The sequence below is a fragment of the Bacteroidota bacterium genome, assembly GCA_038746285.1.
Classification (GTDB): domain Bacteria; phylum Bacteroidota; class Rhodothermia; order Rhodothermales; family JANQRZ01; genus JANQRZ01.
Genome location: JBCDKT010000021.1, coordinates 1 through 57,289, shown reverse-complemented (window position 1 = coordinate 57,289; position 57,289 = coordinate 1). Strand labels below are relative to the sequence as shown.

51 protein-coding genes (1 of these 51 cut by a window edge) are annotated in these 57,289 nt (G+C 69.3%); 23 read left to right on the top strand and 28 right to left on the bottom strand.

Annotated elements, in window-relative coordinates:
* Positions 1-1,172 carry the 3' portion of a DUF3857 domain-containing protein gene (locus AAGI91_08835; GenBank protein ID MEM1042720.1) on the top strand. 670 nt of this gene lie to the left of the window's left edge, so 1,172 of the gene's 1,842 nt are visible here — the last part of the coding sequence; the start codon falls outside the window, past its left edge; it ends in the stop codon at positions 1,170-1,172.
* Between the two features lie 11 nt (positions 1,173-1,183).
* Here the strand turns inward: AAGI91_08835 and AAGI91_08830 are convergent, their stop codons facing one another.
* The 6 genes from AAGI91_08830 to murA form a co-directional block, all read right to left on the bottom strand.
* The gene (locus tag AAGI91_08830; protein ID MEM1042719.1) at positions 1,184-1,543 is read right to left on the bottom strand and encodes a cupin domain-containing protein; all 360 of its coding nucleotides are present in this window, start codon (positions 1,541-1,543) and stop codon (positions 1,184-1,186) included.
* Between the two features lie 172 nt (positions 1,544-1,715).
* Positions 1,716-1,862 (bottom strand): DUF2256 domain-containing protein, encoded by a 147-nt coding sequence (locus AAGI91_08825; GenBank protein MEM1042718.1) that lies wholly within the window; start codon positions 1,860-1,862, stop codon positions 1,716-1,718.
* A gap of 5 nt (positions 1,863-1,867) precedes the next feature.
* Positions 1,868-2,674, bottom strand: coding sequence for a CPBP family intramembrane glutamic endopeptidase (locus tag AAGI91_08820; GenBank protein ID MEM1042717.1), 807 nt, complete (start codon positions 2,672-2,674; stop codon positions 1,868-1,870).
* Between the two features lie 62 nt (positions 2,675-2,736).
* Positions 2,737-3,216, bottom strand: coding sequence for a peptidylprolyl isomerase (locus AAGI91_08815; protein MEM1042716.1), 480 nt, complete (start codon positions 3,214-3,216; stop codon positions 2,737-2,739).
* Between the two features lie 233 nt (positions 3,217-3,449).
* Positions 3,450-5,177 (bottom strand): ABC transporter transmembrane domain-containing protein, encoded by a 1,728-nt coding sequence (locus AAGI91_08810; protein MEM1042715.1) that lies wholly within the window; start codon positions 5,175-5,177, stop codon positions 3,450-3,452.
* 102 nt (positions 5,178-5,279) lie between these two features.
* On the bottom strand, positions 5,280-6,629 hold the full coding sequence (gene murA / locus AAGI91_08805; GenBank protein MEM1042714.1) for a UDP-N-acetylglucosamine 1-carboxyvinyltransferase: 1,350 nt from the start codon (positions 6,627-6,629) through the stop codon (positions 5,280-5,282).
* Positions 6,630-6,830: 201 nt separating this feature from the next.
* Here murA and AAGI91_08800 point away from each other — a divergent pair, with 201 nt between their 5' ends.
* Complete coding sequence (locus AAGI91_08800) at positions 6,831-8,003, top strand: cysteine desulfurase family protein (protein MEM1042713.1); 1,173 nt, start codon at positions 6,831-6,833, stop codon at positions 8,001-8,003.
* A 1-nt stretch (position 8,004) separates the two neighbouring features.
* Here AAGI91_08800 and AAGI91_08795 read toward each other — a convergent pair whose 3' ends face one another.
* From AAGI91_08795 to AAGI91_08770, 6 genes are all read right to left on the bottom strand, one after another.
* Positions 8,005-8,265 (bottom strand): hypothetical protein, encoded by a 261-nt coding sequence (locus AAGI91_08795; GenBank protein MEM1042712.1) that lies wholly within the window; start codon positions 8,263-8,265, stop codon positions 8,005-8,007.
* A complete protein-coding gene (locus AAGI91_08790) occupies positions 8,262-8,474 on the bottom strand; it encodes a hypothetical protein (protein ID MEM1042711.1) in 213 nt (70 codons plus the stop codon). The genes AAGI91_08795 and AAGI91_08790 overlap by 4 nt, the downstream gene beginning before the upstream one ends.
* An 82-nt stretch (positions 8,475-8,556) precedes the next feature.
* A complete protein-coding gene (locus tag AAGI91_08785) occupies positions 8,557-9,135 on the bottom strand; it encodes a mechanosensitive ion channel domain-containing protein (protein MEM1042710.1) in 579 nt (192 codons plus the stop codon).
* A 100-nt stretch (positions 9,136-9,235) separates the two neighbouring features.
* Positions 9,236-9,784 carry a YqgE/AlgH family protein gene (locus AAGI91_08780; protein MEM1042709.1) on the bottom strand — a complete coding sequence of 183 codons (549 nt, stop codon included), beginning with the start codon at positions 9,782-9,784 and terminating at the stop codon, positions 9,236-9,238.
* A 197-nt stretch (positions 9,785-9,981) separates the two neighbouring features.
* Positions 9,982-10,848: a hypothetical protein gene (locus AAGI91_08775; protein ID MEM1042708.1), complete on the bottom strand. Its 867-nt coding sequence runs from the start codon at positions 10,846-10,848 to the stop codon at positions 9,982-9,984.
* A 129-nt stretch (positions 10,849-10,977) separates the two neighbouring features.
* Complete coding sequence (locus AAGI91_08770; GenBank protein ID MEM1042707.1) at positions 10,978-11,604, bottom strand: diacylglycerol/polyprenol kinase family protein; 627 nt, start codon at positions 11,602-11,604, stop codon at positions 10,978-10,980.
* Between the two features lie 105 nt (positions 11,605-11,709).
* Here AAGI91_08770 and AAGI91_08765 point away from each other — a divergent pair, with 105 nt between their 5' ends.
* The 10 genes from AAGI91_08765 (at position 11,710) to AAGI91_08720 (ending at position 22,706) form a co-directional block, all read left to right on the top strand.
* Positions 11,710-12,570, top strand: a complete 861-nt coding sequence (locus tag AAGI91_08765; GenBank protein ID MEM1042706.1) for a dienelactone hydrolase family protein — start codon at positions 11,710-11,712, stop codon at positions 12,568-12,570.
* A 122-nt stretch (positions 12,571-12,692) separates the two neighbouring features.
* Entirely contained in the window at positions 12,693-14,936 is a 2,244-nt protein-coding gene (locus AAGI91_08760) for a T9SS type A sorting domain-containing protein (GenBank protein ID MEM1042705.1), read from the top strand.
* Between the two features lie 98 nt (positions 14,937-15,034).
* A complete protein-coding gene (locus tag AAGI91_08755; protein ID MEM1042704.1) occupies positions 15,035-15,856 on the top strand; it encodes a ribonucleotide-diphosphate reductase subunit beta in 822 nt (273 codons plus the stop codon).
* A gap of 40 nt (positions 15,857-15,896) precedes the next feature.
* Positions 15,897-16,736, top strand: a complete 840-nt coding sequence (locus tag AAGI91_08750) for a hypothetical protein (GenBank protein ID MEM1042703.1) — start codon at positions 15,897-15,899, stop codon at positions 16,734-16,736.
* Between the two features lie 13 nt (positions 16,737-16,749).
* Complete coding sequence (locus tag AAGI91_08745) at positions 16,750-17,646, top strand: hypothetical protein (protein MEM1042702.1); 897 nt, start codon at positions 16,750-16,752, stop codon at positions 17,644-17,646.
* Positions 17,643-18,635, top strand: coding sequence for a D-alanine--D-alanine ligase (locus AAGI91_08740; protein MEM1042701.1), 993 nt, complete (start codon positions 17,643-17,645; stop codon positions 18,633-18,635). The genes AAGI91_08745 and AAGI91_08740 overlap by 4 nt, the downstream gene beginning before the upstream one ends.
* A gap of 33 nt (positions 18,636-18,668) precedes the next feature.
* Positions 18,669-18,911, top strand: coding sequence for a hypothetical protein (locus AAGI91_08735; protein MEM1042700.1), 243 nt, complete (start codon positions 18,669-18,671; stop codon positions 18,909-18,911).
* A 49-nt stretch (positions 18,912-18,960) separates the two neighbouring features.
* Positions 18,961-20,175: a KamA family radical SAM protein gene (locus AAGI91_08730; GenBank protein ID MEM1042699.1), complete on the top strand. Its 1,215-nt coding sequence runs from the start codon at positions 18,961-18,963 to the stop codon at positions 20,173-20,175.
* A 91-nt stretch (positions 20,176-20,266) separates the two neighbouring features.
* On the top strand, positions 20,267-21,541 hold the full coding sequence (locus AAGI91_08725) for a hypothetical protein (GenBank protein ID MEM1042698.1): 1,275 nt from the start codon (positions 20,267-20,269) through the stop codon (positions 21,539-21,541).
* 10 nt (positions 21,542-21,551) lie between these two features.
* Positions 21,552-22,706, top strand: a complete 1,155-nt coding sequence (locus AAGI91_08720) for a phosphopentomutase (GenBank protein ID MEM1042697.1) — start codon at positions 21,552-21,554, stop codon at positions 22,704-22,706.
* Here AAGI91_08720 and AAGI91_08715 read toward each other — a convergent pair.
* Positions 22,703-24,085: an aminotransferase class I/II-fold pyridoxal phosphate-dependent enzyme gene (locus AAGI91_08715; GenBank protein MEM1042696.1), complete on the bottom strand. Its 1,383-nt coding sequence runs from the start codon at positions 24,083-24,085 to the stop codon at positions 22,703-22,705. The two genes, AAGI91_08720 and AAGI91_08715, sit on opposite strands and share 4 nt — an antisense overlap.
* Before the next feature lie 384 nt (positions 24,086-24,469).
* Between AAGI91_08715 and AAGI91_08710 the strand changes: the two genes are divergently transcribed.
* The 5 genes from AAGI91_08710 (at position 24,470) to AAGI91_08690 (ending at position 28,092) form a co-directional block, all read left to right on the top strand.
* On the top strand, positions 24,470-24,688 hold the full coding sequence (locus tag AAGI91_08710; GenBank protein MEM1042695.1) for a hypothetical protein: 219 nt from the start codon (positions 24,470-24,472) through the stop codon (positions 24,686-24,688).
* 188 nt (positions 24,689-24,876) lie between these two features.
* A complete protein-coding gene (locus AAGI91_08705; protein ID MEM1042694.1) occupies positions 24,877-26,817 on the top strand; it encodes an ATP-binding protein in 1,941 nt (646 codons plus the stop codon).
* 206 nt (positions 26,818-27,023) lie between these two features.
* The gene (locus AAGI91_08700; GenBank protein ID MEM1042693.1) at positions 27,024-27,428 is read left to right on the top strand and encodes a hotdog fold thioesterase; all 405 of its coding nucleotides are present in this window, start codon (positions 27,024-27,026) and stop codon (positions 27,426-27,428) included.
* A gap of 44 nt (positions 27,429-27,472) precedes the next feature.
* Positions 27,473-27,766, top strand: coding sequence for a EutN/CcmL family microcompartment protein (locus tag AAGI91_08695; GenBank protein MEM1042692.1), 294 nt, complete (start codon positions 27,473-27,475; stop codon positions 27,764-27,766).
* A gap of 38 nt (positions 27,767-27,804) precedes the next feature.
* Positions 27,805-28,092: a EutN/CcmL family microcompartment protein gene (locus AAGI91_08690; GenBank protein MEM1042691.1), complete on the top strand. Its 288-nt coding sequence runs from the start codon at positions 27,805-27,807 to the stop codon at positions 28,090-28,092.
* Positions 28,093-28,137: 45 nt separating this feature from the next.
* On the opposite strand, the gene AAGI91_08685 is transcribed toward AAGI91_08690, so the two are convergent.
* Both AAGI91_08685 and AAGI91_08680 read right to left on the bottom strand, forming a co-directional pair.
* Positions 28,138-28,908, bottom strand: coding sequence for an IS5 family transposase (locus AAGI91_08685; GenBank protein ID MEM1042690.1), 771 nt, complete (start codon positions 28,906-28,908; stop codon positions 28,138-28,140).
* Between the two features lie 116 nt (positions 28,909-29,024).
* Positions 29,025-32,468: a DUF4175 family protein gene (locus tag AAGI91_08680; protein MEM1042689.1), complete on the bottom strand. Its 3,444-nt coding sequence runs from the start codon at positions 32,466-32,468 to the stop codon at positions 29,025-29,027.
* 460 nt (positions 32,469-32,928) lie between these two features.
* Here AAGI91_08680 and AAGI91_08675 point away from each other — a divergent pair, with 460 nt between their 5' ends.
* Positions 32,929-34,947, top strand: coding sequence for a TonB-dependent receptor (locus AAGI91_08675; GenBank protein MEM1042688.1), 2,019 nt, complete (start codon positions 32,929-32,931; stop codon positions 34,945-34,947).
* Here AAGI91_08675 and AAGI91_08670 read toward each other — a convergent pair.
* The 12 genes from AAGI91_08670 to cruF form a co-directional block, all read right to left on the bottom strand.
* A complete protein-coding gene (locus AAGI91_08670; GenBank protein ID MEM1042687.1) occupies positions 34,931-35,251 on the bottom strand; it encodes an antibiotic biosynthesis monooxygenase in 321 nt (106 codons plus the stop codon). The two genes, AAGI91_08675 and AAGI91_08670, sit on opposite strands and share 17 nt — an antisense overlap.
* A 52-nt stretch (positions 35,252-35,303) precedes the next feature.
* Positions 35,304-35,651, bottom strand: coding sequence for a four helix bundle protein (locus tag AAGI91_08665; GenBank protein ID MEM1042686.1), 348 nt, complete (start codon positions 35,649-35,651; stop codon positions 35,304-35,306).
* 39 nt (positions 35,652-35,690) lie between these two features.
* Positions 35,691-37,136, bottom strand: a complete 1,446-nt coding sequence (locus AAGI91_08660; protein MEM1042685.1) for a DUF2851 family protein — start codon at positions 37,134-37,136, stop codon at positions 35,691-35,693.
* 81 nt (positions 37,137-37,217) lie between these two features.
* On the bottom strand, positions 37,218-38,267 hold the full coding sequence (locus AAGI91_08655) for a T9SS type A sorting domain-containing protein (GenBank protein ID MEM1042684.1): 1,050 nt from the start codon (positions 38,265-38,267) through the stop codon (positions 37,218-37,220).
* A gap of 332 nt (positions 38,268-38,599) precedes the next feature.
* Positions 38,600-39,943 (bottom strand): T9SS type A sorting domain-containing protein, encoded by a 1,344-nt coding sequence (locus tag AAGI91_08650; protein ID MEM1042683.1) that lies wholly within the window; start codon positions 39,941-39,943, stop codon positions 38,600-38,602.
* Between the two features lie 177 nt (positions 39,944-40,120).
* Positions 40,121-43,534, bottom strand: a complete 3,414-nt coding sequence (locus tag AAGI91_08645) for a S8 family serine peptidase (protein MEM1042682.1) — start codon at positions 43,532-43,534, stop codon at positions 40,121-40,123.
* Positions 43,535-43,765: 231 nt separating this feature from the next.
* The gene (gene pyrF / locus AAGI91_08640) at positions 43,766-44,575 is read right to left on the bottom strand and encodes an orotidine-5'-phosphate decarboxylase (GenBank protein MEM1042681.1); all 810 of its coding nucleotides are present in this window, start codon (positions 44,573-44,575) and stop codon (positions 43,766-43,768) included.
* A 172-nt stretch (positions 44,576-44,747) separates the two neighbouring features.
* Entirely contained in the window at positions 44,748-45,818 is a 1,071-nt protein-coding gene (locus AAGI91_08635; protein MEM1042680.1) for a glycosyltransferase, read from the bottom strand.
* A gap of 152 nt (positions 45,819-45,970) precedes the next feature.
* On the bottom strand, positions 45,971-46,609 hold the full coding sequence (locus AAGI91_08630; protein MEM1042679.1) for a hypothetical protein: 639 nt from the start codon (positions 46,607-46,609) through the stop codon (positions 45,971-45,973).
* Positions 46,610-46,685: 76 nt separating this feature from the next.
* Positions 46,686-47,405, bottom strand: coding sequence for a 1-acyl-sn-glycerol-3-phosphate acyltransferase (locus AAGI91_08625; protein MEM1042678.1), 720 nt, complete (start codon positions 47,403-47,405; stop codon positions 46,686-46,688).
* The gene (locus AAGI91_08620; GenBank protein ID MEM1042677.1) at positions 47,402-48,409 is read right to left on the bottom strand and encodes a phytoene/squalene synthase family protein; all 1,008 of its coding nucleotides are present in this window, start codon (positions 48,407-48,409) and stop codon (positions 47,402-47,404) included. The genes AAGI91_08625 and AAGI91_08620 overlap by 4 nt, the downstream gene beginning before the upstream one ends.
* A complete protein-coding gene (gene cruF, locus AAGI91_08615) occupies positions 48,406-49,272 on the bottom strand; it encodes a bisanhydrobacterioruberin hydratase CruF (GenBank protein MEM1042676.1) in 867 nt (288 codons plus the stop codon). The genes AAGI91_08620 and cruF overlap by 4 nt, the downstream gene beginning before the upstream one ends.
* A gap of 383 nt (positions 49,273-49,655) precedes the next feature.
* On the opposite strand from cruF, the gene AAGI91_08610 reads away from it, so the two are divergent.
* From AAGI91_08610 to AAGI91_08600, 3 genes are all read left to right on the top strand, one after another.
* Positions 49,656-50,816, top strand: coding sequence for a thioredoxin domain-containing protein (locus AAGI91_08610; protein MEM1042675.1), 1,161 nt, complete (start codon positions 49,656-49,658; stop codon positions 50,814-50,816).
* Positions 50,817-51,021: 205 nt separating this feature from the next.
* Positions 51,022-52,461: a glycine--tRNA ligase gene (locus AAGI91_08605; protein MEM1042674.1), complete on the top strand. Its 1,440-nt coding sequence runs from the start codon at positions 51,022-51,024 to the stop codon at positions 52,459-52,461.
* 71 nt (positions 52,462-52,532) lie between these two features.
* Complete coding sequence (locus AAGI91_08600) at positions 52,533-53,234, top strand: hypothetical protein (GenBank protein MEM1042673.1); 702 nt, start codon at positions 52,533-52,535, stop codon at positions 53,232-53,234.
* On the opposite strand, the gene hemG is transcribed toward AAGI91_08600, so the two are convergent.
* Positions 53,217-54,581 carry a protoporphyrinogen oxidase gene (hemG, locus tag AAGI91_08595; protein MEM1042672.1) on the bottom strand — a complete coding sequence of 455 codons (1,365 nt, stop codon included), beginning with the start codon at positions 54,579-54,581 and terminating at the stop codon, positions 53,217-53,219. The genes AAGI91_08600 and hemG overlap by 18 nt on opposite strands.
* A 322-nt stretch (positions 54,582-54,903) precedes the next feature.
* Between hemG and AAGI91_08590 the strand changes: the two genes are divergently transcribed.
* Both AAGI91_08590 and AAGI91_08585 read left to right on the top strand, forming a co-directional pair.
* A complete protein-coding gene (locus tag AAGI91_08590) occupies positions 54,904-55,314 on the top strand; it encodes a DUF4130 domain-containing protein (protein MEM1042671.1) in 411 nt (136 codons plus the stop codon).
* A 149-nt stretch (positions 55,315-55,463) separates the two neighbouring features.
* On the top strand, positions 55,464-57,128 hold the full coding sequence (locus AAGI91_08585; GenBank protein MEM1042670.1) for a PA domain-containing protein: 1,665 nt from the start codon (positions 55,464-55,466) through the stop codon (positions 57,126-57,128).
* Positions 57,129-57,289 lie beyond the last annotated feature (161 nt).

Sequence of the window (57,289 nt, the reverse complement as noted above, 5' to 3'; positions counted from 1 at the left end):
TCACGATGGACGGGCACGCCGGGCGCCTGGACTCGTGGGCCGGCCTCGGGCACTGGTACGACACTCTGGCCGACGGGCGGGACGACCTCCCACCGGAAGCCGCCGCCGACGTGGCCCGCCTCGTCAGCGGCGTGGACGACCTGCGCGAGCGCGCCCGCCTCGTCTACGGGTATCTCCAGCAGACCACGCGCTACGTGAGCGTCCAGCTCGGGATCGGGGGGTGGCAGCCGTTCCCGGCCAGCTATGTCCACGAGCGCCGCTACGGCGATTGCAAGGCGCTCACCAACTACCTCGCGGCGCTCCTCGAGGCGGCGGGCGTGACCGCCTACCCGGCCCTCATCGGCCACGACCGCCCCGACCTCGCGCCGGACTTCCCACGCAACGCGTTCAACCACGTCGTGCTCTACGTGCCCCTGCCCGACGGCGACCTCTGGCTAGAGGCCACGAGCCAGACCGCGCCGTTCGGCACCCTCGGCGCAGGCAGCGAGGACCGGTGGACGCTCGTCACGGAGCCGGGCAGCGGGCGGCTCGTGCGCACGCCAGCCCGGTCAGCGCCGGAGAACGCGCAGACTCGTCAGGCGACGGTGCAGCTTTCCGCCGGCGGGCAGGCGACGGTGCGAAGCGCGATGCGCGTCTCGGGCCATCAGTTGAGTCGGCTGCGGAACGTGATTGCTTCCCGTTCCCCGCAGGAGCAAGAAGAGTGGTGGGTTCGCCGCCTCGGCCTTCCGACCGAAGGCCTACACGTCGCCTTCGACGAGGGCGAAGGCACGGTCGAGTCCTCCTTCGCCGTGCCGCGCTACGCGACGCGTGCCGGAAGCCGCCTCCTGTTCCATCCCAACCTCGCGGAGCGCTGGACTGCGGTCCCTCCGCCGTTCGAGGACCGTACCCAGCCCATCGACCTCGGGTATGCCTTTGCCGACACCGACTCGGTCCGCTTCGCGCTGCCGGCAGGCTACGAGGTCGAGGCGCTGCCCGAGCCGGTGCAGGTCGAGACGCCGTTTGCTCGCTACGCGATGACGGTCGAGGCAGACGGTGAGGGCCGGCTCGTGTACGTCCGCCACGTCGAGGTGCAGACGCCTCGATTGCCTCCGGAGGACTACGACGCCTACCGCTCCTTCGTCGCCGCCGTCACCCATGCCGATGACGCCCAGGTAATCCTGCGGAAACTATAGCCTCGAGAGGCTCAGAGCCGTTCGAGATGGCGGACGGTTCGCTCGTTCTCGACCGCGCCCGTGTTGAGCGTCGAGGCGGGCTCGAAAAGCAGGACGTGGCACTCGGTCTCGGCGACCGGGCAGTGCTCGACGCCGCGCGGGACGACGACGAACTCGCCCTCGTCTAGCTCGATGTCGCGGTCGCGCAGCCGGAGGGTGAGGCGGCCCTTCACGACGAGAAATAACTCGTCCTCGTCTTCGTGGCGGTGCCACACGAACGGGCCTTCCAGCTTGGCGAGCTTGACCTGCTGCCCGTTCAACTCGGCCGCGACGCGCGGCGACCAGTGCTCCTCGAACGAGGCGAAAGCAGCAGCGAGGTTGACTTTGTGCATGGCGTACGGGGTCTAGTCCTCTGGCACGTTGAGACGGACAGGTTGCTCCACCTTGTCATCCCGGACCCTGATCCGGGATCTGGGGCGTGGCCCGTAGATGGGCTGCGCCGCTGCTGCGCGGTCCGAACCGAGTTCAGGATGACATACCTGTCAACGGGAGCTTGTCGCAGCACTAGGGTTTCTGGCGCTTGCTGCGCCGGCAGCGCTCGCTGCAGTAGACCACCTGCTCCCAGTCGCGCGCCCACTTCTTGCGCCACGCGAACGGGCGCTTGCAGACCGGGCAGACCTTCGTCGGGAGGTGGGGCTTGCGGTGGGCCATCGGAGCTACGTCAGCAGGGTGACGACGAGCACGTCGTAGAGCGCGTGCGCCCACGCGGCGATGCCGAAGCCCCGGACCAGGAACACGGCGTTGAGCGCGAGGCCGAACAGGAACCGGAACGTGAACGACGAGAGCTCGAACGGATCGCCGAGCGCCCCGGTGTAGTGCACCGCGCTGAAAATCAGCGCGCCGACGACCGCCGCGACGAGGTACGCCCGCCCTCGCTTCCACGCTGCGAGGCGGTGCAGCGCCAGGAACAGGCCGCCCACCAGAATAACCCGAAAGACCAATTCCTCGTAGATGCCCGCCCCGAGCGATAGTGCGACGAGCGTAAACCGGTCCGGCCGCCCCACCTGCGCCGCCATCGCCTCGGGCGCGAAGGCGAACAGCAGGCCGACGAACCAGCCGATCGTGAAGGCGAGCACGACGGCGTAGACGGCGCTCTCGGCGACCATCATCCCCAGGTAGCGCCGCCGGACAGGGATCGCCTTCTTCCGCTCCCACCAGAGCACCCCGACCCCGACGAGCAGCACCGCCGCGCCGAGCGCGAGCATCCCCGTCGCCCCGAAGGCCGCGAGGAGCCGCGTGATCCAGACCTCGGCCCCGACGCGGACGCCGGCCTGCCCGCCGTTCGCCAGCAGGATCAGCGTGTGGTAGCCGACGAGGAGCGGGAGCGCCGCGAGGAAGCCGTAGGTCGCCGTGCGCGAGAAGCGGAGGTAGTCGTGCCGGTCAGGCGAGAGGCCAAGCTGATTTAGCCACGCCGGGCGCAGCGGCACCTCGGTCGGATCGGTAAGGAGGGAGTCGGTGGGCATCGCGCAAAACAGGAGGACGCACTGTGCGGTACGTCCTCCCGAGTGTAGAGATGCAGGGGCGGTTACCCTTCGGTGATCGTCACCGCTTTCATCCGGTCGCCCTGCTCGATGGCGTCGACCACGTCCTGGCCCTCGGTGACCGAGCCGAAGACGGTGTGGCGGCCGTTGAGGTGGGGCTGCGGCGCGTGCGTGATGAAGAACTGGCTGCCGTTCGTGTTCGGCCCGGCGTTCGCCATCGAGAGCGAGCCGGTCTCATGCTGGAGCGGGTTGCCCTGGACCTCGTCCTCGAAGGTGTAGCCCGGCCCGCCGCGCCCGGTGCCGTCGGGGTCGCCGCCCTGGATCATGAAGTTGGCGATCACGCGGTGGAACGTCAGCCCGTCGTAGAACCCGTCGCGCGCGAGGGCGACGAAGTTGTTGACGGTCTTGGGTGCGTGCTCGGGATGGAGTTCGATCTCGATCGTGCCCTTGTCGGTGTCGATCGTGGCCCGGTAGGATTGGTCCGGGTCGATCTGCATGGCGTGAGGGGCAGAGTAAGAAGCCATCGGTGTGAGGGTGTGAGGGTGTGAGGGTGTGAGGGTGTGAGGGTGTGAGGGTGTGAGGGTGTGAGGGTGTGAGGGTGTCAAAAGCAGAGCCTATCAAGGTACTGAGGCCGCCGCGCAACGCGCCACCGTCCTCCGTCCCACCGTCCTCCGTCCCACCGTCCTCCGTCCCACCGTCCTCCGTCCCACCGTCCTCCGTCCCACCGTCCTCCGTCCCACCGTCCTCCGTCCCACCGTCACGCCTCCACGGTCTCGCGGAACTGGAGGTCGGCGAGGCGGCGGTAGAGGCCGTCGCGGGCGGTGAGGTCGGCGTGGGTACCGTCTTCCACGATCCGGCCTGCGTCGAGCACGAGGATGCGGTCGGCGTCGCGGACGGTCGCGAGGCGGTGGGCGATGACGAACGCCGTCCGGCCGTCGAGCAGGCGGTCGAGCGCCTCCTGCACGAGCGCTTCGCTTTCGGAGTCGAGCGCGCTCGTGGCCTCGTCGAGGAGGAGGATGCGAGGGTCTTTGAGGAGGGCGCGGGCAATCGCAACGCGCTGGCGCTGGCCGCCGGAGAGCTTGACGCCGCGCTCGCCGACGGCGGTCGCGTAGCCGCCCGGCAGGGCCTCGATGAAGGCGGCAGCGTTCGCAGCTTCGGCGGCGGCGCGGACCTCGTCGTCGGTCGCGTCTAGCCGCCCGTAGCGGATATTCTCGCCAATCGAGGCACCGAAGAGCTGGATCTCCTGCGACACGAGGCCGATCTGGCCGCGCACCGAGAGCACCGTCACGTCGCGCAGGTCGTGCCTGTCGAGGCGGACCGCCCCGAGGTCGGGGTCGTAGAGTCGAGGGATGAGGTTCATGAGCGTCGTCTTGCCGGCCCCGCTCGGCCCGACGAGCGCGACGGTCTGGCCGGGCCGCACGCGGAACGACACGTCGCGCAGCACGGGCGGCCCGTCGTCGTAGCCGAAGGTCACGTCGTCGAAGGCGACCTCGCCCCGGAGCGGCGGGAGCGGCTTCGCCCCAGGCGCGCTCTCGATCTCCGGCTCGGTATCGAGGAGCTCGAAGACCCGCTCGGATGCGCCCGCCGCCGACGAGTACGAGGTGTAGAGCCGCGAGAGCACGCCGACGCTCTGGGCAATCGAGAACGCGTAGAAGATGAACGCCACGAGGTCGCCCGCCGTGAGCCGACCCGCGAGGACCTCGACCCCGCCGTACCAGAAGATGACGACCAGCCCGCTGAGGAACAGCAGCCCGACGACCGACCAGAAGGCCGAGCTGATGAGCGCCTGCCGCCGCGCCGTCCCGAAGAGGTCCTCGACGGCCGCGCCGTAGCGGTCGGTCTCGTAGTCCTCGCGGGCGAACGCCTTCACGACGCGCACCGCTGCGAGGGCTTCCTCGGCAATCGCCGTCGTCTCGGCGAGGCGGTCCTGGATGGCGCGGGCGTAGCGCCGGACGATCGCCCCGAAGTGCCGCGCCATCAGCGTCACGACCGGAACCGTGGCGAAGACGACGAGCGAGAGCCGCCAGTTGAGGACCAGCATCAGCGCCACCGACCCGACGAGCGTCAGTACCTGCGCTACGAGCTGGCTCAGGTCGTTCGTCACCGCCGACTGGAGCTTGCCCACGTCGTTCGTCAGCCGCGAGGTGATCTCGCCGACGCGGCTGCCGGTGTAGAACCGCAGCCCGAGCCGGTGGAGGTGCGTGTAGACCTGCCGCCGGAGGTCCGCGATGATGCGCTCGCCGACCCACGCCATCCAGTACCACCCGACGAAGCTGAGGAGCGTCTGGACGAGGAAGAGCGCGAGGAGCGCGAGCGCGAGGGTGTCGAGCATCCCCCGGTCGCCGTTCTGGAAGACGGCGTCGATCAGCGCGCGCAGCCCGAGCGGGATGACGAGCGCCGTGAGCGAACCGAGGACCGAGAGCAGGAGCGCCGCCGCGAGCCGCCGCCCGTAGGGCCGCGCGTAGCCGAGGATGCGCCGCAGCATCCGCCCGAGCGGAGGCGGACGGCGGGACGTTTCGGCGGGAGACGACGGGCTCGCGAGCGACATGGGGCGGAGCAACCGCCCCGCCCCAGGCCCGGTTCCGCGTTAGGCGACGGGCTCAGCGTCCTCGGCGAACTCGTCGTAGGCGACGCGCTCGATGGCGATGCCGGCCTTCGAGAGCTTGCCTTCGAGGTCTTCGTAGCCGCGGTCGAGGTGGTAGACCCGGAGCACGTCGGTCTGCCCCTTCGCCACGAGGCCGGCCAGGACGAGCGAGACGCTCGCGCGGAGGTCCGTGCTCATCACCGTCGTCCCACTGATGCCATTGCGGCCGTGTCCCTGGACCACCACCTTGTTGTCCGCGACCGAGCAGTTGGTCCCCATCCGGTTCAGTTCGGGGATGTGCTTGAAGCGGTCGGTGTAGATCGTGTCGGTGACGGTCGCCGTGCCCTCGGCCTGGGTCATCATCACCGTCCACTGTGCCTGGAGGTCCGTCGCAAATCCGGGGTAGGGGGCGGTGACGATGTCGACAGGCTGGATCGTCTCGGGAACGGTCACCGTCACGACCTCGTGCGGTCCTTCGGCCTCGGGCTCGACCGAGAAGTCGGCCCCCGTCTTGCGGAAGGCCTCGGGGAAGGCGTCGCCGAGATGGTCGGCGCGAGCGCCGGTGATGCGGAAGGTCGAGCCCGGCTCGCTCGCCATCACGGCGGCGATCATGTAGGTGCCGAGCTCGATCCGGTCCGGGCAGTTCCAGAACGTGACCGGGTCGAGCCGCTCCACGCCCTGGATCGTGATCGTCTTCGTCCCGAGGCCGTCGATCCGGGCCCCCATCTGCCGGAGCATCTCGCCGAAGACGACCACGTCCGGCTCGGTAGCGACGTTTTCGAGGACCGTCTCGCCCTCGGCCATGACCGCAGCCAGCGTCACGTTGATCGTCGCCCCGACCGAGACGGGGTCGAACCGGAAGCGCCCGCCTTGGAGCCGCCCACCGGGTGCCTTCGCCACCACGTCGCCCCGGTCGAGTTCGATCTCGGCCCCGAGTGCTTTCATGCCTTCGAGGTGCAGGTCCACCGGCCGGGGGCCCCATGCGCAGCCGCCGGGCATCGAGACGCGGGCTTCGCCGCAGCGCCCGAGGAGCGCGCCGAGCATGTAGAACGACGCCCGCATCTTCTTGACGAGGTCGTAGGGCGACTCGGGATGGTCCACGCGCGTCGCGTCGATCACCATCGAGTCCGGTGTCGAGGGGTCGGCGTCGGGCTTGTACTCGACCACGCAGCCGGAGACGCGGAGGACGTTGGCGAAGGTGTGCACGTCGCGCAGGACGGGCATGTTGTGGAGCGTGGTGGTGCCGTCGGCGAGGACGGCGGCGGCCATGAGCGGGAGCGCCGTATTCTTCGAGCCGCCGACGTGGATCGTACCGGTGAGCGGGTGGCCGCCCTGGATGACGAGCTTGTCCATAAAACGTGGTGAGGGTAGAGGTGCGGGGGTGAACCGAGAGGGAATATGTGTACGACTTATAGGGTCGGTGGGGTCCGAGAGGATGATAAGCCCGGCGCGCGAGAAAGAGCGATGGAAAGAACCGAAGCGAACGACGCTGCCGAGTATGACCGCTAATTTCCGTCCTCCGTCCTCCGTCCTCCGTCCTCCGTCCTCCGGCTGATGCCCTCCGTCTACCTCGACCACGCCGCGACGACGCCGCTCGACGAGCGCGTGCTCGACGCGATGCTGCCGTACCTCCGCGAGCACTACGGCAACGCGTCGTCGGTCCACGCCCTCGGGCGGCGGGCGCGCTTCGCGGTAGAGTCGGCGCGCGAGCGCGTGGCCGGGATCCTCGGGGCGGAGCCGGGCGAGGTCATCTTCACGAGCGGCGGGACCGAGGCCGACAACGCGGCCCTGCGCGGCGTCCTCACCGCCCCCGACCGGCGCGGGCCGGGCCTCGTCACGGGTGCCGCCGAGCACGAAGCCATCCTCCGTCCCGCCGAAGCCCTCCGCGACGCCGGGCACCCCGTCACCATCCTCACCCCGTCGCCGAGCGGGGCCGTAACGGCGGACCAGATCGCCGAGGCCATCACCGACGAGACCGGGCTCGTCTCGGTCATGGCGGTCAACAACGAACTCGGCACCCTCAGCCCGGTCCGTGAGATCGCCGCCGTCTGCCGCGCACGCGGCGTCCCGTTCCACACCGACGCGGTGCAGGCAGCCGGCCTGTACCCGCTCGACGTGAACGATCTCGGTGTGGACCTGCTCTCGCTCTCGGCGCACAAGGTCTACGGGCCGAAGGGCGCGGGCGTGCTCTGGGTCCGCACCGGGACGCCGTTCGCGCCGCTCGTCGTCGGCGGGTCGCAGGAGCGGCGGCGGCGCGGGGGGACCGAGAACGTCGCTGCCGTGGTTGGCTTGGCTGAAGCGCTGGCCCTCGCCGCTGAGATGGCCGAGGTGGAGCGAAAACGGCTGACCGCGCTCTGCGACCGGCTAGCCGGAGCGGTACGTGACGCGTTCGGCGAGACCGTCCGGTTCAATACGCCGGTAGGTGACAGCCCGGGCGACAGCGCGCCGCACATCCTCAACGTCTCGTTCCCGCCGGTGGACGGCCGGGCACTCGACGGCGAGATGCTCCTCCTCGGACTCGACGTGGCGGGCGTCCACGTCTCCAGCGGCAGCGCCTGCGCGAGTGGGGCCGTCGAGCCGAGCCACGTCCTCCGCGCCCTCGACGTTCCTCGCGAGACCGCCAACGCGACCGTCCGCTTCTCGCTCGGGCACGGCACGACCGAGGCCGACCTCGACTTCGCCGCCGAGCAGCTCGCGACGGTCGTCGGCCGGATGCGCGGCGCGTGACCTATCGCTTCAGCAGGCGGTCGTACGCTGCGTGCGGACCGATCCAGAGCCAGAGAAAGTCGCCGTCGTCCGGCGTAGCGATGGCCCGGTACCCGCGTCCTACCCGCGCCGACCACAGTGCGGCATGGATTTTCTTGAAGTGCAGCGATGGATGGTACGGGTTGTTCTCTAGCAAGCGGAAGTTCTTATCCGCAGGACGCTGCACCTCGTCTGGCAACCGGCGGTAGTGGTACCAAAAGCTCGACGAGGCGTGGTGCGTCACGGTAGCGGTGTGGTCCTTCCAGTCCGGTGCTCCTCTTTCGCCTGCTTAATCAGTTCGTCGAACGCTCCGGCCTCTGCGTCAGCCTGCATCTGCCGGTCCCAGTCGTCGAAGTCTTGCTGCTGCCGGTACGCGTCGAGCCGCTCGAACAGTTCGGACTGCTCGGCGTGGGGCAGGGCCTCGATGGCTGCTTGAATCTCTTGAACACTCATGGCTAAAACGGCTGCGTTGTCCCGCAAAAGTACGGGCACGCGTCCAGCGATGCCAAGCCGTACGATCCTCCGGAGATAGCGGCTAGTCGGCTGACTCGGGTACTTCGGGAGGTTCCGCGCTCTCCTCTTCGCGGCCCCGGGCGGCGACATCGACGCGGCGGAATGACTTCTGGAAGAGGAGGCTGTTGGGGACGTAGAGCGTGTGCCCGCCCGGCTCTTCCAGCACCACGAACAGCGGGCGGATGTCGAGCACCTTCCCGGCGAGGTCGTCGCTCGGCACCTCGATCTCGTCGCTGATCTTGAACGGGTCCGAGAGGAAGAGGAACACCCCGGCGATGACGTTCGAGAGCAGACTCCACACCGCGAAGAAGCCAATCGCGACGAGACCGAAGAAGCCGGTCATGAGCACCCACAGCTTCTCCGGGTCGAAGCCCCACACGTAGGCCAGGACGAAGCCCGCGAAGATGACCGTGAAGACACGCGCCACCCGGTAGACGAACCGCCCGCGCAGTTGGTGCATCTGCCGCGCCCGGACGAACCGGACGATCAACGCCTTGAGCACGGCCAGCACCACGACGACGAACACCGCGACGCCTGCCGTCACGCCCCCGCGCAGCAGCAACTCCGTGTTGACAACCTCTTCGACGACGAGCGGGTCCACGTTTGTAGGAGCGGAAGCGGGAAGGAGCGAAAGCAGGGAAGATAGGCGGGACCATGACCTCCGAAATCTTCCGCTCGTTCGGTCCTTCGCTCTTCCCCGCCTAATTCATCTGCGGGTCGTCCGGGTAGTTCGAGAGGAGCGCGTACTCGCCGCCGAGGTCGCGCATGATCTCGCGCCAAAGCACCGCCGGGTCGTCCTCGAACACCCGCGCGGCCGAGGCCGGGAGCACCACCCAACTGCCCTCGCCGACCTCCTCCGCGAGCTGCTCGTCGCCCCAACCAGCGTAGCCGACGAAGAAGCGGAGCGCGTCGCCGTCGAGCGCGCCGCTGCGGACCTGCTCCACGATCACGTCGAACGGACCGCCCCAGCCGACGCCGTCGAGGACGGAGACGGCGTGCTCCACCTCGTCGGCGTAAGGGTGGAGGTAGTGCAGCGTGTCGGTCTGCACCGGCCCGCCGAAGTAGAGCAGGTGCTCCATCCCGACTGGCTCGTCGAGCACGTCGGGTAGGCGGAACTCGGTCGGCCGGTTGAGGATCAGCCCGAACGAGCCGTCGGCGTTGTGGTCGCAGATCAGGACGACCGACCGCCGGAAGTTGGGGTCGAGCAGGGCCGGCTCGGCCACGAGGAGGACGCCGGGGGCGAGGTCCATCGAGGGATAGTGAGGAGTCGGAAAGAGCGGAAGGTAGGGCGGGGAAGGGTGGGAGTGGGAGGAGTGGGAGGAGTGGGAGGAGTGGAAAGGAAAGCCGAGGAAGTTAATTAGGCCCTCGCGCTTTGCGTTGACGTTCCTTCTTCCCATTCCGCCCGTTCTCCCCCTTCCTCCCACTCCGCGCCGCAGGCGCATCGCTCCTAACACCCCCGCTCGCCGAGGTCGCGGGCCACGTCCAGGTAAAAGTCTTTCGACTCGAAGTCGCCGGGGGCGAGGCGGAGGCCGACCTGCCGGGCGTGGTCCGCGTCGAGCACGCCGCGGAAGTCACCCCACGTCGCGCTCTCGACCGCGACGAGGCCGTCGTTCACGCCGGCCTGGGCGTAGAGAATCCGGTTCGGGACGATCAGCGGCGGGTAGATTGGCGCGTCAGTCCCGCGCCCGGCGCGGCCGGCCCAGGAGGCGTAGTAGATGTCCGGGTGGTCGGGGTGGGCCGGGTTGAAGGTGCCGTTGACGAACATCGGCGTCAGTTCGTGCAGGGCGTCTTCCGTGTTGGGAGCCTCGATCTCGTAGGCGGCGCGCCCGACGAAGTCCATCACCGCGACGGCCCAGGTCCGCAGCCGCTCCGGCCGGGAGAACACGTAGTCGGCAATCGAGCTGCCCCGGTGCGGCGTCGAGACCGTGACGAGCGACGCGACGTGGGCCGCGCGCCCGAGGCTGCCGATCAGGTAGCGCGCGTCGAGGCCTGCCGAGGAGAACGCGATGAGGTTGACCTTCGCGGATCCAGTCTCGGCGAGGACGGCGTCGAGGCGGTCGGCCCAGGCGCGGGCGCGGACGCTGATCGTGTCGTAGGGGTTGACGTGGGGGGCGTAGGCGAGGAGGCCGTGCCCGCGCAGGTGCATCGCCTCGGCGTGGAGCACGCCACCCTGCATCAGGTTCGCCAGCGCCCCGAAGCCGTGCATCAGCACCACCGGGTAGCGCGTCCGCACGAGCGGCGGCTGCGGAAACGGCACCAGCTCGACGGCCCGGCGGGCGAGGCGCTCGGCGCGGCGGGAGAGGGAGTCGAGCACGGTTCGGGGAGCAGAGGACGGAAGACGGAGGACAGCGGACAGAGAGAAGGTACCCCGCTGTCGCACGCCGCGCCTACCCGTAGGGGCGACCCCATGTGGTCACCCGAGGGCTGGCACCACCCGGCGGCCCTAACCAAGCAGCAGCATCACCGCCCCGGCCACGAGCGGCACGCGGACGTTGTCGTTGAGCGGGACTGGGAGCGCCTCCACGACCGCGGCCGTTGCAGCGCCGACCGCCAGGGCCGGCAGCGCCACGCCGTCCTCGGGGAGCACGCCGAACGGGATCGCCGCCAGAAACCCCGTCACGAAGAACGCTACCGAGCCCTCGACTGACTTCGGCGAGAACGGGTAGCGCGTTCGCCCGTAGCGCCGCCCGACGACTGCCGCTGCGCCGTCGCCCACCATCAGCATCGCCAGGGCCGAGGCCGCGACCGGCTCGGGAAAGAAGAACGCGCACAGCGCCGCCGAGACGCACATCCACGTCGCCCCGTTGACGACCACCGGTCCGCCGAACGGGGGCTGCTCCTCGGGCCGCATGATCGGCTCGAAGAGCCAGGTGATGAGCCGGTGGACGGCGTGGACGCGCACCCGCAGCACGTCGGCCACGTGGGCGAGGGTAGCCAGCGGCCCGAGGAGCCACAGCGCGACCGTCCGCCCGAGGACGAGAATGCCCGCCGGCAGCACGAGCGCGCCGAGGTGGATCGCCTTGCGCTTGAGCTCGGCGGCGTAGGAGATCAGGGGGGGCGAATCGCTCACGGGCGGTAGAAGAACGGAAGCGAGGACGGGCAGAAGCGAGGAAGATAGGGCGGCGGTGCGTCCCGGTATCTTCCCGTCCTACGCTCCTCCAACCTCCCCACCGCCATGCGCCTGCTCTTCCTCTTTTCCCTCGTGCTTCTCGCCACCGGCTGCACCGACGACAACTACGGCGAGGCCATGTCGCGCGAGCACGCGGGCGAGTCGCCCGTCGCCACCCCCATCGCCGCCGCCATCGCCGACGATGTCATCACGGGCCGCCCGGTCTACGCGAGCGTCGGCGGCGAGTCCGTCACCGGCTTCCTCGCCCGCCCCGACACCAACAAGACCACCGAGGCCGAAGAGCCGCTGCCGGGCCTGATCGTGATCCAGGAGTGGTGGGGCCTCAACGACAACATCCAGACCATGGCGAAGCGCTTCGCCGACGAAGGCTACGTCGCGCTCGCGGTCGACCTTTACGGCGGCGAGATCGCCGAGGACGCAGGAGACGCCCGCCGCCTGATGAGCGCGGCGATGGAGCGCGAGGCTATGCTGACCGACAACCTGCGCCAGGCCTACGACTACCTCGTCACGCAGGAAGGTGTCGGCGAGGTCGGGGTGATTGGGTGGTGCTTCGGCGGGGCCTGGTCGCTCCGCACCGCGCTTGCGATGCCGGACGACATCGGCGCGACGGTCATCTACTACGGCCGCCTCATTACCGACCGCGACCGCCTCGCCGCGCTCGACATGCCGATCCTCGGCATCTTCGGGGCCGAAGACCAGGGCATCCCCGTCGAGAGCGTCCGGGAGTTTGAGACCGTGCTCGCCGACCTCGGGAAGGACGCCCAGATCGAGGTCTACGAGGGCGCGGGCCACGCCTTCGCCAACCCGTCGGGCGAGCGCTACGACGCCGAGGCCGCCGAGGACGCGTGGGCGCGGACGCTCGCCTTCTTCGACGAGCACCTGCGCAGCGGTCAGCGCGGCGAGTGAGCCAGAGGTAGCCGCACGGCTGCGCCGCCTCCCCTTGGATTTCCGACCTCGCACCCCTATCATAACCCCGCGTGCTTAGGCTGCACGCGGGGCTTTTTGTTTCTTACCAACCTGCACCTGTCATGTACCGACTCTGCTCCATCATCGCACTCACTCTCGGACTTCTCGCGTCGCCTACCCTGGGGCAGCCCACGATCTTCGTGGACCAGAGCGCAACCGGAGCGGGCGACGGTTCCTCGTGGGCCGACGCCTTCACCGACCTCCAGGACGCCCTCTCCGTTGCCGCCAGCGGTGACGAAATCGCCGTTGCCGAGGGTACCTACACGCCAAGCAGCACTGGGGACCGCGAGGAATCTTTTGTCATCCCGAGCCGCGTGAACATCTTCGGCGGTTTTCCGACTGGCGGCGGCACGCCCATGCAGCGTGACCCTGACCTCTTCGAGACCGTGCTCTCGGGCGACCTCGCTGGGAACGACGGTCCCGACTTCGTGGGCAACGACGAGAACAGCTTTCACGTCGTGCGCATGACCGATGTCACGGACTGCACACGTGACCAACCAGAGGTCACGGTCGTCTTCGACGGCTTCACGATCCGAGGAGGGAATGCCGTAGGTGGGGCAGGGGGTGGACTTCTCTATAGATCTACCATAGACGGGGAAAGCTGTGTGATCCGGCTGAGCCAGCTTGTCTTCGCTGGCAACAGCGCAGACGAGGGTGGAGCAGCCGACTTCTCCTCCAGTACGTTTGTTTTCGAGCGACCCGTTCTCGAAGATGTGGTCTTCGCGGGGAACAGAGCATCGGGGATGGGCAATCAGGACGGAGGCGGCGCCGTCCGTGCTAGCTCAGGAGTCCTGTTCCAACTCTCGTTTATCGACGTAGTGTTTCTAGGCAACACCGCGTCTAGGAACGGGGGAGCCGCCTACCTAAATGGCGGCTTCTCGGAGGGAGAGCCAGCCCCTTCGTTTACCAACGTGCATTTCTATGGCAACAGCGCAGATACGGGCGGCGCAGTCTACATACGAGGTGGGGGGGGAATACAGCCTCTCTTCGTGAATGCCCTCTTTTCTGGCAACGAGGCTAACGGAATTAATGGGATCGGTGGCGGCGTATATCTGGACGTACCAGGCAGTGGCGGCGTGAGGGCTTCGTTCTCAAACGTCACGTTCTACGGCAATAGCGCCTCGGACGGTGGCGGGGTCGCAGCGAATGGGAACACGATAGACAGTTCGACGCAGTCCTTCTACGACAACGTCATCTTTTGGGACAACGAAGCAGAGCGCGGGCCCGGAGTCTTTCTCTCGGACCGGGGCGCGGAAGGCACTTTCCGCAGTAGCCTCGTTCAAGGCGTCGAGACTGGGCAAGGTATCCGGGAGGGGGAGATCGTCAACGAAGGCGGTAACTTCGTCGCCGATCCGCTCTTCACAGATGCTGACGGGCCCGACGGCATCGCCGGCACGCTCGACGACGACCTCACGCTCCTCGCCGCCTCGCCCGCCGTCGACGAGGGCAACCAGACCATGCTCCCCGACGACACCGCCGACCTCGACGGCGACGGCAACACGAACGAGCCGCTCTCGCTCGACTTCGCCGGCAACCCGCGCGTGGACGGCCTCGGCGTGGACATCGGGGCCTTCGAGCGCGTCTCGGACGGCCTCGAAGCGCGCGCCGGCGCGATGGGCGAGCCGGTCACGATTGCGGCCGAGGGCGGAACGCTCAGCTACAACTTGCGCCTCGCCAACGAAGGCGCGGCGGCGCAGGCGGTCGACGCCTGGGTGGTGGCGCTGCTGCCGAACGGCAACGTGTTTGGCCCGGTCGACGGACCGCGCGCGATCACGCTTCCGGCCGGGGCGAACGTCGGTCCGGTAATGCTGCAAGGGAACGTTCCGGCGCGGGCACCCGAGGGCGATTACACGGCGCTCGTGCGGCTGGGCACCTTCCCGGACGTGGTCGTGGCGCAGGCGGCGGTAGGGTTCGAGAAGCTGGCGGCGGCCGCGCGCGGCGGTGCGATGACGCTCGCCGACTGGCAGACCGGTAGCCTGGACGCCCTCGCCGCCGCGGCAAGCTCTGCGGCAGATGTGGAAGCGTCCAGTACGACGTTACCGGACAAGGTGGCGCTCGCCCCGGCCTACCCGAACCCGTTCGCCCGGCGGGCGACGGTCGGCTTCGCGCTGCCGGAGGCGGCGGCGGTGCGCCTCGCCGTCTACGACGTGCTCGGGCGCACTGTGGCCGTGCTCGCCGACAGCGAGATGGAGGCGGGGCGGCACGCGGCGAGCTTCGACGCGACGGACCTGGCGGCGGGCGTGTACCTGGTGCGGCTGGAGGCCGGCGAGCAGGTGCGGACGCAGCAGATCACCCGGCTGCGCTGACAAGCACGGCCAGCGCAGCGGCGGCGCGTTTTCGGGGCCGCCGCTGCGTTCTGGGTCCGGTCGGCGTATGTTATGCCTCGGACATACCACGGAACGCTATGCAGATCGAGCCCTCCTCCAGCGCCGGCCACTGGCGGCGCTACCAGAAAGCTAAGAAGCTCGCCTGGAACCCACAGCACATTGACCTCGACCAGGACATCCACGACTGGGAGGGCCTCACCGCGGCCGAGCGCGACGCGACCATCCGCGCCTGCGCGCTGTTCCTCGGCGGCGAAGAGGCCGTCGCCTCGGACCTCGCCCCGCTCTTCGTCGCCCTCCGCCGCCGCCCCGGCCAGGACGCAGCGTGCGCGTTCCTCGCCTCGCAGATCTGGGAGGAGACCAAGCACGCCGAGTTCTTCCGCCGCTGGCTCACCGAGGTCGCGGGCGACGTAGACCTCGACGCCTACACCGGCCCCTCGCACGCCGAACTCTTCGAGCGCGTCCTGCCTCAGCGCCTCGACGCCGTACTCAGCGACGGCTCCGACCGGGCGATCGTCCGCGCGGTCACCACATACCACGTCTTCATCGAGGGCATGCTCGCCGAGACGGGCTACCACGGCTTCTACGAGATCTTCGAGAGCCGAGGCATCATGCCCGGCCTCGTCGAGGGTATCCGGCTTGTGCAGCGCGACGAGGCCCGCCACGTCGCCTTCGGCCTCGACGTGCTCGGCGACGCCTTCGGGCGCGACGCGGCGCTGCGCGAGGTGATGGAGGCCGAGGCCGAGGCGCTCTTCGACCTCGTCGTCGGGACGCTCGGCGACTACTTCGCGCCCTACGGCGGCGAGACGGACCCGTTCGGCCTGACCGCGACCGACCTGCTGATGTTCGCCTCGACGCAGCTCGGCAAGCGGCAGGCCGTGCTGGAGCGCGTCGCCGCCTGAGAGGCCCGGTCGTAGTTTGGCGCAGTTCAGCGCGATAGGCATGACCGACGAGCGACGCTACAGCCAGGACGAACTGCACGCCATCTTCGAGCGGGCGGCGAAGCGGCAGGAAGAGGCGCAGCGCGCCGAGGCCGCGAGCCGGGACCAGCTCACGCTCGCCGAGTTGCAGGAGATCGGGGCCGCCTCCGGCATCGACCCGGCGCACGTCGCGGCGGCGGCCCGCGAGCTGGTCGCCGCGCCGCCGAGGGACGTGCCCACGTTTCTCGGCGCACCGACCGAGGTCGAGCGCACGCGGATCCTGCCGGGGCCGGTCTCCGACGAGGCGTGGGCGCAGATGGTTGCCGAGGTCCGGCGCACGTTCGACGACGACGGGAGCATCGGGCAGATCGGCGAGATGCGCGAGTGGACGGCCGTCAAGCGCACGAGCAGCAACACCGGCACCGCGATGCGGCTCACCCTGGAGCCGACCGGCGAGGGCACGACGCGGGCCACGCTCCGCAAGTCCGTCCGGGAGACGGCGAAAGGATTCGGCATCGCGGCCGGTGTCAGCGCGGCGACGGCTATCATGTTTTTCGTCCTCTTTGTCGCCGGTGACAACCCAGACTTATGGGTCCCGGCTGCGATGATGGTGAGCATGGCGCTCGGCTTCGCCGGCGTCACGCGCGGCTGGCTCGGCTACTGGAACGGAAAGCAGACAGAGGAATTCGACGGCGTCCTCGACCGGCTCGAACTCGTTGCCCGGAGTGCCGCGCCTGCGACGATCTCCGCGCCCTCGGAGGCCAATCGGGAAAAGGCTCCGGCGGCACGGATCGATCTCGACGCCCTGCCCGACGCAAGCGACGCGGCGGGCACTACCGAGCGCACGCGCACGCGCTCCTGACGCCACCCACTCCATGCCCGACCGCCGCTTCACCGAGGACGAGGTCCGCGAGATCGTCCGCCGCGCTTCCGAGCAGCAGGCTGAGGACGCCGAGCGTCGCGAGGCCCGCGAGCACGGCCTCACCCTCACGGACCTCGAACGCCTCGGTGCCGAAGTCGGTCTCGAGCCAGACTACCTCCGCCGCGCCGCCGACGAGGTCCGCACTGGCCGCCGGAACGCCGCCGAGACCGAGACACGGACGGACACGCACGTCGTCGTGGAGCGCCGGATCGACGCGCCGTTCACGCCTGAGGCGTGGGAAGACACGGTCAACCTGCTGCGGCAGCGCTTCGGGCTGAGCGGCGGCTCGATGTATGGACAAGGCACCTCCGGCGACGTGCAGCGGGTCGGGCGGGCGCACGAGTGGTCGCACACGAGCAGCCTCGGCGTGCAGACACTCATCTCGGTGAGCGAGCGCGAGGGCGGGCTGCGGCTGCTTCTCTCGCAGCGTGTCGGGACGGCCTCGCCGAAGGTCGAGGGGATCGCCTACGCGGCGGTGATTGGCCTCGTGCTTGGCGTCATCGCCGCGGCCTTCGCCCTCAAAGCCACCGGCAGCACGGCCATGTTCTTCCTCACGCTGCTCGGGATTACGGGCGTCATGACCGGGGCGGGTGCACCGGTCGTCACCCGATTAGACAAAGGGTGGCGCGAGAAAAAGATGAGCGGGCTAAAGGAAATCGCTTCAGACATCGGACAGGTGTTTCAGGACGCTGCGCGGAGCAGCGCGGCGGGCCAGCACACTGAGACGGACCAGGAGAGCGCACCAGTCGGGCAGCGGGCTCGCGCCAGCGAGCCACAACTCGACCTCGACGCGCTGCCGGACGAAGAGGAGCGCACGGGAGCAGCGGAGCGGCGGCGCACGCGCTCATGAGCCTTCGCGTCGGCCTCGTCTTCGACCGCTTCGGCGACGCGGCACCGCCGCCGGACGCGCCGCCGGACTGGGACGCCGAGTACGAACCCGAGGCTACGGTCGCCGCGCTCGAAGCCGCCGTGCGGGCGCTCGGGCACAGGCCGGTCCGCGTCGGCTCGGCGCGGGCACTGCTGCGGGCGATGGGAGAGGGGCTACCCGATCTCGACGCGGCCGTCACCATCGCTGAGAGCTACGGAAGCCGCAACCGCGAGGCCCACGCGCCGGTCCTGCTCGAACTGGCCGGCGTCCCCTGCCTCGGCTCCGACGCCCTCACGCTCTCCGTCTCGCTCGACAAGGCGCTCACCAAAACCCTCGCCCGCGCCGCCGCCGTGCCGACGCCCGACTGGCGGGTCGTGGCGAGCGCCGCCGAGATCGGCGAGGCGGACCTGCCGCCGTTTCCGGTCTTCGCCAAGCCGCGCTACGAGGGGACCGCGAAGGGCATCGCGCTGTCGAGCCGGTGCGACGACGCGGACGCGCTCCGCGCCGAGGTCGGGCGCCAGGTGCGGCTTTACCGGCAAGACGTGCTCGTCGAGCGGTTTGTCGAGGGCAGTGAGTTCACGGTCGCCGTCGTCGGCAATCCGGGCGAGGCGCTGCCGGCGATGCAGCGGGCGACGGAGCGCCGGACCGGCATCGGGCTCCACGCCCTGGAGCGCTACGACGACCCCTCGGCCCCGTTTGACTACGACCTCGGCGCGCTCGACGCGGACCTCGAAGCGCGCCTCCACGATCTCTCGCTCCGCGTCTACGACGCCCTCGAGTGCCTCGACTTTGCCCGCCTCGATTTCCGCGTGGACCCTGGCGGGGAGCCGTGGTTCATCGAGATCAACCCGCTTCCGACCTTCGCCCCGGACGGCACGTTCGCCATCATCGCCGATCTCGCCGGTCAGGCCTACCCCGACTTCCTCGCGGGCGTGCTCGGGCGCGGGCTGCGGCGGCTCGGCGTCGGGTAGAATCCAGCTATCTCTTGCGGCGTAGGCTAGACTATGAGCACGACCCCGACTCAGCGCCCGACCTGCCGGTGCGGGCACGACCGCTACCACCACTTCGCCCGGCCCGACATGCGCTACGGCCTCGGCGGGTGGCTCAACTTCTTCAATGGCATCTCGGCGCAGCCCCGGGAGATTACCTTCCGGTGCGGACGCTGCGGCGAGGCCTTCGAGACGACACGCGCGCCGGCCGTGCTGCAGGCCTTCCGGCGCTACCCCAACATGGACGGCCAGCCTTGACGCAGACCCGGCGCGGGCGAACGCCGTTCGCCCCTACAGATTTCGCCCGATGCTCCCCGAGACTCGACATCCGACACTCGACACGCGGCGCTGGACCGATTGGCGCTGGCAGATGCGCCACCGCATCCACGACGAGGCTTCGCTCCGGCAGTACGTCTGCCCGACCGACGACGAACTGGAGGCAGTCGAGGCGACGCGCGACATCTTCCGCTGGAACATCACGCCCTACTACGCGAGCCTGATGGACCCGCTCGACCCCGACTGCCCCGTGCGGCGTCAGGTCGTTCCGAAGATGAGCGAGATGGCCCCGGACATCGTCGGCGTGGCAGACCCGCTCGGCGAGGTCGAGCACTCGCCGGTCAAGAACCTGATCCACAACTACCGCGACCGCGTCGCGTTCTGCGTCACCGCCGAGTGCGCCATCTACTGCCGTTACTGCCTCCGCAAGCGGATGGTCGGCGACGCGGACTTCATGATGCGAAAGGACGAACTCGGCACGGCGATCGACTACCTCGCGGCGCACCCTGAGATCCGGGACGTGCTCCTGACCGGCGGCGACCCGCTGGTCTTCAACGAGAAAAACCTCGGCTGGCTGCTCGGCCGGCTCCGGGCGATCCCGCACATCGAGGTCATCCGCCTCGGCTCGCGGCTGCCGGTGACGCTCCCGTTCCGCATCACCGCCGACCTGTGCGACCTCCTCCGCGAGCACCACCCGGTCTGGCTCAACACCCACTTCAACCACCCGAAGGAACTCACCCCCGAGGCCGCCGAAGCGTGCGCCCGACTCGCCGAGGCCGGCGTGCCGGTCGGCAACCAGAGCGTGCTCATGCGCGGCATCAACGACGACCTCGCCACGATGAAAGCGCTCGTCGAAGGGCTCGTGGCGATGCGGGTGCGGCCGTACTACGTCTACCAGGCCCAACTCATCGGCGGGACCGCCGCGTTCCGCACGCCCATCGAGACCGGGATGGCGCTCATGCGCGGCCTGCGCGGCCATACCTCCGGCTTCGCCGTGCCGACCTACGTCCTCGACACGCCCTTCGGCAAGGTGCCGCTGACGCGGGACTACGTGCGCGGGCGGGCAGGCGACCACGTCGTGCTCGAAAGCACGCGCGGCGACCTCTGGGCCGAGCCGAACCCAATCGGCGATGAGACTCCGGCGCTCGCGCTGCCCGCCATCGACCTACCGCCTGGCATCGCCACGCTCCCGACGGGCGCGCCGACGTTCGTGCCGGTGCCCGAGGGCTATGCCGAGGCGGTATAGATAGAGGTTAGGGCTTCAGTTGACTTTGAGCGGGGGCACCGGTAGATTCTGGCATCTCCTCTCTTTCTACGCACGGTCAGCGCAACGCACTATGGCCCGGGTATTTACCCCTGCGCTCGCTGTGATCGCGGCCACGCTGGGGTACCTGATGGACAACGTCTGGCTTCTGGGCATCGGCACCGCCCTCCTCGCACTCGCGCTCCTCACCCTTCTCGTTCTGGCCGGCCGCCGCCGCCGCCGCCGGGCTGCGGCCCAGCAGCGGGAGGCATCGATTCCCACGCGCGAGGAGGAAATGCGCTCGCTCGGCATCTCGAACATCCGGCCTAAAGGCCAGGCCCCGCCGGCCGCGGAGCCGGACAGCGAACCGGCCGAGGAGGTCGAGGTCTCCGGCGGGGCAGCCGCGACGCCCGAGGACGGCCCCCTCCCGGAGCGGCGTCCCCCGGCCCGCCGGCCCGAAACGGCACCGCCGCCTGTGCTCGACGCGCGCGAGGACTCGCCGTTCTGGCGCACCCACTCGCCGACGGCCATCACGTCGCTCCTGCGCGCGCTCTGGGCCGCCACCGACGTCCAGACCGTCGCCCTCTTCTCGACCGATGCCTCCGGCACGACACTCGAAGCGGCCCTCTCGCACAACCCGGCCGCCCGGCGCGACGGGCGCTTCCCGGCAGGCAACGCGTTCCTCGATGCGATCCTCCCCTCGCCGTCGCTGACGGTGCTCGGTGCCGACGACCCGCTGCTGCGCGCGATGCCGCACTACAGACGCCCCGTCCCGCTCGGCGGCAGCGCTGTCCTCCCCGTCTGCGACCTCGACGATGGCCCGGTACACCTCGTGGCGGACCTCGGGCCGGACCACAAGGGCTTTACCGAGCGCCAGCGCGGGCTGCTCACGCAGTACGCCGGGTTGCTCGGGGCGATGCTCGCCGAGCCGGAGGAGGCCGCGCCCTCCGCGGTCCCCACCCGCCGCTCGATCATCGCCGAGGAGATGGGGCGCGCCCGCGACCTGGAGCGCCCGCTCGCGCTCGCACTCGTCTACCAGTCCGACGCCGAGCGCGTCGACCAGCAGGGGCCGGAGGCCGTGGCTGAGGCCGAGCGCGTGCTACTGCGCCACCTCGAAGACGTGAGCCGCGGCGCTCGCGTCGAGCGCTTCGGCGAACTCATGGCCGGGGTGTTTCTCGCCCAGGCAGACGAAGGCATCGAGGCCTGGGCCGCCCGCGTCCGCGCCCGCGCCGGCGCCGAGGGGCTGCCGCTCGTGACGGGCATCGCCCGCCTCACGCCGCAGCACCGCGACGCCGACGCGCTCCGCGCCGACGCTGCCAACGCGCTCCAGGAAGCCCTCGCGGCCGAGGAGCATCACGTAATCGGCTGACGGCGTCTGAATGTTCGTGACGATCGTGCTCGACGGGGTGGGCATCGGCGCGCAGCCCGACGCCGAGCGCTACGGGGATGCCGGGAGCCACACCCTCGGCCACGTCTGCGCGGAGGCTCGCCCCGACTTACCTAACCTCGCCCAACTCGGCCTCGGCTGCATCGCCCCGCTGAGCGGGGTCCCGCCCGCCGACCAGCCGCTCGCTTCGTTCGGCCGCATGACTGAGGTCTCGGCCGGCAAGGACTCCACGACGGGCCACTGGGAATTGTCAGGCCTCCACCTCGCCGAGCCGTTCCCAACCTACCCTGGCGGCTTTCCGCCCGACCTCGTCGCGCGGTTTCTGGAGGCGACGGGGTGTGCGGGCGTGCTGGCGAACAAGCCTGCCTCCGGCACTGCCGTCATCGACGCGTTCGGCGAGGCACACCGGCGCACCGGGCACCCAGTCCTCTACACCTCCGCCGACAGCGTCTTCCAGGTGGCGGCGCACAAAGACGTGCTCCCGCTGGAGCAACTCTACGCCCTCTGCCGCACGGCGCGCACCGAGGTCTGCGTCGGCGAGCACGCCGTCGGGCGCGTCATCGCCCGCCCGTTCGTGGGCGAGGCCGGCGCGTGGGAGCGTGTCTCGGCCGAGCGCAAGGACTTCTCGCTCGCGCCGTCCGGCCTCACGGTGCAGGAGGCGCTGCAAGGCAACGGGGTCCGCACTGTCGCCGTCGGCAAGATCGGCGACCTGTTCGGCGACGTGGGCTTCGACGAGGTCGTCGAGACCGAGAACAACAGCGAAGGGGTCGCGCGCACGCTCGACGCGATCCGCTCCGGCACAGCGCGCACCTTCGTCTGGACCAACCTCGTCGACTTCGACCAGCATTACGGGCACCGCAACGATCCCGCCGGGTTCGCCCGCGCCCTCGAAGCCTTCGACCGGGCGCTGCCCGCGCTGATGGACGCGCTGCCTGACGCCGCCCGGCTCGTCCTCACCGCCGACCACGGCAACGACCCGTGCTTTCCCGGCACCGACCACACCCGCGAGTACGTCCCGCTCCTGCTCTGGGAGAGGGGAAGGGGGAGCCGAGACCTCGGACTCCGTGCTACCTTCGCCGACCATGCGGCAAGCGTCGCCGCCCACTTCGGGGCAGCGTTCACCTGCGCGGGCCAGTCCTTTGTCTAGGAGAGATTGGGCTCGGGTCCTGCTTGGCCGTCGCCGGACAGCGGGAGGTTGGCCGGGCCGGAGCGGCTCAGCCGGTGCTCCGCCGGGGCGTACTTGTCCCACACCGGGGCGAAAATCTCCAGGAAGCGGTCGATGTCGCCCTCCGTATGTGTCGCCATCAGGCTAATGCGGAAGCGCTCCTCGTGGGGCGGTACCGCCGGGTACTCGATGGAGTTCAGGAAGACGCCCTTCTGGTTCAGCTCGACGATCGCTTCGCGGATGGGGAGCCCTTCCGGCGTGCGCAGCGCGATGATGGCGGACTCCGGCTCGGGCAGGCTGAACCCGATCTGACGCAGGCCGCGCGCCATGTAGGCCATCAGGTGGTGCAGGCGCTCGACGCGCTCCGGCTCGCGCTCCATCACGTCGAGGCCGCCGAGGACAGCGGCGACAGAGGCTGGCGGGAGGGACGAGGAGAAGACGTAGCTGCGCGCGTAGTAGCGCATCCAGTCCGCGATGGGGCGGGTCGTGCAGACCGCCGCGCCGGTCACGCCGAACGTCTTCGAGAACGTGCTCATGATGATGTCCACCTCGTCCGTGACGCCGAAGTGGGAGGCGCTGCCGCTGCCGCCCGGCCCGGTGACGCCGGTACCATGCGCGTCGTCGACGATCAGGAACGCGCCGTGCTTGCGGCAGATCGGGGCGATAGCGTCGAGCGGTGCCATGTCGCCGTCCATCGAGTAGACGCCCTCGACGCCGACGAAGGCTTCGCCGGTGCGGTCGGCGAGGCGGTCGAGCACGCGCTCCAAGTCCTCTACGTCGTTGTGCGCAAACGTGCGAGTGCGCGCGTCGCTCATCTTCATGCCATCCCGGAACGACGCGTGGCCGAGCTTGTCGGAGAGAATGTAGTCGTGGCGGCCGGCGAGGAGCGAGAGCATCCCCACGTTGGCCCCGTAGCCGCTCTGGAAGAGGAGCGCGTCCTCGGTGCCTTTGAGCGCCGCGATCCGCTCTTCGAGTTCGATGTGGAGCGCGCCGCGCCCGTTGAGCAGGGGTGATCCACTGACGCCGACACCGTATTCGTCGATAGCATCTTTCATCTTCTGCCGCACGTAGGGGTGCGACATCAGCCCGAGGTACGAGTTCGAGCCGAACATCAGCATCGGATGCATCGCATCCGTGTGGTGGTTTCCGACCGTCGTGATGCGGTCGGTGACCGAGCCGATGGGGCGGAGGTGGAGACTGCCACCGCGCTGGTGGAGCCCGCGGATCCATGCTGAGAAGAACTTGGCCCGGTCGGTGAGGTGCATGGGCTTTGCCCGCTGCATCATCTCACTCAAGTCGAGATGTTCAATATCCTCGTGTTCGAACGGCGCAGTGCCGCCCGTGATGCTGGAGTTGCTCATAGGACCAGGAGGTGGGGGTGGGCAGGGATGTCCCGTTGAGCCCTGCTGGGACATTCCTGGTTGGCGACCTAGAGAGTAGCAGATGCTTGTGGATAAACGCACATTATGGCGCAAAAAGATCCCTTGCGCAATAAATATTGTGCGTATCCATTTCATAAGTTGGTTAAACAAGCACTTAGCGGATCCGTCTTTTTTGGGTTGCATAACGATGGTACAGAAGGTATCATGCGCCGGCAAAAGTGTAACGCACTGCGCCAGATTCCGGCGTCTGTCGAGCAGCATGTCGTTTTCGTCGACTAAAACAGCCTGTCCGTCGAGACAAATCGAGGGACTGGCATGGAATTAGGGATCCGCCTCTCGACAATGAACCAGCTTCCCGACTCCATGCCCGACTCCGCCGCCCTTTCCGCCTTTGAACCGTCCGCCGCCGAGTCTAGCCGAGTGCGCATGACCAGCCGGATTCTACGCCTGACCGACGGTGAACCTGCCTATACGGCGCAGATTCGCACGATGCTCTGGACCGAGTACTGCGATGCCGGAGCACCGCTCGGCCGCTCGGAAGAGGGAATGCTCGTGTGGTGGGACCGGCGGATGACCGACTAGAGCCTGGAAGCCGGGAGGCATTTTTTACCCCCCGGTGGTTCCTTCCTACCCCGCCGGTCTCTCTTTAATATCCCTGCGGGTCGTCGTGCTGGCTTGACCAAACGCATCGCCACAGAACTGCCGGCGGCGCTCCTGAGCGGCGGGCGCTGGCGCAGCCCGAGGAGCGCGACCCAGCCAAACGACCACCGATGAAACTCTACCAAAAGCTCCTTCTCGGATTCGCACTCGTTGCCCTACTCGTGGGGTGTGTGGGATATGTGGCACAAGTGATGAACAGCCGGGTGGAGTACGGCGTGCTCCAGCTCAGCGAGGGGGCGGCCTCGGAGACGAACCACGCCATCGAAATGACGCTGGCCCTGCGGGAGAGCCAGGCGCTGGCAGGGGAACTGGTGGCGCGGCGCAGCGAGGTCTCGGCGAAGGCGCTCCGCACGGCGCTCCTCCGGTTCGAGCAGCAGCTCGCGCAGGGGCGATCCGTGGTCTCCGCGACGCGCGCCCGCGCCGAGGCATGGGGCCGCGGGGAGGACCTCGACGAGGCCAGCGACCGCCTCGCGTGGATCGACGAACTCGGCCTCGGCTTCAGCACCTACCAGCAGCACGCCGAGCGGCTGATCGACCTCACCACCCAGCGGCCTAGTCAGGCCCGGGCGTTCCTCGCCGAGACCGTCACCCCGCACGTCCAGAAGGCGATGCTGCCGCCGCTGACGCAGTACCGGAACCGCGTGGACCTCGCCTTCAAGACCGAGACCGAGGCGGTCCGCGCCCACCTCGCCCGCGCCGACCGCATGCTCTTCGTCGCGGTGCTGCTCACCATCGGGATGACACTCGTCCTCGGCATCCTCATCGCCAACTCGATCTCCGCGCCCATCCTCTCGCTCATGAAAGCCACCGAGCGGATCGGGCGCGGCGACCTCGACTTCCAGCTCGACGTGCGCTCGGACGACGAGGTCGGCGCGCTCACCGGGGCCTTCAACACGATGGCCGAGGCGCTCAGCCAGACGACGGTCTCGAAGCATTACCTCGACACCATCCTCCACTCGATGGCAGACCCGCTCTTCGTGGTCTCCGAGGACGGATTCATCCAGATGGTGAACGACGCCGTCGTGGACACGCTGGGCTACGAGAAGGAGATGCTCATCGGGCGTCCCCTCGGGTTCGTCTTTGCCGGCGGGGTTGTGGAGACGGACACCCTGCTCGGCGACGTGCTGCGGCGCGGCCACTCGGGCAACCGCGAGACCGTACTCCAGCAGCGCGAAGGGGCCGAGTTGCCCGTCGCGTTCTCGGCCGCCGCGATGACCGGGGACGAGGGCGAGGTGCAGGGCATCGTGTGCCTGGCCAAAGACATGACGCAGCAGAAGCTCTTCGAGGCGGAGCTGATCCGCGCGAAGGAGCAGGCCGAGGAGGTGAGCCGGCTGAAGTCCAACTTCCTCGCCAACATGAGCCACGAGATCCGCACGCCGCTGACGGGGATCATCGGCTCGGCGCAGGTGCTCACCGGCGAACTCGAAGGCGAGCACCGGGAGATGGTCGAGACGATGGGCCGGGCCGGCATCCGCCTGCTCGGCACGATCAACTCGGTGCTGGACATGGCGCGGATCGAGGCCGGGGCGCTGCACCCGCAGCCCGAGCCGGTCGAGGTGGCCGACGAGGTGGCCGACGCGATCAGCGTGCTCCGGCCCCTCGCGCTTGGCAAAGGCCTCCGCCTCGCGCTCTTCGAGGCGACGCCCGGCGTCTGGGCCTCGGCCGACCCCGACTGCCTCCACCGCATCTGCGTCAACCTGATCGGCAACGCCATCAAGTTCACGAAGCAAGGCGAGGTCGTCGCCGAGGTCGACGACGAGCCGGACGCCGCCGTGCTCCGCGTCAGCGACACCGGCATCGGCATCAGCGAAGCGTTCCTGCCGCAGCTATTCGACAGCTTCAAGCAGGAGTCGACCGGCATGGAGCGCTCGCACGAGGGCACCGGCCTCGGCCTCGCCATCACGAAGCGTCTCGTGGACCTGATGGGCGGGACGATCGAGGTCCAGAGCGCGAAGGGCACCGGCTCCACGTTCACCGTCCGGCTGCCGCACCTGGACACGGCCGCTAGACCGCCCGTAGGGAACGCCGAGAGGCTGGGCGCGCCGGTCTGAGGTTGGGAGGAGTGGGAGGAGTGAGAGGAGTGAGAGGAGTGAGAGGAGTGAGAGGAGTGAGAGGAGTGAGAGGAGTGAGAGGAGTGAGAGGAGTGGAAAGAAAAGCCGGGAAAACTACTGAGACCCTCGCGCTTCGCGCTAACCGTCTCACCGTCCACCGTCTCACCGCACAGGCGTACCTTCCGGCGTCCGCCACCGCCCCGCCCATGCCAGTTCCCGAATCGTTCTCCGGCACCGCCGGCCTCGCCGACGTGCTCGGCATCGCCTTCGAGCAGATCGAGGCCGAACGTGTGGTGGCGACGATGCCCGTGACGCCGGACCACCACCAGCCGCTCGGCTATCTCCACGGCGGTGCGAGCGTGGTCCTGGCCGAGACCGTCGCGAGCGTCGGCGGCACGGCGAGCGTCCTGCCGGAGAAGGTAGCCTTCGGCCTGGAGATCAACGCGAACCACATCCGGCCGGTGCAGACCGGCACGCTCCGCGCCGTCGGCGAGCGCCTCCACGCGGGCCGCACCACGCAGGTCTGGCAGGTCCGCATCGCCGACGAGGCCGGCAAGCTCGTCTGCGTCAGCCGCTGCACCCTCGCCCTCGTTCCTGCAGGCGAGCGCTAACCTGCCCACTCGCCATTCGACACTCGTAACTCTTCACTCGACACATGCTGCTCGGCAAAGTCATCGGCACCGTCTGGGCCACGCGCAAGGACGAGCAGACCGTCGGCATGACGTTTCAGATCGTCCGCGAAGTCGGGCTGGACCTGGAGGAGAAGGCGAACTTTGTCGTCGCCGTGGACTCCGTCGGGGCGGGCGTCGGCGAGGTCGTGCTCGTCGCCCAGGGCTCCAGCGGGCGGCAGACCGAGCTGACCCAGGGCAAGCCCGTCGACGCCGTCATCATGGCGATCGTCGACCGACTCGACGTAGACGAAGAGGCGGTCGCCGCGCTCAGCGGCTGAACCACAATCAGCCAATCACTCATTCAGCGAATCAGCGAATGAAACTCGGTCACGTCATCGGGAGCGTGTGGGCGACGCGGAAGGACCCGTCGCTGGAGGGCAAGCGGATGCTGCTCGTCCAGCCGCTCCGCTTCGACGGCACCCCGAAGGGCAGCGCCATCGCCGCGCTCGACACCGTGGACGCCGGGCCGGGCGACCGCGTGATCTACGTCACGAGCGCCGAGGCCGCCATTCCGTTCCGCCCCCCGAATGACCTCACCGCCACCGACGCTACGATTGTCGGCGTCGTGGACGAGGTGAACCTGCAAGAGTCCAGAGATGCCTGATCGAGTTGTTGCAGCACTGGTGTTCTCAGAAGCTGTTTGGTGAAGCTACGCGAGACGCCGAACCATAAGCCGGACGGCGCTCAGCTGAATCATAGCCTCACTTACGGCTGGTAACACCTCGTAGTCCCTCGACAAGCGGCGGTAGTTGCCGAGCCACGCGAACGTCCGCTCGACCACCCACCGCTTCTGCAAGACCACAAATCCACGCTGACCCGGCTCGCGCTCCACGATGCGCCACAACCACCCGAACACACGCCAGATCAGCCCCGCAGGCGTGTAGCGGTAGCCCTGGTCAGCGAAGATGACCTCCAAGCGCGGCACCTCCCCCTGGACGCGGTCGAGCAGGTGCGGTGCGTACTGACTATCGTTGCCGCCAGCCTCATGGACGAGCACGCCGAGCAGAAGTCCGAGCGTGTCGGTGAGGATGTGTCGCTTGCGGCCCTTGACGCGCTTGCCGCTGTCGAAGCCGCGCTCGCTACCGTGGCAGATCGTCTTGACCGACGGGCTGTCAATGATAGCGGCCGACGGGCTCGCGTCGCGGTCGGCCCTCCGGCGGACGAGGCGACGCAGATGATGGACGGTGCCGGTCAACCAGCCCTTTGCGATCCACTGCCGGAGGTGGTAGTAGACGGTCTGCCAGGGCGGGTAGGAGTCGGGGAGGTAGCGCCACTGGCAGCCCGTCCTGGCGAGGTAGAGCAACGCGTCGAGGATGCGTCGAGGGTGGTGCTTGGCGGGTCTGCGACCTGTGAACCGTGGAGCGATAACTTCCCACTGAGCGTCCGTGGCGGGCGATCTCGCCTCGCCGGTCGGAGCCATAGCGTCGTGAGCGCATGGATCCGGGCGTCTGGTGAGGTAGGCCTCGTCAGACGCTGACGGACGCTCGCAGCTTCAACTCAGCCGTTCCCCAAACAGCTTCTGAGCCCGCTCGCGCGTCACGAGCCTGAGCTGTTGCGCTGCTGGAGGAGGTCGAAGTAGCGCTTGATGAGCTCCTGGTAGTCCGGCGCGTAGCCGCTCTCGAGCGCCCGGATCAGGTCGCGGCGGAGGCGGTCGATCTCGTCCTGCTCGGGGAGCGCGTCGGGGGCGTCGGGCGGGCGGTCCTGGCCGGTCTGGCTCTTGCGCTCACGCTTCTTGCCGCGCTGGTTGATCGACTCGCGCGCTTCGAGGAGGCGGGTGAGGATGTTCTCTTGCCGCTCGCGGAGTTCGCGGTCGATCCGCCCGTCCTGCATCCGGCGGGCGGCCTCCTCCATCTCCTCGGCGATGCGCTGGAGCTGGCTCCGGCCCTGGCTGTCGAGGTTCGGGTTCTGGGCCATCTCTTCGAGCTGCTGCCGGAGCGCTTCCTGCTGCTGGCGTAGCTGCTGCATCCGGCCCTGCTGGTCCTGCGACAGGCGCTCGCCCTGGCGGTCGTTCAGCATCTGCTGGATCTGCTGGTTGAGCTGCTGCTGCTGGCCGGACATCTGCTGGAGCTGCTGCATCATCTGCTGCATCGAGGGCGAGCCCTGCCCCTGGCCCTGGCTCGGGTTCTGCATCTGATCCATCAGGTCCGAGAGCAGCAGCGCGAGGTCGTTCAGCGAGGTCATCGACGCCTTCTGGTGCCCGGCGGCCTGCGGGACGCGGCGCTCGGTGAGTTCGGAAACCGACGCGCCCATTTCGCGGAGCGCCTCGCCGGCGCGCTTCTGGATCTCGACGTCCATCTGCGGGACCTCGCGGGCGAGGCTGCGGAGCGAGTCGCTGACCGTAGCGAGGCCGGCCGAGAGTTCGACCTGCTGCGAGGCGCTCGGCCGGAGCGTCGGGCTGTCGGCGCGCTGGCCGGCGGTCTCGGCGCGGAGCGACTCCTGCTCGTAGGAGAGCGTGAGCACGTCGTCGAGGACGCGGCGGAGGCCGGCGAGGTTGACCTGCTGCTGCTGGCCGGACATCTGCTGCTGCATGCTCTGCATCTGCTGGCTCATCTGCTGCATCTGCTGCTGCATCTGCTGCTGGCCCTCCTGCGCGTCCTGGAGCTGGTTCTGCTGCAACTGCTGCTGGTTCTCCTGCATCTGCTCCTGCATCTCTTGCATCTGCTCGGCGGCCTCCTGCATCTGCTCCTGCGCGTCCTGGGGCGCGTTCTTCATCCCCTCTAGCTGCTCCTGGACCTCCTTCATCAGCTGCTCCAGCGCCGCGGCCTCCTCCTGGGCGCGCTGCTGCTCCTCGGCGAGGCGGTCCTGCTCGGCCTGCGACTCCTCGGCGCTCAGGTCGCCGTTCTCCTGCTGCTCCTGGAGCGTCCCGGTCTGCTCCCGCAAGGCTTCCTCCTGCTCGGCGAGGGCCTCGGCGCGCTTCGCGGCCTCGTCGAGCTTCTGTGCGGCCTGGAGCTTTTCGAGGAGGTCGAGCGCGCGCTCGATCCGCTCGCGGAACTGCTCCTCGTTGAACTCGAAGTCCTCCATTGCCTCCATCATCTGCGGGAGGTCGAGGTTCTCCATCGCCTCCTGGAGCTTCTGGAGCGCCTCCATCAACTCGGGCGTGGCGACCTCCTCCATGACGCGCTGCATCTCCTCGTACTGCCGCAGCGTCTCCTCGGAGACGAGGTCGTTCTCGCGCATCTGGTCGAGGAGCTCCTGCATCTGCTCGGCCCCCTGCTCGATCTGCTCGTCGAGGTTCTGCTGGCGCTCCATGAGGTTGTCGAGCTGGCGGCGGTCCTCCCAGTCGGCGTCCTGCTTGCGGCGCAGCTCGTCGCGCAGCTCCTCGAACTGCTCGCGCGTCTCGTCGGCGTCGCGGCGTAGCTCTTCCAGGCCCTCCTCGGTGTCGCCGCCGGTCTCGTCGAGCTGGTCGTACTGCTCGGCGAGCGACGGGAAGCGGAGCGTGAAGGTCGGCGTGCGGGCCGACTTGTAGCCCGCGACGGCGTCGTTGTCCCAGACTTGCAGGTAGTACTCGACCACGTCGCCGGGCGCGAGGCCGGGCGCGACGCTGCGGAGGAGCCACGGGTAGGCCACGTCCTGGTCGAGCAGGCGCGGCTCAGCGATGGGGAGGTCGATGGGGGCGAAGTCCGGGGCGTCCTCGGCCTCAAAACCGGACTCGTCCGCGCGCCAGAAGAGCCGGAGCCGGGCGAAGCCGAAGTCGTCGGTGATCTGCGCCGCGACCCTCGTTTGGAGTGCCTCGTTCAGGTCCACGTCCGCGCCGGGTTCGAGGAGGCGGATTTGCGGGGCGGCGTCGGAGAGGAGCTGGAGGGTGTACGAGATCGGGTCGGCGTTCGTGAAGCCGTTCGTGCCGTGGAGGACGAGGCGGTAGGTCCCCTCGCGGCGCAGCCGGAAGCTGCCCGTCGCCGCCTCGCCGTCGAGGTCGAGGCGCACCGAGGTCCCATCATCAAAGACCACGCGCGCCGAGTCGATGGCGACGCCGCCGATGCGGGCGGAGAGCGCGACCTCGGTCCCCGGCAGCCCGATCACGTCGCCGACGTTCGGGGCGAGGCGCTGTGGCGCGAGGCGGGTGTAGCGCGGCGGCGTCGCGGTGACGCTCAGCGCCTGCACCGTCGGGCGCGCCACGACCGTCGCCGTGAACCAGTCGGTCTCCACCGGCGCGGCCTCGACGCGGTAGCGGACCGACTCGCGGACGTTCGTGACCATATGCCGGAAGGTGCCCGACGAGTCGGCGAGGAGGCGGACCCGGTCGGCGCGCTCTTCGCCCACGCGGCCGAGCCAGAGCGTCGCCTCGCGCGGGACGGCCCGGCCCCGCGCCCGGACCTCGACCGTGAGGTCGGTCCCGCGCACGATCTCGGTGTCGCCCGGTGCGACGACGAGGCTGAACGGCGCGGGCGGCGCGAACGTCTCGGTCGGGGAGAAGAGGCGCTGAACGGCCCCGGTGAACGTTGCCGGGGCGAAGAGGCCGAAGAGGGCGAGGCCCATCAGCGGCACGGCGGCGAACGGAGCGGTCCGCTTGGCCGGGCGCGTGTCCTCGACGCGTTCGATGGGGACCGGCTCGATGGCGCGCCCGAGGGCCTGCACGGCCCCGTCGAGGAGCGGGGCCGGGGCGTCGGTCGCGCGCCCGCCCGCGAGGTCGAGGAGGTTCGTCAGCCGGTCCGAGACTTCGGGAAAGCGCTTCCCGATGCGCGCGGCGAGGGCCTCGTCCCCGAGGCCGGGCAGCACCCCGAAATACACCAGGAGCGGCCGGACGACGAACGCCCCGACAAGGCCGAGCGCCGCGAGGAGGAAGGCGACGTAGAACAGCAGCCGCGCCGCCGTCCCCATCCACAACCCGGCTTCGAGCGCCGCCCCGAGGCCGAGCGCGGCGGCGAGGACGCCGAGCGTGAGAGCGAGCCCGAAGAGGAGGTCGGCCCCAAGCACGCGGCGGCGGGCGTGCGCGAGACGCACGCGCAGGGCGTCGAGAAGCTGTCGGCTGTGCTCACTCATGGGGGTGACGAGCGGCGGCTGGCGACTGAGGAATAGAAGAGGCGAACATACAACGAAGGCGAGCAGCAGCAGAACGTGCGTTGGGACACGAGATTGCCCCGGGGCGGCGTTGAGTCAGGCGTAGCTTTGCGCCCCCGGCTTTGGGTGTGCACCCGGCTCTGTTCTCGGGTACTCTCAACGCTGTCTCTCTCGTTTAGCTGGTAGAGAATGGCATTCGCACAACCGACGAGGCCGTTTCTCCGCTGACGCTGTGCTCGATGACTTCCACTCCTTGAATGACAGTCATCCCGGACCCTGATCCGGGATCCACCGGCTGCTTCGCCTGTGGGTCCCCGCCTTCGCGGGGATGACGAGTGTCGGGGGTTGAAGCGTGGACGCCCCCGCGTTTGTGACGAAGGCCGCGCACAGTTTTTGCGCCGTCCGCCCAGCCCGTTCTCACCGACTCCCTATCGCTCTGCCTGTGCTTCCCGTACCGACTAACTGTTGCGCATGGTGGATAGGGTGTGTCCTTCTGGTAACGAGCGCAGCCGCCTTCGCCCAGGCCCCGGCGGACTCGCTGCGGGAGTATGACCTCGGCGAGGTCGTAGTCGGCGGCAGGGTGGCGGAGCGCCCGGCGTCGCCCTCGACGCTCCAGCGCATCCCGGTCGCCGCCATCGACCGCCTCGACGCGCCGAGCGTGTCGGACCTCGCACGGCTCGTCCCCGCGGCGCACGTCCAGACCAACTCGCGCGGCGAAACGCTCGTCTACCTCCGCGCCGCCGGCGAGCGGCAGGTCGCGCTGTTCTTCGACGGTGCCCTGCTCAACATCCCGTGGGACAACCGCATCGACCTCTCGCTCCTCCCGGCGAGCGTCATCGGCGGCGTGACGGTGGCGAAGGGAGTGCCGTCGGTGCTGTGGGGCGCGAACGTGCTTGGCGGGGCCGTCAACATGACCTCGCGCGGCCTCGGCGGCGAGGGGCTCTTCACCGAGGTCACCGGCCAGAGCGGGTCGGAAGGCTTCGGCCAGGGGACGGCGACGCACCTCGGCCGGCGTGGCCCGTTCTCGTGGGTCGCCGCCGGGAGCTACGCTCGCCGCGACGGCTTCGCGGTGCCGGGCGACCTCGCCGAGGCAGGACTCATTTTCAGTCAGCCCGCGGGCGGCGTCCGCACCAACACCGACTACCGCCTCGCCAACGGGTTCGCCCGGTTCGCGTTCGAGCCGTCGCCCGCCGCCCGGATCGGCCTGTCGGTGCTGCATGTGGACAGCGAGAAGGGTATCGCGCCCGAAGGCCACCGCGACCCCGACGAGCGCCGCGTCCGCTTCTGGCGCTACCCGACCTGGCGCATGTCGATGGCGATCCTCAAATCGGAGAACCAGATCGGGCCGCGCACGTCTTTTCGCGGGTCCGTCTGGGGGAGCCGGTTCCGGCAGGAGATCGACCAGTTCGGCGGCGTGGCCTACGCCGACCTCCGCGAGCGCCAGGAGGACGAGGACCTGACGCTCGGGACGCGGGGCACGCTGGAGCACCGGTTCGCGCCGGTCACGCTCCGCCTCGCCGCGAGCGTCCTCGGCTCGACCCACCGGCAGCGCGACGTGGACCTCGAGGGCGGGGAGCGCGCGCCGCGCCGCCGGTTCGACCAGACGACGGGCAGCTTCGGCGTCGAGGCCGAAGGCAGCCCGCTCCCTCGCCTCACGCTCACCGGCGGCGCGAGCCTCGACTGGCTCTCGACGCCGGCCACGGACGACGCGCCCGAGCGCGATCCGCTCGTCGACTACGGGCTGACGGCAGGCTCGGTCTACCGGCTCAGTGCAGCCTGGAGCCTGCGCGCCGCCTCCGGCCGGAAGACCCGCTTCCCGACGCCGCGCGAACTCCTCGACGACGGCCTCGGCCGCTTCGCGCTCAACCCCGACCTCCGCCCCGAGTCGTCCCTTCTCGCCGAGGCCGGCGTGCGCCACGAGGGCGAGGTGGTCTCGGGCGAGGCTACCCTCTTCGTCAACGCTACCGACGACACGATCGACCAGCGCGACGTGGTCCTCGAGGGTACCGAGTTCCGGCAGCGCGTCAACCTGGGCCGCAGCCGGATTCTCGGAGTCGAGGTCGCGGGTGCCGTGCGGCCGCTCGCGCGGGTTCGGCTCGACGGGCACTTGACGGTGATGGACGTGCGCGGCTTCGAGGAGGACGGCACCGGCACGCGCCTTTCCGAGAAGCCCGAAGCCATCGGCCGCCTCGCGGCGACCTACACCTCGGGGCGCGGCCTGGGCGCGACGGCCGAGGCCGTCTACACCGGCGTGGCCTACTCGGCCGACCGGGGCCGCTTCGTCCGGCTCGACCCGTCGCTCGTGCTCAACCTGCGGGTCGGATACCGGCTCTCGGTGCGCGCCGTCTCCGCCGAGGTCTTCGCGCGCGTCAACAACCTCACCGACGCGGTCGTGCTGCCCCAGCTCGGCCTGCCGGGGCCGGGGCGGGCGCTGCAGGCCGGGCTCAAGCTGGCGCTGTAGCCGCGGGTTCAATCGGTTCGGCCTGGACGTGCTGGCTGTGCGCGACCGTCGGGGCGGCGAACCACTGCTTGGTCGTCGCCCAGGTCGAGCGGAAGAGGTCGCTCTGCCGGTAGGCGTCGAGCGCGTCGGCGCTCTCCCAGTGGCTGTAGGTGGTGAGGATGTTCGGGAAGCGCGCGTCCCGCCACAGTTCGAGATACCGGCACCCACGGACGGCCCGGATCTGCGGCGCGACCCCGTCGAACATCGCCAGGAAGTCCTCGACGGCATCCGGGCGGAAGGTCATGCGGACGGTGCGGATGAGCACGGGTTCAGAGGACAGGGGACGGAGGACAGAAGACAGACGAAGGCTGAACAAGTTACGGAGCCGGGCACCATTTCCTGGCGTCGCGCATGGCAGCTCCGAGCATCCGACCCACGCCCCGGCTTTGGCTTTCGAGAGCAGCAGCTTCGCCGGCTGTGATGTAGCCACAGTCCCGAGCGGTCTGTATCCAATGCTCGGTCTCGGCGAGCTCGGCGTCCGCGTCGGAGAGCTTGCTGACGAAGTGGGCCTTGTAGCGTCGCTTGTGCCACGCCTCGGCGATTTTGGCACCCACGGAGCGCGACGAGCGACGCACCTGATCGGTCAGCGCATACCGCTCCTCTCGGGGGAACTGCTTCGTTAGCTCGAAGACACTCCGTTGGAGATCAAAAGCCGCTCGGTACATCCTCAACTCTGAAAAATGCCTCAGTGCTTTGCGCATCATCTATCCTCCGTCCTCTGTTCTCCGTCTGCCGTCCTCTGAAAGCACCCACTGCCCGACCGAGCACGCCAGGCAGCGGCCATCGGCGCAGCGGGTGCGGTAGAGCTGGTGCAGCCCCTGGGCTTCGAGCGCGTTCGCGGGCTTCGTGCCGAGGCGCTCGTAGTGGCGCGTGACCTCGTCGCTGGCGGCGGGGAGCTGCCGGTAGAGATCCGTCACGCGGGCTTCGAGCGGCGTGTCGCCCGTCTGCTCGGCCCAGAGCAGGAGGACCGGGAAGACGGCGTTGACGAGGATGGCCTCGGCCCGCCTCCGGCCGATGGAGGATGACATCGGTTTGCAGGGGCGGTCGAGCCGGACGTGCGTCGTCCAGAAGGCGGACGGTGCGGCACCGGTGAGGGCTTGGCGGAGCGCGGCGGCCGTCTGCTCGGACTGCAGGGCGTGGACGAGGTAGGCGACAGGGTCCCGGTGAAGGAGGCCGCCGGGAGCAGCGAGCGCCGCGGCCTGGGCGATGCGACGCGCCGGGAGGCTGGGCGCGCGGAGCCGGGCGCGGGTCCAGGCCGTCGCCAGCATCGGGCGGACCGGCTCGTCTGCCGTCAGCCGCTCGAAGCGGTCGCGCAGGCCGTCCACGTAGGCCTCCGTCTCCCGGTCTTCGATCCCCGAGGCGGGCAGCAGCCCCGCCCCCCCGAAGAGCAGCGCCTCGGCGTCGCGGAGGTCGGTGAGCGTGCGGAGCCGGCGGAGCGGGACGCGCCGGGCGAGGCGCTCCATCGGGTCGGCGTTCTTGGCGTAGCCGAGGGCGCGGAGGGTGCGCTCGTAGAGGAGCTGGTCGAGATCGGGGGTAGTCAGAAACGCGTCGGCGAGGGCGTCGCGGCGGGCGGCGAGGCGCGCATGACCGTAGGCCCGGATCAGGTCGCGGCGCAGCGCTTCGGGCGCGTCCGGCCAGTGGGCCGCGCACGGTAGGCCGCGCGTCGGCGTCGCGTAGAAGCGGTGGAGGAGGGCGCGGAGCGAGTCCTGGAGGCGCGGGTAGAGGACGACCTCGGGAAGCACCGTGCCGTCGCTGCGGCGCAGGCGGCCCGTGTGGCGGTCCGCGACGAGCGTGACGTGGAGTACGACCCGGTCGTAGCGCGGGTCCTCGTCGTGCCGGTGCAGGACCCACTCGCCCGAGGTGCGGTGTACCTCCACGTCGCCCGACCACGCGAGGTCGCCGATGCGGAGCCGCGCCCCGGAGAAGTCCGGTCCGGCGTCGGTGTTGAGCGCGCCGGGGTGCCAGACCTCGACCGGGACGCTCTCGGACGTGCGGAGGTCGGCGTGGCGGAAGCGGAGGTGCTGCCAGAGGTCCTGGATGACCGCCTCGGGGACGTGCTCGACGCGCGCGTCCGGCTCGTGAAGCGTGATGAGAAGGTCGCCCGAGGCGTCGTGGTAGGCGACGGGCGGCGGTTCGAGGACGGCAGGCATGGCGAGGTCGGGAGCGTGAGCCCAGGTAGACGCACGCCGACGCCCTGCATAACCTCAGGCGGGAAGGCTGCCCGCAGGGCTTCAGCGCAGCACCGTAAGCCGCCGCGAGACCGCTACCCCGGACCCCTCGGCTCGGACGAGGTAGACCCCGGCGGACAGCCCGGCCTTCACGAACTGCAGCCGGTGCTCGCCCGCCGCGAGCGGCCCCTCATGGAGCACGGCCACCTCGCGCCCGAGCACGTCGAAGACCGTGACCCGGACCTCGGCAGCGGTGCCGAGCACGAGCGGCAGCGTCACCGTCCCATCCGACGGGTTCGGGTAGCTCGGCAGCAACTCAGCGACCGGCTTTCTCGTCTCCGCCGGTCCGTTCTCCGCCGACACCGCCGGGAGCACCGTGCGGAAGACGCCCCCGTCGAAGCCCGCGAACCCGCCGCCCGAGCACGCCGCCCACAGCCGACCGTCCGGCCCGACGACGATCTCGCGTGGCTCGGCCGGCCACTCGGTCCACACCGGGCCGAGGTTCGCCCACGACTGACCGCCGTCCATCGAGCGCCAGACGGGCCATCCGTCGGTGTTGCTCTGGTAGACGTAGACCGCCCCGTCGGGGACCGCGAGCAGCTCGGCCCCGCGTGCGCCGCCGCCGGGGATGTCCCCGATCCGGCTCCACGCTGCGCCATCGGGCGAGGCGTAGAGGCCCGTCGGTTCGCCGCCGGGCTGCCCGCGCTCGACGACGACGAGGAGGCGTCCGGCGTAGGGGCCGGCCGGGATGCGGGCGGACGACCACGCGGCGTAGGCGAGGCCACCGTAGAGCGCGGTAGGCTGCCACGAGCGCCCGTCGTCGTCGGAGTAGGCGATGCCGCCGAAGCCGGTGGCGACGATGCGGCCTGCCGGGAAGTCGGGCGAAGGCGGGATGACGACGAGGTTCGTGGTGCCGAGACCGTCGGTACCCTCGCCGAGGCCCTGGGAGGTCCAGGTTGCGCCGTCGTCGGTGGAGCGTGCGGCGAGGCGTCCGCCGTCAGAGGCGCTGCCACGGGTGCCGAGAAGGAGTGCACCTTCGGGAGTGGCGACGGGGAGGGTGAAGGCATCTTCCTGCTCTCCGTACCACGTTTGAGCCCAGTCGAAACAGTCCAAACCGCTAGCTCCTATGATCGTCAGAATGCATATGGTGCGCTTGGACGTAATAATGATGTCTTTACCATATATACCTGAGGAAAATGCTTCTGCGAAGTCGGCATCACCGGGACGAAGTACATGAATGGGATTACCGATCCCCGAGACGTAGAGGGTGTCGCCATCGAAGAATAGCCCTCCCATATCGAGTAGCGTTCCGACCTGCTTCCAAACGAGCGTGTCAGCCTGGACGGTAAGCGGTTCCTGCGCGAGCGCGCACGGGGTGGTGGTCGGGGCGCCCGCGAGAAGCGCCCCGACCACCAGCGAAAGCAGCCGTCTCATCGGATCACCGCTCATCGGATCACCGTCAAGCGCTGCGTCAGGGCACGCCTGTCATTCACGGTGGCCCGTACCAGATAAACGCCCGACGGCAAGACTGAAGCGTCGAAGTCCATCCGGTGCTGACCCGTCTCCAAACGTCCGTCCGCGAGTACCGAGACTCGACGACCGAGCACGTCGAAAACTGTAACCGAGACCTCAGCGGCAGTAGGGAGCGTGAGCGCGACCGTGGCCTTCCCCGTCACCGGGTTCGGGTAGGGTGCCCCGAGCTCAACGCCCCGCTTTCCCGGCTCCGGCTCCTCCTCGCTCGATACCACGAACACCGGCTCGACCGTCCGGAACACCCCGCCCGTCAGACCTGGGCCGCCCGTGCCCTGGTCCATCCCCAGCCACAGCCGCCCCTCCGGACCTACGACCAGGTCGTTCATCTTGACCGGGTTGCCCACCAGCTCCTCGGCCTCGATCTTGCCGGTGCCCACCCACGTCTGTCCTCGGTCGACCGAGCGGTACACCTGCAGGTCCTCCCGCTCGGTCAGGTACATCCCAAAGAGCACCTCTCCTACCTCATCGTCCGCTACCGCCACGAGCAGCGCCCCGAAGGAGTCGGTCCCCGGCACCAGCCCCACGCGCTGCCACACGGTGCCGTCGGTGCTCTCCCAGACCTCGCCGATGCCCGGAGCCGAGAAGTCGTTGACCGCGGCGTAGAGCGTCCCGCGCCCAGGGGCCGAGCCGCCCCACGGGGCGCGCACGACCGAAGACGCCCGGAAGGCGAACGTCCCGAACACGTTCGTCGCCTGCCACGACAGCCCGTCGTCCGCGGAGTAGGCCAGCCCGCCGTTGCCGCCGGCCACCAGCACGCCCCCGGGCTGCGCGCCCGAGGCTGGCAGACCCGCGAACGTGATCGGGAGGAAGCGCGTGCCGAGCGAGGGGGCCATGTCGATCTCGGTCCAGGTGAGGCCGTCGTCGGTCGAGCGCGCGACGGTGTCCTCGGGGTCGCCGTCGAGGCCGGTGACGAGAGCGCCCTCGGGGGTGTAGACCGGCGCGACGTAGCCGCCGTCAAGGACTCTGGCCCAGGTCTGCCCGTCGTCGGTCGAGCGCTGGATGCTGCTGCCACTGCCGGCCAGGAAGGTGCCCGCGCGCGAGACAAAAATGCTCCGGTTCGCGCGGAGGTCGCCGCGCGGGGCGAGGAGCGTCCAGTCGGCCTCGCCGGGGCGGATCACGAAGAGGCCGTCGTCGCCGTTGGCGTAGACCGCCGGGGCGAGGCCGTCTCCGAGGCCGGCGGCGAACAGCCCCCGCGCCTCCAGGGGCTCGCCGACGAGCTCCCAGGCGAGCGAGTCCCCCGTCGGCTGCGCGCGCACGGGTGGAGCCATTACTAGCGCGGACGCCACCAGCGCGGCGGCGAGAGGGAGCACCACGGCGCGGGCGCAGCATGAAAGGTTGCAACGAGTAGTCATTGGGGAACTCTGGGTGGAAGGCGAAGCGGAGCCGCCAGCGCTCAGGCCGGCAGCCCCGCCGAGAGGTTCAACGGACCCGCCTCAGCGGACGAGGCTCACGCGGCGCGTCAGTTGCCGTGCCTCGCCGGGACCTCCGACCGTGGCGCGGACGACGTAGACCCCGGCCGGGAGGACCGCCCCGTCGAGGGCGAGCGCGTGGCGCCCGGCCGCCAGCGGTCCGTCGTGGAGGAGCGCTACGCGGCGGCCTAGCACGTCGAAGACCTCCACGCGTGCCTCGGCGTCCTCGCCCAGCACCAGCGGGAGCGTCACGCGCCCCGACGACGGGTTCGGGTAGGCCGGGTACAACGCCGTCTCAGCACGCGCCGATCCCGCACGGGCCCACGGGCTACTCGTGCCGTCGGTGACTGCACCGCGCCCGCCGCCGTCGCCTGTGCCCAGCCAGACCGTGTGCTCGCGCTGCATCATCGCCGTCGCCTCGTGCTCGGGCCACGCCGCCACGGCCGCGTCGAGCGCCGCCGTCGCCGCCGCTACGTCCCCGGTCTCTACGGCCTCGCGGTGGCGCGCGGCCCACCCGAACAGGGCGTGCTCCGTCCCGGCGTACTCCGCCGTCAGCGCCGAAGCTGAGACCCCTGCTCCCTCGGTCTCGCCTTCGGCACGCTGGACCTCCACGAGCGCCGAGAGCGCCCACGGCCGCTCGCTCTCGTCCTGGCTCCGCTCGTGCAGGAACCCCGCCAGGCCCTCCGAGGGGCCGCGCCGTGCCAGCCGTGTGAGCGCCGCGTAGGCGCGCGCCGCTGCCTCCGGCGTCGCCGCCGTCTCTACCGCGCTCATGAGCAGAAGGAAGGCGGCCTCGGTCTGCCCGGTGTCGGCCAGACCGAGCGCTTCCCATACCATCGCCGGCACCTGCTCGGGGCCTTCCAGTTCGATGAGCGGCGTACCGCCGGCGAGGGAGGAGCCGCCGGCAGGGGAGGAGCCCCGGCTGCTTTGAGCGAGGTCACAGATGCCCCCGGGAGCCGTGAGGAACGGCTGGTAGGTGTAGGTGCTCGACGCGTCGGTGTCCACGAAGGCGAGGTTCGGCCCCGAGGCGCTGCCCCAGTAGTTGCACCGCGCCCGCACGTCGGAGTCGGTCCGGGCCTTGGCGTGGAGCTCGCTCCCGGTGCGGAGGAAGTTGTTCTGCTCGAAGCGCCCGTTGTTTCCCGCCGCGATGTCGGCGCGGTAGTTAGCCAGGAGCGTGCCGGCCGCGTTGTCGGCGAGGTCGTTGTTCTGCGGCGGTGCGGGGTAGGGGCCGGAGAAGAAGCCGAAGGAGACACTGCCGTAGTAGACGGCCTCCGCGCCGTAGCCTCCCGCGTTGTCCCGGACAACACTGTCGTAGAGTAAGACATCGGCCAGCGTCGCCTTTACCCCGCCGTCCGCATTGTCCCTGACAAAGCTGTCCTCGATGTACACGTAGGCACCGCTCGTGGCGTAGACGCCGTCGCCCTCGTGGTCGAAAATCTCGCTCTCGTTCTTCACCCGGACGAACGCGCTTGCGCCCGAGGCGAAGATGCCGCTGGCGGTCAGCCCGAGCGGGCTGCCAATGATGTCGGAGTTGTCGAGGGTGAAATCGCCGTAGACATAGACCGCCGCGCCGCCGTAGCTCTGCACATCCCGGAGTACGGACCCGGCGGACAAGTTGGCTTCACCGTCAAGTTCGACGCGCAGCCCCTCCCAGCCCTGGCTCGTGTCGTCCGCGTCAAAGGTCGTTCCGCTCGCGTTGAGCGTCCCTTCCACGGTGAGCCGCGCCCCCGGCGCGAACGCGACCTCCACGTCGCCGAAGTCCCACGTCTCGCCGGCCGGAATCAAGAGATCCGCCTGCGGGCTGCCGCCGAATCGTTCCAGTGTGGCTTTGAGCGCTTCGTAGGCGTCGACGCGGCCGTAGCCGCACTCCTGCCCCTCGTCGTAATCGGGGTCTACCTCGACGCACTCGTCGGGGTCGGCGGTGAGGCGGAGAATCTCCCGAACCTGGAGCGCCGTGAGTGAGGGGTTGATCGAACGGACGAGCGCGGCCACGCCCACGACGTGGGGCGCCGAAGCCGAGGTTCCGGCATAAAGCTCACTACTCGACGTGAGATAGTCACCCGAGTTCGTGCCGGAGTCGCCGGTCGGGTCCGTCGAGATGATGCTCCTCTCTCCGCCCGGAGCCGTCACGTCGAGCACGAAGGACTCATCGTCACCGTTCCCGCTGGGTTCGCTGTCCCCGACCGAACTGCCTGGCCACCGCTCGTCGGTGAACAGCGTGGCCCCCACAGCGAGCACGGTCGGATAGGCCGCCGGATAGTAGAGGCGCTCGTAGCTCCCCCGAACGTTGCCTCCCGAAGCGACGACGACCACGCCGAGCGTCTCCGCCAAGTTGACGGCGAGAGGGAAGAAGTTGTAGTTCGTCATGAACCCCGAGGTGATCGAGATCACATCCGCGCCCGTCTCCGCAGCGTACTGGATGCCGCGGGCGATGGACTCGGCGTCCGTTCTGAGGTCGCCGGGCATACCGGAGCGGTAGTACTGCGCGATGACCATGTACTCCGCGCCCGTGCCGGGGTCACCGTTGCCGCCGGCGATGCCGGCCATGCCCTCGAAGCTCCCACCGACGGCGTTGTTGGTTCGGGCGAGGGCTACACCGGCCGAAGCGGTCCCGTGATCCTCGCCGTCGAAGTCGGGGTCGCCGATGTTGGAGGGGTCGGCGTCGCCTGGGCACCCATTGAAGGCCCCTACATTGCCGAAGTCCCAGCCGTTCAGGTCGTCGATGCAGTCGTTTGCGTCGCCGTCGTCCACGCCGCTTTGCCCGTTCGCCTCGAACGGGTTCGTCCACAACCCGCCGACGAGATCGACGTGGTTGTAGTCGGCGGGCGAGTCGATAATGCCGACGACGACCTCCGGCTCGCCGGTCGTGACGCCCCACGCCTCGGGCATGCGGATCTCGCACAGGTTCCACTGCCCGTCGCCGATGCCGTCGCCGTCCACGTCGATGCCGCCGCTGTCCCAGAGCGGATCGCTCGGGATGAACCCGCTCGTGCAGGGGTTGCCTCGGTTGCCGGTAGCGGGACCGGCAAGCACGTCGGCTACGGGGTCCACGCTCCCCGCTACGCCCCCCGGACTCGCGCCCATGACGGAGCCTTGTCCGTTGAAGATGACTTCCTCGACGGACGAGTGCGCCGAGAGGTCGGCCGCAACGACGAGCGGGTTGTGCGCCGTCGTGTCTACGCTCAGGACGAAGTAGTTCCCCGGCAGAGGCGATTCGATGAGATCGACTCCACTGCTCCCGACCACATGGTCGACGGCGGATTGCGTCGGGGTCGCCCCATTCTGGAGACGGACGATGATGCGGTCGAGGAGCGCGAGGTCGCCTTGCTGACCGCCGGTGTAGTGGTACCAGGTGCCGCCGACAAGGCGAACCTCAGAGCCTTTGAGCGTGAGGCGATTCTGCGCGTGCGCGTCGCCCGCGTCGATAAGAAGGGCAGACAAGGTCAAGAGAGAGAACTAAGCGAGCAGGACGCATGGGTTTCACCGGCTAGTGGTGGAGGGTAGCGAAGATGCCACGCAATATGGTACCACATTTTTAATAGGTTCACAAGTACTTCATAAAAAGCAGCCCATTCGCTCCGCCTACACCGTCTGCGAAATGGTTTGCGCGTATGGTATATATCTGTCCCGTATTTTGTGCAGGATCAGGCTGCAGCCTTCTCGCTCGCAACATTACGCAGAGATGCCGAGCGCGTCGCGCAGGCCGAGGGCCGCGTGCCGAGCAGCCTCCGCGAAGTCCTCGCCGTCGGAGGCGTAGAGGATGCCCCGGCTGCTGCTCACGAGCAGCGGTCCTGCGCCTGCCGCATCGACAACCGCTACCGCATCGCCGCCCTGTGCGCCGACGCCAGGGACCAGAAACGGCACCTCGGGATAGGCTGCGCGCAACTCGACCAGCAGCGCAGGCCGCGTCGCCCCGACCACGAACCCGGCCTCGCCCGGCCGGTCCGCGGCGGCCTCGACCGCAAGCCGTGCCGCGTACCGGTAGACAGGCTCGCCGCCGGCCACCAGGTCCTGCACCTCCGCCCCGCTCGGGTTGGAGGTGGCGACGAGCGCGAAAGCGCACCGGCCCTCGGTCTCCAGGAACGGAGTGATCGACTCGCTTCCCATGTACGGCGAGACGGTCACGGCATCGGCCTCGGCCCGCTCGTAGAACGCGTGGGCGTACATCCGCGCCGTGTTGCCGATGTCGCCCCGTTTGGCGTCAGCGATCACGAGCCGGTCGCCGGGGACGGCGCGGACGGTCTGCTCGAAGACGCGCCACCCGTCGGCCCCGAGCGCCTCGTAGAACGCGAGGTTTGGTTTGTAGGCGCACGCCACGTCCGCTGTCGCCTCGATGATCGCGCGGTTGAAGGCGAGCACGGCTTCGGCGAGCGGGCGGCCGCGGAGCGGCTGCGGCAGCCGGGCCGGATCGGGGTCGAGCCCGACGCAGACGCGGGAGCGGGTGGCGGCTTGGGCCGCGCGAAGGCGGGCGGTGAAGGACAAGGGCGGGAGGAGTGGGAGGAGTGGGAGGAGTGGGAGGAGTGGGAGGAGTGGGAGGAGTGGGAAGAAAAGCCCAGAAATTTACCGACCCCCTCGCGCTCCGCGCCTACCTTTCTGTCCTCTGTCCTCTGTCCTCTGTCCTCTGTCCTCTGTCCTCTGTCCTCTGTCCTCCGCCTCACCGTCCACCGACCACCCGGTCTTTCCAGCGGACCGTCCCGCGCCAGTGGCCGAGGGCGGAGTCGAACGGCAGGAGGCCGCCGAGGAGGAGCGAGACCGGAGCGAGCAGGCGGACCTGAAGGGGGAAGCGGCTGTAGGTGTCTGTACCGACTTTGAGGGCGTAGAGCGAGACCAGAAACCAGGGCGAGACGAGCGGCGGCAGGACGAAGACGCTCCAGAAAAAGGCTTGGGCGGCAGCGAACCGGAGCGGGGTACCCCCCTGGAGCAGGTAGGCGTTTTTCCGGAACCCCGCCCACGCGTCGGGCAGGCTCCGGTACATCCACACTTCGAGATCGTCGTGAAGGTCGCGGAAGACGGCGCGCATGCCTTTCGCCTTGAGGTAGCGCCCGATGTTCACGTCCTCCAGCACCTCGTCCGGCATCGCCGCGTGCGGCTCGTGCCGGTGGTAGGCGCGGGCCCCGACGAGCCAGCACTGCCCGTTGAGCGAGGCCAGCGACGGTGAGGTCGTGCGCGGGGTGAGCGGGAGGGGGAGCGCCGTCAGGATCGCAAACGGGACGAGGCTCGTCAGCAGCAGCCCGCCACCGCGCAGGTGGGGCAGGCCGCTCACGAAGGCCCCCACCTCGCCCGCCTTCGCCTCGGCCGCCGCCCAGCGCTCCACGAGGCGGCGGAGCGCACCCTCACCCTTCAGCGCGGCGTCGGCGTCGAGGAAGAGGTAGACCTCGCCGCTCGCCTCGCGCGTGGCCTGGTAGAGCGCGTGGACCTTCCCGACCCAGCCCGGCGGCGGCCCGTCGCCCTGCATCTTCCGAACCCCAAACGCGTCGATCACCGCCGCCGTCTCGTCCTCCGACCCGTCATCGTAGACGATCACCTCGAAGTCCGGGTAGTCCTGCGCGCGCAGCGTCGGAAGCAGTCGGCGGAGGTTGTCGGCCTCGTTCCGTGCCGGGATCAGCACCGACACCCGCGGCAGCGGGCTGGGGGCCAGGCGAGCGCGCTTCGTCCGCCACAAGTAGGCGAGGTTGACCGCGAGGATGCTCAGGAAGACGGCGTGGAGGCCACCGAGGACAAGCATGCCGGGCAGGGCCGGGCGGGCCGGGAGGAGTGGGAGGAGTGGGAGGAGTGGAAATAAAAGGCACGAAAGTTACCGAGACATCCGCGCAGCGCGCTGACGCTGCTTCCCATTCCGCCCGTTCTCCCCATTCCTCCCATTCCGCACCGAAGGTGCTACGGTGGGTCGGTCAGGAACTGGTGGAAGAGCGGGGGCGGGCCCTGAGCGAGCAGGCGGTCGCGCACGCGGTCCGTGTTCGGGCGGCCGAGGACGCGGAGCGTGTACCAGAACCAGACCTCGGGCTCGAACGGGGAGAGGCCCGGCACCGAGCGCGACCGCACGATCCCGCGCAGCCGCTCGAAGAGTTCGAGCGCTTTCTCGGGGCTTCGCCCGAAGATCCTCGGCCGGTAGAGCATCGACTGGCCGGCGACGAGGAGGACGTAGGGGTCGTCCGGGTCGAGGGCGCGCGCGCGGTCGAGCAGGGCGTCGGAGCGGATGCCGTAGACAGGCATCTTCCACGGCGGGGCCTCGCCCGCCCGGTAGGCCCAGAGCGCGGACAGCAGCGCGAAGTCCTGGGCCGTCGCGCAGGCGTTCTCCTCCGGGAGATCGTCGAGGTACTGCGCGTCGAGCGTGAGCGGGTAGAGCCGGTAGCGGTAGAGCAGGTCGTCGCTCAAGCTGCGGACCGCGCTGCCGTGCAGGCGCACCAGTCCGTCGGAGTCGTTGTGCGCGTACAGGCTGGCGAGCGTATCGGGCGGCGTGCTGGGCAAGCTGTCGGGAAGGGGCACCGTCAGAAGCAGGGCGAGGAGCAGCGTCATGCGGGGCGGGGTGCGTGGAACGGAGTGCGGGCGGGCTTGGTGTAGCGCTCGACCTCGCGCGTCACGGTATCGTCTCTCAGGTCCAGCGTCGGAGCAGGGGGGCGAGCAAAGATAAATCCCATCGCTCGTCGGCGCTTGGCGTGCCGTCGAGCAGTACCTCCCCGTCGCCGGGGGTAACGCCGCGCAGCGCGTCCAGCGTATGCCCGAGCCGGGCATGCTCGCCGCCGTCGGGGGCGTCGTGCGGCGCGCCGCCCGTCATGAGCGCCGTCGGCCGGTCCTCGCCCCACCACGTCACCCGGAGGCCGACCGGCCACCACTGCACGGCGTCGGGGAAGAAGCGCGCGAGCCGGGTGAAGCGCTCCGGGGGGAACGCGGCCAGCCCGGCGTCCGGCGGGCCGAGTTCGCCCTCGGGGAAGTACAGAAAGACCGGAGGCGGGTGCGCGCGGAGGCGGCGGGCCGTCTCGCGGATCGTGGCGAGGCGGCGGCGCGGGTCGTCCGGCGGGAACGGCAGCGCGCCCAGCGGCCCGAAGAGCGGGACGCGCTCCCACTCGTTCATCCACAGCATCGGCGGGCGGCCGAGGACGCGGCGGGTGAGCAGCCACAGCAGGTAGCCATCGAAGAAACTGTGGTGGTTCGTGTAGAGGACGAGCGGCCGCTCCGGGTCGAGCGTACCGTCCGTCCAGGGCTTCGGCCCGAGCCAGACGACGCGGCGGAAGTCGGACCGCAGCGAGCGCTCGATGAGCCGCGAGACCGCCCAGACGGCCACCCGCTTGCCGACCGGGCCGCCCGAGGTCATGCGTCTGTCTCGGTAGCCTGCTGGAGCGCCCCGCTGGCCCCGAACCGGTGCGCGGCGCTGCCGATCAGGCGCGCGCGGCGCGTGGCATAGCCGTCCTGCACGACCAGCCGCAGCTTGCGCCGGAGCGGGACGATGCCGCGCTGGCGGAGGTTGTCGTAGTGCGCGGCCCGGACCTCGTTCATGATCTCGCGGTACATCCGCGCCGCCGCCGTGATGCCGAGGCGCGACTGCCGGGGGAGCACCGCAATGCCCGCCTCGGCCTCGTCGTAGAGCCGCTCGGCAGCGGCCATGACCGACTCCAGCAGGGCGGCGTAGGTGCCCCCCGGCTCGTGCCCGTTGCGGACAATGCCCAGCAGGCCGGCGCGGGTGACGCCGAAGCGGCGCAGGAGGTCGTCCGGTAGGTAGATCCGGCCGAGCCGTTCGAGGTCCTCGCCCACGTCGCGGAGGATGTTCGTCAGCTGCATCGCGTTGCCGAGCGCCCGCGCCGCCGGCTCCAGCCCGTCGGCGTCACGGCGGCGCTCCACGAGAAACGGCAGCATCATCGCCCCGACGCTCCCGGCCACGCGCTCCGAGTAGGCGATGAGGTCGTCCATGTCGGCGATCCCCCGGTCCTCCAGGTCCCAGGCGGCCCCGTCGAGGAGTTCGTAGAGCGGCCCCGGCCGGAGGTCGAAGCGGTCGTGGACCTCGGCGAGCCGGCGCCAGAGCAGCAGGTCCGGCGGGTCGCCCGCGAGCGTGCGGTCGAGGTGCTGCTGGGCCTCGGCGAGGTCGGCCAGGGCCTGGGCCGGGCTGGCCTCCAGCACCCGCTCGTCGGCAATCGAGTCGACGGTCCGGCAGTAGAGGTAGAGCGTCGCCACCGGCAGGCGGACCCGCGACGGGAGCAGGCGCGTGGCGAGCGAGAACGTGCGCGAGTGGTGGTGGAACGCCTGCCACAGGTAGCGGTCCTCCTCGGCCCGGCTCGCGCGGCCCGTCGGCGGTAGGGGGGGCGATGGGACGCGGGCCGTCATACGCGCGCCACCTCCGGCGCGGACCGCGTCGGCAGCAGCCGCCCACCTCGGCTCCCGACTACAGCGAGGGCAACGCCGAGCGCGACGAGGCCGATCAGCCCGGCCAGCGGCAGGCCGTAGAGCAGACAGATCAGGACGGGGAAGATCACGTTCAGCGCATAGAGCGTCGGGGCCCACGCCGGTGCCGACTGCAGCCCGCCGAGGAGCCGGTCGAAGCCCCACACGATCAGGAGCGAGGTCACGAACCAGCCGGCCCAGTTCGAGAGCGGCATCCCGAAGAAGATGCCCTCGGTCTCGTACGTCCAGAACGGGAATGCCTTGCTCATTGCCGGGTCCAGCGCCACGTCCCAGAGCACCATGAAGACCGCGCCCCAGACGATCGTCGCCGTCGTCCCGACCTTCATCCGCCGGGCGAGGTCGTAGGCGATGATCGCGACGGCGTACCACGAGGGCGGGATGAACCACGGTACGTGCCCGGCGAGCTTCGCGCCGAGGTAGTCGCCGTAGGTGTAGGCTCCGAAGGGGAAGCCGGTCTGCGTCCCGAGGAGTTCGGCGACGGCCCCGATGGCGCTGCCCCAGAGCAGAAAGAGGACGGAGCGCGTCCACCCGAGGTCCGGCAGGTAGAGCAGGAGGGAGAGCACCGGCAGGAGGGCCATGTAGACCCACGTCGGCCCCTTGATGAGTGCGTCGAGGTCCAGGCCGAGGTTGGCGGCGATCCAGCCGAGCGCGACGCCCGCCTGGGCCGGGAAGAAGTTCAGCAGCACGGTCCCCGCCACGCTGAACAGGATCGACCCGGCGAAGAGGGCGAGGCAGAGCAGGAACAGCCGGTGCGTCGAGGCGGTGCGGGGCGGAGGCGTGGGCATCGGGCGGGAGGCGGGGCGGCCAGGCGGTTGGGCAGGGAGCGACGAGGCCGGGTCCGCGGGGTTTCGGGGGACGGTGAAAATAAGGGCGGCGGGCGCTGCGTGGGAAGATCGCATCGCGCCCTCCTCGGTCGAACTAAGCCGGAGACTCTGCGTGTAGGGGGCCACCCTTGCCTGCACGCGGCACGTCGCCTGTATCTAACCCAAGTTGTGCCCTATTCGCTCGCCGTGCCGGTGGACCGCAGACGACGGACGGCAGACCGCCGTGGGTGCCGGAACCGGCGGTCTGCCGTCTGCGGTCCGGGGTGGTAGCCCTCTCGGAGTTGTACCACGCAACTTGGGTTATCTAACTTCTGGCCTCAGCCAATCACGCCAGCCGCCCGCCCATGCAGACGCCCAACCCCGACGCCCTCCGCGACGTCTGCTCCGGCCGGAGCGGCGTCAACCAGGACACGCTCGAAGCCGTCCTCTCGCTCGCCGTCGAGATCGCCCGCGAGGGACGCGAGGGGCGCAAGATCGGGACCCTCTTCGTGGTCGGGGATACCGAGGCCGTGCTCGCCCACAGCCGACCGCTCGTCCTCGACCCGCTCCTCGGCCACCCCGACGAGGCCCGCCGCGTCGCCGACCCCGCCTTCCGCGAGACGGTCAAAGAGCTCGCCCAGCTCGACGGCGGGTTCGTCGTGACCGACGACGGGGTCGCCGTCTCGGCCGCCCGCTACATCGACGCCTCCTCCGACGGCGTCGACATCCCGATGGGCCTCGGGAGCCGCCACATGGCCGGGGCTTCGATCACGCTCCGCACCGGGGCCGTCGCCGTCGTGGCTTCCGAGAGCGCAGTCGTGCGGATGTTCGACCGGGGCGAGATCGTCGCCGAGGTCATCCCCGAGGTGTGGATGCTCCGCCGCTACGCCGGGGCCGACGGCCTCGCGGGCCTCCTCGGCCGCGGGGCCGAGCGCGCCGAGACCGGCGACGGCGCGCTCGTCGTCAGCCGCCCCTCGGACGGGCAGGGCGTGCCGGTTCAGGAGCGCCGCCGCCTCGCGCTCCCCGTCAGCGACCGCGACCACCGGCGCGGCCCGGACGACGCGGCCGTGACGGTCCTGATGTACGGCGACTTCGAGTGCCCCTACTGCGCCCGCGTCCACGGCTTCCTCGACACCTTGCTCGACGAGCGGGACGACCTCCTCGCCGCCTACCGGCACTACCCGCTCGTCCGCGTCCACGCACACGCGCAGCGCGCGGCCGAAGCCGCCGAAGCCGCCGGGGCACAGGGCCAGTTCTGGGCCATGCACGACGCCCTGATCGCCCACCAGGACGCCCTCAGCGACGACCGCATCGACGCCCTCGCCGCCGGCCTCGGCCTCGACCTCGACGCCTTCCGCGAGCACCTCGACACCGACGCCTTCGCCGACCGCGTCCGGGCCGACTTCAAGAGCGGTGTCCGCAGCGGCGTCGACGGCACGCCGGCCCTGTTCGTCAACGGCGAGCGTTACGAGGGTCGCCTCCGCCTCGACCCGCTGCGCGCGGCCATCGAGGCAGTGGCGGGGTGAGCTTCAGGAGCGGAAGAGCGGAAGAGCGGAAGAGCGGAAGAGCGCAGGAAAGCTGAGAAAGGTAGCGAGGCCGTTGTGCTCTGCGCCAACGCCCTCTTCCTTTCTTCCGCGCCTGACCCCTTCCGCTCTTCCATCCATTCTCCCCACTCCGGTTCGGGCCGCTCGTCTACCTTCTAGCCCCCCTCCTCATCCCGAACCCTACCCCATGCCCGACCTCGACACGATCGTTTCGCTCTCCAAGCGGCGCGGCTTCATCTTCCAGTCCTCCGAGGTCTACGGCGGCCTCTCGGCCGTCTACGACTACGGCCCGCTCGGCGTCGAGCTCAAGCGCAACGTCCGCGAGCGGTGGTGGCGCGCGATGGTCTACCGGCACGACAACATCGAGGGCATCGACGCGGCGATCCTGATGCACCCGACGGTGTGGAAAGCGTCGGGCCACGTCGACGCCTTCAGCGATCCGCTGATCGACGACAAGGCCTCGAAGATGCGCTACCGCGCCGACCAGCTCATCGAGGGTCACATCGCGAAGCTCCGCAAGAAGGGCAAGGACGACCGTGCCGACGCCGTCTACGACCGGCTCGTGGACGCTCTCAACGCCGACGACCCGTCGGGCGCGCTCCACGCCGTCATCATGGACGAGGAGATCCGCAGCCCCGACTCCGGCGCGTTCGACTGGACCGACGTGCGGCAGTTCAACCTGATGTTCGAGACCCACATCGGCCCCGCGGCCGACTCCGAGAGCAAGGTCTACCTCCGGCCCGAGACCGCGCAGGGCATCTTCGTCCAGTACCAGAACGTCCGCGAGACGGCCCGCCTCCAGGTCCCGTTCGGCATCGCGCAGATCGGCAAGGCGTTCCGCAACGAGATCGTGGCGCGGCAGTTCGTGTTTCGGATGCGCGAGTTCGAGCAGATGGAGATGCAGTACTTCGTCAAGCCCGGCGAGCAGATGCCGGCGTACGAAGCATGGAGCCAGAAGCGGATGGACTGGCACCTCGGCCTCGGCGTGCGCGCCTCGAAGCTGCGCTGGCACCAGCACGAGAAGCTCGCCCACTACGCCGACGCCGCCCAGGACGTGCAGTACGCCTTCCCAATGGGCTGGCAGGAGGTCGAGGGCATCCACAGCCGCACCGACTACGACCTCGCCCGGCACCAGGAGTTCAGCGGCAAGAAGATGGAATACTTCGACCCGCAGAGCCAGGAGCGCTTCGTGCCCTACGTCGTCGAGACCTCCGTCGGCCTCGACCGGACGATCCTGATGGTCCTCTGCGACGCCTACCGCGAAGAAGAAGTGGACGGCGCGAAGCGGTCGGTGCTCAAGTTCCACCCGGAAATCGCGCCCTACACCGCCGCCGTCTTCCCGCTCGTTAAGAAGGAAGGCATGCCCGACGTGGCGCACCGGATCGAGGACGACCTCCGCCGGCAGTTCAACGTCTTCTACGACGAGAAAGGCTCCGTCGGCAAGCGCTACCGGCGGCAGGACGAGATCGGCACCCCGTTCTGCCTCACCGTCGACGGCGACACGCTCGAGGACCAGACCGTCACGATCCGCGACCGCGACTCGATGGTGCAGGAGCGCATCCCGGCCGACAACGCCCGCCGCTACATCGCCGACCGTATCGCCGAGTGGCAGCCAGACGAGGAATAGAGGCCGTACCTTCGGACAATGGCAGGCAATTTGCAAAGGTTCGGTGAAGCAGTCACCAGCCCTCGCGTGCCATGCCCGCGCTTGACCTCGCGCTGTTCACCGGCGCCCATGACGAAGAATCCACCCGCTACCGGGTGCTTCACGGCCTCCAGGAAGCCCGCCGCGCGTTCGGCGAAAACGCCGTCTATCCGCACCTCGCCGACCTGATTCACCTCCACGAGGCGATGCAGGAAGTCGCGGACGGGTCGGACGCGCTGCGCGGGCGCGGCCAGATCACCGGTATCGATCTGAACCAGGGCACGCTGCGCTACGAGCCGATGGATGAGCCTGCGTTTCTTTTTGAGACCCTGATCGCGTGGGCCTCGCCGCTCGTCGAGGAGGTGATCGAGGAAGGACGGGCCATCTTCGACTTCGTGGACGAGCACACCGAGGTCGAGGCCGTCGGGATCGTGCCGTCGTACCAGGACGAGGGGTACCTGCTCGTCCCCGACAGTGGCGTGGTACGCATTCTTCGCTACGCGGTGTCCATCTTCACGCGCCACGACGAGCGCTTCCGCAGCCTCCGCACGGCGGCGGTCGGGACGGCCTCGGCGGACGCGCAGGCGCACGACCTCAAGCAGCGCCTCGTCGCCGAGCACCCCGACCTGCCGGCTCCGGCCACCTACCGCCTCGCCACCGACCTCGACTTTCCCGTCGAGGCGACGATCCTTCCGGTGGCCAAGCGGAAACTGTTGCAGTACCTCGCCTTCGGCGGCTCAGCCGGCACCTGCTAGCCGGTCGGCGGCCTCGAGGCCGGTCTCGAGCGCGTCGCCCACCGAGATGCCGCCCCGCGTGTTGCCCGCGAAGTGCAGACCGGGATTCGCAGCTTCGAGGTGGCTGAGGGTGCCGAGTACGCGGTCGTAGTCGGTGTCGTACTGCGGGATCGCCCGGTCCCACCGCTTCCGGTGGACGAACACCGGATCGCCGCGCACGCCGAGGAGCGTGCCCAGGTCGCGGAGGGCGAGCGCCACGAGGTCGTCGGTCGGGAGCAGCGCGTCGGCCGCGTGCCGGGTGCCGCCGGCGAAGCAGGTGAGGAGGACGTGGCCCTCGGGTGCGCGGTTCGAGAAGAGGGTCGAGGAAAACAGCGCGCCGAGGAGGCGGAACGGCTCGCGCTCCGGGATGAGGACGCCGAACCCGTCGAGGGGGTGCGCCACGTCGGCGCGGCGGAAGCCGAGCGCGAGGACTGAGACGGCGGAGTGGGACACCGGCGGCACGGCCCGCCCGGCTTCAATCTCCGGCAGCCGGTCCAGCGGGGCGGCCCACACGACGCCGTCGAACCGGCCCTCGCGCTCCCCGCCGTCCGCTCGGGTCGTCAACGTCCAGCCTTCGCCCGTGCGCTCCAGCCCGGTGACTGAGGTCTGCAACCGGACGGCATCGCCGAGGCGGTGGGCGAAGGCGTCGGGGAGGGCTTGCGCGCCGCCAGCGAAGGAGAACGGGCGCGCCGAGAGGCGTGGTCCGGGGGGGCGGGTACGCATCCGGTGGACGAGGCCGCGCGCGAGCGAGCCACGCTCGCGCTCCATCGCGTGCAGGGCCGGGAAGGCGTGGCGCACCGCGAGCCGCTCCGGAGCGGCCGCCCAGACGCCCGCCACGAACGGGTTGACCGCGTAGTCGAGCACCTCGGCCCCGAGGCGGCGGCGGACGAACGAGGCCAGCGACTCGTCCTCGTCGGTGCCAGCTCGGACGAACGGCTCGGCGAGCAGGCGGAGCTTGGCCCGCGCCGAGAGCAGCGGGGTCGTGGCGAAGCTGCGCGGCGACGTCGGGACCGGAACGAGCCTGCCACCGCGGACCACGTAGCGCGCCTTCGCTGCCTCGCTCGCCCAGACCTGCTGCTCGTCCAGTCCGAGTGCCGCTAGGGTGTTCACCACGCGTTGCGACCGGGCCACGAGCGTGTTCGGGCCCTCGTCCACGAGGAACCCGTCGCGGTGGACCGAGCGGATCACCCCGCCGGTCTCACCCTGTGCCTCGAAGAGCGTGACCGCTGCTCCGCGCTCGCGCAGCCGCCACGCGGCAGCGAGGCCGCTGATGCCGCCGCCGACGACGGCGATGTGTGGGGTGAGGGGGACGATAGGCGTGGAGAGCAAGGTGTAGAAGGAAAGGTAGCGAAGCCATCGCGCTCTGTCTCGACCAGAAGGATAGAAGATGGTAGAGAAGGATAGAAGATGGTAGAGTGGAGGAGAGCGGTCCGTGTTGCATCTTCCCCCTTTCCCTTCTTCCATCGCCGTCTCCCTTCTTCCATCGCCGTCAACCAGGCCGATGCCGAGTGGCTGCTCCGCGTACCGAGGACCGGTACCTCGCGGCGATAGGGCACGTTGCGCTGAGGTCCGGTGCAACGGCGCGCTCGCCGAGCGCGCCCTACCGGAGATAGCCCCACTGGAGATGGCGGGGTAGGGACGCCTCGCCGAGGTGTCTGCTCTGCCAAACCGCTCCGCAAAACACGCGAGCGCCCCACTAACGTGCTCCCGCTCATCGGCGAGCACTTCGCCGCGCTACCCGGCGATGCAGTGGGCCATCGTAGACCGGCACCGGGGCTACGCCCTCGTCCACGACGCGGCGGGGAGACGCTTCGCTCCGGTGCCGGCGGACGCCTCTGCGCCTCGCGCCGAAGAGGGGTATGCGTTCCAGCGGATGTGGCAGACGTACTTCCGAGCGGTCACGATTCCAGAGAGATCTAACCCTCGTCTTCAGCTCCAGCATGTGCCGCGCCGGTACTGGCCTTCGCTGACCGAGATGCAGAGCGAGACCGAGGCGACCAGGACACGGGCAAAGACCAGGACATGGGCAAAGGGTGAGCACACCCGCGAGCCGGACGCGTAAAAAAAGGTTGCGTCTTCGTCCCGGAAGCCCGTATAATCGCGCTGTTGCCCTGTTACAAACCCCCTCTTCCCCCCAACTCCAGCGCGACCCGAGTAAAGAGACGAGGCAAAGGGCACGACCGTCAACACCACTAACCAACGCAATTCGTTATGAAAACCTTGCGCTACTGCCTAATCGCACTCCTCGCGCTAGTTCTGGCTCCGTCCTCCGCCTTCGCGCAGGACTCGAGCGACAGCCTCAACGTTGTTGTTGAAGGCGGCGATACGTACGCCTCGTACGGGATCAGTTTCGGTACTGCCTTCGAGGAGGACACTAACGTCGGCCCGCTCCCCATCGTACTCGCCGAGCCCGACATCGGCTGCGCCGAGGACCCAGACAACCCGGACGCCGATCCGCTTGGGTTCGTCCCGTCCATCGACAACCCTGAGGAGGTGGAGGGCAACATCGTCCTCATCTACCGCGGCTCCTGCCAGTTCTCCACGAAGGTCAGAGGAGCTTCGGCGGCCGGTGCGGCTGCGGTCATCATCGGCAGCACCGTCGACGATGTTCCCAACTTTGGCGGCGACTGCGATCCGTTGGAATGCACCATACCAGCGACTGCCGTCACGATGACCGTCCGCGATGCCCTCACCGTGGAAACTAAGTTCGGTTCAAACGTAACGATCGTCCCGATCAACATCACGCCTCAGGTCTTCCCTCCCCCGCCCTCCACGGTGGGGACGCATGAAACGGGTGAGATCGTCTTCAGCGTCTACGACTACGGCTTCCTCGGTTCGAACGCTAACTTCGCTGCCGAGGGTGATGGAGAGCCGTTCGCCTTCATCGTCCAGGACGACACCACCCAGGGCGGTCTTTTCGTGAGCAGCGTGCTCGTCGCACAGGGGGGCATTGTCAACACCAACCCTTACACGGGGGCAGCACCGGAGTTTGTGAACGTAGCAGACGTGGCACCTATCGGTAGCCTCCCCGATCCTTTCGATCAGGGCTTTACTACGTCGTATGATTCGGAGGAACTGGGTGTGAGCGTAACGCAGCGCTCGTACTCGCGCACAGGAGATTCCTTCGTGATCGTTGAGCTCGAAGTGCGAAACACATCAGGCAGCGCTATCGACGACGCCTACATCGGCATCTTTGCCGACTGGGACATCGTGGATGCCGATGACCCTCCGCCTGGGTCTGATCCCGGAGCTTCTCAGAATGATTCCGGAGGCTACAACGAAGACCTGGCTCTGCCCTACGTCTTCGACGACACCATGACCCAGTATTACGGTGTGACAGCCATCGGCGTAGATGGGCTCTCCGGGTACAGCACAGACGCTACCACAGCCGACGACGATCAGCTCTTCGCGGCACTCACAGGAGATAATTCGCCTATCGGTGACCCGGCTGAGCGGGCTGCCGTCACCGGTACGGGTCCGTACGACATTGGCGCAGGGGCTAGTGTGACGGTTCGGTTCGCCTACGTAGCGGGCACGACGGAGGCAGAGCTCTTCGCCAATGCGACCGAAGCTCGGATGTTCACTGTGGACGTTGAGGAGACGACGCAGGCGGGCACGTTCCGCCTCGAGTCGGCCTACCCGAACCCGTTCTCGTCCAAGACGACAATCGGCTTCGACCTCCCGACGGCACAGGATGTGAGCCTCGTGGTCTACGACGTGCTCGGCCGCGAGGTCGCCACGCTCATCGACGGCGTCCGCCAGGCCGGCCTGCAGACGGTCGAGTTCGACGCGGCCAGCCTGCCGAGCGGGGTCTACGTCTACCGCCTCACGGCCGGTGCGACGCAGCTCAGCGAGCAGGTCACGGTCGTGCGCTAGCACAGCCTGGCCTCGGTGCGGCACGCCGCGTGCGTGCTCCACACTGGGTCTGACTTAAGGGGCCTTGTCGGCTGACGCCGGCGAGGCCCCTTAGTTGTATATATTTGATAATTATATTCTTATAATAATATTATATTAATGTTTTATAGTAATATTTTTCG

Bases quoted from the DNA above. Each gene is read 5' to 3' on its own strand.
- AAGI91_08585 (MEM1042670.1), top strand. From the start codon at position 55,464: ATGAAAACCTTGCGCTACTGCCTAATCGCACTCCTCGCGCTAGTTCTG.
- AAGI91_08755 (MEM1042704.1), top strand. From the start codon at position 15,035: ATGCAGATCGAGCCCTCCTCCAGCGCCGGCCACTGGCGGCGCTACCAG.
- AAGI91_08780 (MEM1042709.1), bottom strand. From the start codon at position 9,784: ATGGACCTCGCCCCCGGCGTCCTCCTCGTGGCCGAGCCGGCCCTGCTC.
- AAGI91_08730 (MEM1042699.1), top strand. From the start codon at position 18,961: ATGCTCCCCGAGACTCGACATCCGACACTCGACACGCGGCGCTGGACC.
- cruF (MEM1042676.1), bottom strand. From the start codon at position 49,272: ATGCCCACGCCTCCGCCCCGCACCGCCTCGACGCACCGGCTGTTCCTG.
- AAGI91_08605 (MEM1042674.1), top strand. From the start codon at position 51,022: ATGCCCGACCTCGACACGATCGTTTCGCTCTCCAAGCGGCGCGGCTTC.
- AAGI91_08815 (MEM1042716.1), bottom strand. From the start codon at position 3,216: ATGGCTTCTTACTCTGCCCCTCACGCCATGCAGATCGACCCGGACCAA.
- AAGI91_08735 (MEM1042700.1), top strand. From the start codon at position 18,669: ATGAGCACGACCCCGACTCAGCGCCCGACCTGCCGGTGCGGGCACGAC.
- AAGI91_08810 (MEM1042715.1), bottom strand. From the start codon at position 5,177: ATGCTGCGGCGCATCCTCGGCTACGCGCGGCCCTACGGGCGGCGGCTC.
- AAGI91_08680 (MEM1042689.1), bottom strand. From the start codon at position 32,468: ATGAGTGAGCACAGCCGACAGCTTCTCGACGCCCTGCGCGTGCGTCTC.
- AAGI91_08630 (MEM1042679.1), bottom strand. From the start codon at position 46,609: ATGACGCTGCTCCTCGCCCTGCTTCTGACGGTGCCCCTTCCCGACAGC.
- AAGI91_08620 (MEM1042677.1), bottom strand. From the start codon at position 48,409: ATGACGGCCCGCGTCCCATCGCCCCCCCTACCGCCGACGGGCCGCGCG.
- murA (MEM1042714.1), bottom strand. From the start codon at position 6,629: ATGGACAAGCTCGTCATCCAGGGCGGCCACCCGCTCACCGGTACGATC.
- AAGI91_08695 (MEM1042692.1), top strand. From the start codon at position 27,473: ATGCTGCTCGGCAAAGTCATCGGCACCGTCTGGGCCACGCGCAAGGAC.
- AAGI91_08825 (MEM1042718.1), bottom strand. From the start codon at position 1,862: ATGGCCCACCGCAAGCCCCACCTCCCGACGAAGGTCTGCCCGGTCTGC.
- AAGI91_08665 (MEM1042686.1), bottom strand. From the start codon at position 35,651: ATGTACCGAGCGGCTTTTGATCTCCAACGGAGTGTCTTCGAGCTAACG.
- AAGI91_08800 (MEM1042713.1), top strand. From the start codon at position 6,831: ATGCCCTCCGTCTACCTCGACCACGCCGCGACGACGCCGCTCGACGAG.
- AAGI91_08830 (MEM1042719.1), bottom strand. From the start codon at position 1,543: ATGCACAAAGTCAACCTCGCTGCTGCTTTCGCCTCGTTCGAGGAGCAC.
- AAGI91_08750 (MEM1042703.1), top strand. From the start codon at position 15,897: ATGACCGACGAGCGACGCTACAGCCAGGACGAACTGCACGCCATCTTC.
- AAGI91_08710 (MEM1042695.1), top strand. From the start codon at position 24,470: ATGCCCGACTCCGCCGCCCTTTCCGCCTTTGAACCGTCCGCCGCCGAG.
- AAGI91_08700 (MEM1042693.1), top strand. From the start codon at position 27,024: ATGCCAGTTCCCGAATCGTTCTCCGGCACCGCCGGCCTCGCCGACGTG.
- AAGI91_08820 (MEM1042717.1), bottom strand. From the start codon at position 2,674: ATGCCCACCGACTCCCTCCTTACCGATCCGACCGAGGTGCCGCTGCGC.
- AAGI91_08705 (MEM1042694.1), top strand. From the start codon at position 24,877: ATGAAACTCTACCAAAAGCTCCTTCTCGGATTCGCACTCGTTGCCCTA.
- AAGI91_08635 (MEM1042680.1), bottom strand. From the start codon at position 45,818: ATGCTTGTCCTCGGTGGCCTCCACGCCGTCTTCCTGAGCATCCTCGCG.
- AAGI91_08715 (MEM1042696.1), bottom strand. From the start codon at position 24,085: ATGAGCAACTCCAGCATCACGGGCGGCACTGCGCCGTTCGAACACGAG.
- AAGI91_08685 (MEM1042690.1), bottom strand. From the start codon at position 28,908: ATGGCTCCGACCGGCGAGGCGAGATCGCCCGCCACGGACGCTCAGTGG.
- AAGI91_08660 (MEM1042685.1), bottom strand. From the start codon at position 37,136: ATGCCTGCCGTCCTCGAACCGCCGCCCGTCGCCTACCACGACGCCTCG.
- AAGI91_08610 (MEM1042675.1), top strand. From the start codon at position 49,656: ATGCAGACGCCCAACCCCGACGCCCTCCGCGACGTCTGCTCCGGCCGG.
- AAGI91_08740 (MEM1042701.1), top strand. From the start codon at position 17,643: ATGAGCCTTCGCGTCGGCCTCGTCTTCGACCGCTTCGGCGACGCGGCA.
- AAGI91_08625 (MEM1042678.1), bottom strand. From the start codon at position 47,405: ATGACCTCGGGCGGCCCGGTCGGCAAGCGGGTGGCCGTCTGGGCGGTC.
- AAGI91_08690 (MEM1042691.1), top strand. From the start codon at position 27,805: ATGAAACTCGGTCACGTCATCGGGAGCGTGTGGGCGACGCGGAAGGAC.
- AAGI91_08765 (MEM1042706.1), top strand. From the start codon at position 11,710: ATGCGCCTGCTCTTCCTCTTTTCCCTCGTGCTTCTCGCCACCGGCTGC.
- AAGI91_08745 (MEM1042702.1), top strand. From the start codon at position 16,750: ATGCCCGACCGCCGCTTCACCGAGGACGAGGTCCGCGAGATCGTCCGC.
- AAGI91_08760 (MEM1042705.1), top strand. From the start codon at position 12,693: ATGTACCGACTCTGCTCCATCATCGCACTCACTCTCGGACTTCTCGCG.
- AAGI91_08600 (MEM1042673.1), top strand. From the start codon at position 52,533: ATGCCCGCGCTTGACCTCGCGCTGTTCACCGGCGCCCATGACGAAGAA.
- AAGI91_08790 (MEM1042711.1), bottom strand. From the start codon at position 8,474: ATGAGTGTTCAAGAGATTCAAGCAGCCATCGAGGCCCTGCCCCACGCC.
- AAGI91_08725 (MEM1042698.1), top strand. From the start codon at position 20,267: ATGGCCCGGGTATTTACCCCTGCGCTCGCTGTGATCGCGGCCACGCTG.
- AAGI91_08720 (MEM1042697.1), top strand. From the start codon at position 21,552: ATGTTCGTGACGATCGTGCTCGACGGGGTGGGCATCGGCGCGCAGCCC.